At 55.6% G+C, this 57671-nt stretch carries 52 protein-coding genes, 1 pseudogene and 1 riboswitch (2 of these 54 cut by a window edge); of the genes and pseudogenes, 21 read left to right on the top strand and 32 right to left on the bottom strand.

The features are described 5' to 3' along the window. Both aceE and pdhR read right to left on the bottom strand, forming a co-directional pair. Nucleotides 1-260 carry the 5' portion of a pyruvate dehydrogenase (acetyl-transferring), homodimeric type gene (gene aceE, locus SK53_RS16505; RefSeq protein ID WP_003856315.1) on the bottom strand. 2404 nt of this gene lie to the left of the window's left edge, so only the first 260 of its 2664 coding nucleotides appear in the window; the start codon lies at nucleotides 258-260; its stop codon lies beyond the left edge, outside the window. 123 nt (nucleotides 261-383) lie between these two features. Further along, nucleotides 384-1148: a pyruvate dehydrogenase complex transcriptional repressor PdhR gene (gene pdhR, locus SK53_RS16500; protein WP_006173806.1), complete on the bottom strand. Its 765-nt coding sequence runs from the start codon at nucleotides 1146-1148 to the stop codon at nucleotides 384-386. Nucleotides 1149-1685: 537 nt separating this feature from the next. On the opposite strand from pdhR, the gene aroP reads away from it, so the two are divergent. From aroP to SK53_RS16480, 3 genes are all read left to right on the top strand, one after another. Next, nucleotides 1686-3056, top strand: coding sequence for an aromatic amino acid transporter AroP (gene aroP / locus SK53_RS16490; RefSeq protein WP_003856317.1), 1371 nt, complete (start codon nucleotides 1686-1688; stop codon nucleotides 3054-3056). Nucleotides 3057-3220: 164 nt separating this feature from the next. Further along, entirely contained in the window at nucleotides 3221-4618 is a 1398-nt protein-coding gene (locus SK53_RS16485) for a glycoside-pentoside-hexuronide (GPH):cation symporter (protein WP_023315402.1), read from the top strand. A gap of 10 nt (nucleotides 4619-4628) precedes the next feature. Further along, complete coding sequence (locus tag SK53_RS16480; RefSeq protein ID WP_048209794.1) at nucleotides 4629-5579, top strand: glycoside hydrolase family 43 protein; 951 nt, start codon at nucleotides 4629-4631, stop codon at nucleotides 5577-5579. An 18-nt stretch (nucleotides 5580-5597) separates the two neighbouring features. Here the strand turns inward: SK53_RS16480 and ampE are convergent, their stop codons facing one another. Next, on the bottom strand, nucleotides 5598-6452 hold the full coding sequence (ampE, locus tag SK53_RS16475; protein ID WP_003856320.1) for a beta-lactamase regulator AmpE: 855 nt from the start codon (nucleotides 6450-6452) through the stop codon (nucleotides 5598-5600). Continuing rightward, nucleotides 6449-7012: a 1,6-anhydro-N-acetylmuramyl-L-alanine amidase AmpD gene (gene ampD / locus SK53_RS16470; protein ID WP_048209793.1), complete on the bottom strand. Its 564-nt coding sequence runs from the start codon at nucleotides 7010-7012 to the stop codon at nucleotides 6449-6451. Before ampD ends, ampE begins: the two co-directional genes overlap by 4 nt. A gap of 87 nt (nucleotides 7013-7099) precedes the next feature. Between ampD and nadC the strand changes: the two genes are divergently transcribed. The 4 genes from nadC to hofC all read left to right on the top strand — a co-directional run bounded on the left by nadC (nucleotide 7100) and on the right by hofC (nucleotide 11170). Further along, the gene (gene nadC / locus SK53_RS16465) at nucleotides 7100-7993 is read left to right on the top strand and encodes a carboxylating nicotinate-nucleotide diphosphorylase (protein WP_032608506.1); all 894 of its coding nucleotides are present in this window, start codon (nucleotides 7100-7102) and stop codon (nucleotides 7991-7993) included. 173 nt (nucleotides 7994-8166) lie between these two features. Then, complete coding sequence (gene ppdD / locus SK53_RS16460; RefSeq protein ID WP_015572680.1) at nucleotides 8167-8604, top strand: prepilin peptidase-dependent pilin; 438 nt, start codon at nucleotides 8167-8169, stop codon at nucleotides 8602-8604. A 12-nt stretch (nucleotides 8605-8616) separates the two neighbouring features. After that, a complete protein-coding gene (gene gspE, locus SK53_RS16455; RefSeq protein WP_048209792.1) occupies nucleotides 8617-9996 on the top strand; it encodes a type II secretion system protein GspE in 1380 nt (459 codons plus the stop codon). Continuing rightward, nucleotides 9986-11170 (top strand): protein transport protein HofC, encoded by a 1185-nt coding sequence (gene hofC / locus SK53_RS16450; protein ID WP_048209791.1) that lies wholly within the window; start codon nucleotides 9986-9988, stop codon nucleotides 11168-11170. Before gspE ends, hofC begins: the two co-directional genes overlap by 11 nt. Before the next feature lie 33 nt (nucleotides 11171-11203). Here hofC and SK53_RS16445 read toward each other — a convergent pair whose 3' ends face one another. Then, entirely contained in the window at nucleotides 11204-12247 is a 1044-nt protein-coding gene (locus SK53_RS16445; RefSeq protein WP_003856327.1) for a GMP reductase, read from the bottom strand. A 228-nt stretch (nucleotides 12248-12475) separates the two neighbouring features. Between SK53_RS16445 and coaE the strand changes: the two genes are divergently transcribed. From coaE to yacG, 3 genes are read left to right on the top strand one after another with little or no spacing between them, the layout of a single operon-like run. Then, entirely contained in the window at nucleotides 12476-13096 is a 621-nt protein-coding gene (gene coaE / locus SK53_RS16440; protein WP_003856328.1) for a dephospho-CoA kinase, read from the top strand. Further along, nucleotides 13096-13839 carry a cell division protein ZapD gene (gene zapD / locus SK53_RS16435; protein ID WP_003856329.1) on the top strand — a complete coding sequence of 248 codons (744 nt, stop codon included), beginning with the start codon at nucleotides 13096-13098 and terminating at the stop codon, nucleotides 13837-13839. Before coaE ends, zapD begins: the two co-directional genes overlap by 1 nt. A 9-nt stretch (nucleotides 13840-13848) precedes the next feature. Next, nucleotides 13849-14043 (top strand): DNA gyrase inhibitor YacG, encoded by a 195-nt coding sequence (gene yacG / locus SK53_RS16430; RefSeq protein WP_003856332.1) that lies wholly within the window; start codon nucleotides 13849-13851, stop codon nucleotides 14041-14043. 34 nt (nucleotides 14044-14077) lie between these two features. Here yacG and mutT read toward each other — a convergent pair whose 3' ends face one another. From mutT to leuO, 23 genes are all read right to left on the bottom strand, one after another. Continuing rightward, complete coding sequence (mutT, locus tag SK53_RS16425) at nucleotides 14078-14470, bottom strand: 8-oxo-dGTP diphosphatase MutT (protein WP_032610174.1); 393 nt, start codon at nucleotides 14468-14470, stop codon at nucleotides 14078-14080. A gap of 57 nt (nucleotides 14471-14527) precedes the next feature. Continuing rightward, nucleotides 14528-17233 (bottom strand): preprotein translocase subunit SecA, encoded by a 2706-nt coding sequence (secA, locus tag SK53_RS16420; RefSeq protein ID WP_003856335.1) that lies wholly within the window; start codon nucleotides 17231-17233, stop codon nucleotides 14528-14530. Between the two features lie 58 nt (nucleotides 17234-17291). Then, entirely contained in the window at nucleotides 17292-17795 is a 504-nt protein-coding gene (gene secM, locus SK53_RS16415) for a secA translation cis-regulator SecM (protein ID WP_032628081.1), read from the bottom strand. A gap of 280 nt (nucleotides 17796-18075) precedes the next feature. After that, a complete protein-coding gene (gene lpxC / locus SK53_RS16410) occupies nucleotides 18076-18993 on the bottom strand; it encodes a UDP-3-O-acyl-N-acetylglucosamine deacetylase (protein WP_003856337.1) in 918 nt (305 codons plus the stop codon). Between the two features lie 101 nt (nucleotides 18994-19094). After that, complete coding sequence (gene ftsZ, locus SK53_RS16405) at nucleotides 19095-20246, bottom strand: cell division protein FtsZ (protein ID WP_003856338.1); 1152 nt, start codon at nucleotides 20244-20246, stop codon at nucleotides 19095-19097. A 63-nt stretch (nucleotides 20247-20309) separates the two neighbouring features. Further along, nucleotides 20310-21566 (bottom strand): cell division protein FtsA, encoded by a 1257-nt coding sequence (gene ftsA / locus SK53_RS16400; protein ID WP_003856340.1) that lies wholly within the window; start codon nucleotides 21564-21566, stop codon nucleotides 20310-20312. Next, nucleotides 21563-22405 (bottom strand): cell division protein FtsQ, encoded by an 843-nt coding sequence (gene ftsQ / locus SK53_RS16395; protein ID WP_003856342.1) that lies wholly within the window; start codon nucleotides 22403-22405, stop codon nucleotides 21563-21565. Before ftsQ ends, ftsA begins: the two co-directional genes overlap by 4 nt. 1 nt (nucleotide 22406) lies before the next feature. Beyond that, the gene (locus SK53_RS16390; RefSeq protein WP_003856344.1) at nucleotides 22407-23327 is read right to left on the bottom strand and encodes a D-alanine--D-alanine ligase; all 921 of its coding nucleotides are present in this window, start codon (nucleotides 23325-23327) and stop codon (nucleotides 22407-22409) included. Next, on the bottom strand, nucleotides 23320-24795 hold the full coding sequence (gene murC, locus SK53_RS16385; RefSeq protein WP_003856345.1) for a UDP-N-acetylmuramate--L-alanine ligase: 1476 nt from the start codon (nucleotides 24793-24795) through the stop codon (nucleotides 23320-23322). Before murC ends, SK53_RS16390 begins: the two co-directional genes overlap by 8 nt. 59 nt (nucleotides 24796-24854) lie before the next feature. Next, nucleotides 24855-25919, bottom strand: coding sequence for an undecaprenyldiphospho-muramoylpentapeptide beta-N-acetylglucosaminyltransferase (murG, locus tag SK53_RS16380; RefSeq protein WP_048209790.1), 1065 nt, complete (start codon nucleotides 25917-25919; stop codon nucleotides 24855-24857). Next, nucleotides 25916-27160: a cell division protein FtsW gene (ftsW, locus tag SK53_RS16375; protein ID WP_003856348.1), complete on the bottom strand. Its 1245-nt coding sequence runs from the start codon at nucleotides 27158-27160 to the stop codon at nucleotides 25916-25918. Before ftsW ends, murG begins: the two co-directional genes overlap by 4 nt. Continuing rightward, nucleotides 27160-28476, bottom strand: a complete 1317-nt coding sequence (murD, locus tag SK53_RS16370; RefSeq protein ID WP_048209789.1) for a UDP-N-acetylmuramoyl-L-alanine--D-glutamate ligase — start codon at nucleotides 28474-28476, stop codon at nucleotides 27160-27162. Before murD ends, ftsW begins: the two co-directional genes overlap by 1 nt. A gap of 2 nt (nucleotides 28477-28478) precedes the next feature. Further along, complete coding sequence (gene mraY / locus SK53_RS16365; RefSeq protein ID WP_003856353.1) at nucleotides 28479-29561, bottom strand: phospho-N-acetylmuramoyl-pentapeptide-transferase; 1083 nt, start codon at nucleotides 29559-29561, stop codon at nucleotides 28479-28481. Next, on the bottom strand, nucleotides 29555-30913 hold the full coding sequence (gene murF, locus SK53_RS16360; RefSeq protein ID WP_023315389.1) for a UDP-N-acetylmuramoyl-tripeptide--D-alanyl-D-alanine ligase: 1359 nt from the start codon (nucleotides 30911-30913) through the stop codon (nucleotides 29555-29557). The genes mraY and murF overlap by 7 nt, the downstream gene beginning before the upstream one ends. Further along, complete coding sequence (murE, locus tag SK53_RS16355) at nucleotides 30910-32397, bottom strand: UDP-N-acetylmuramoyl-L-alanyl-D-glutamate--2,6-diaminopimelate ligase (protein WP_048209788.1); 1488 nt, start codon at nucleotides 32395-32397, stop codon at nucleotides 30910-30912. Before murE ends, murF begins: the two co-directional genes overlap by 4 nt. After that, nucleotides 32384-34150 carry a peptidoglycan glycosyltransferase FtsI gene (gene ftsI / locus SK53_RS16350; protein WP_003856361.1) on the bottom strand — a complete coding sequence of 589 codons (1767 nt, stop codon included), beginning with the start codon at nucleotides 34148-34150 and terminating at the stop codon, nucleotides 32384-32386. Before ftsI ends, murE begins: the two co-directional genes overlap by 14 nt. Before the next feature lie 15 nt (nucleotides 34151-34165). Next, nucleotides 34166-34531 carry a cell division protein FtsL gene (gene ftsL / locus SK53_RS16345; RefSeq protein WP_003856363.1) on the bottom strand — a complete coding sequence of 122 codons (366 nt, stop codon included), beginning with the start codon at nucleotides 34529-34531 and terminating at the stop codon, nucleotides 34166-34168. After that, nucleotides 34528-35469, bottom strand: coding sequence for a 16S rRNA (cytosine(1402)-N(4))-methyltransferase RsmH (gene rsmH, locus SK53_RS16340; RefSeq protein WP_003856366.1), 942 nt, complete (start codon nucleotides 35467-35469; stop codon nucleotides 34528-34530). Before rsmH ends, ftsL begins: the two co-directional genes overlap by 4 nt. Before the next feature lie 2 nt (nucleotides 35470-35471). Beyond that, nucleotides 35472-35930, bottom strand: coding sequence for a division/cell wall cluster transcriptional repressor MraZ (gene mraZ, locus SK53_RS16335; RefSeq protein ID WP_003856368.1), 459 nt, complete (start codon nucleotides 35928-35930; stop codon nucleotides 35472-35474). A 591-nt stretch (nucleotides 35931-36521) separates the two neighbouring features. Further along, nucleotides 36522-37526 (bottom strand): catabolite repressor/activator, encoded by a 1005-nt coding sequence (cra, locus tag SK53_RS16330; protein ID WP_003856369.1) that lies wholly within the window; start codon nucleotides 37524-37526, stop codon nucleotides 36522-36524. A 179-nt stretch (nucleotides 37527-37705) separates the two neighbouring features. Further along, a complete protein-coding gene (gene ilvN / locus SK53_RS16325; RefSeq protein WP_003856371.1) occupies nucleotides 37706-38197 on the bottom strand; it encodes an acetolactate synthase small subunit in 492 nt (163 codons plus the stop codon). 1 nt (nucleotide 38198) lies between these two features. Beyond that, nucleotides 38199-39923: an acetolactate synthase 3 large subunit gene (gene ilvI / locus SK53_RS16320; protein WP_048209787.1), complete on the bottom strand. Its 1725-nt coding sequence runs from the start codon at nucleotides 39921-39923 to the stop codon at nucleotides 38199-38201. A 376-nt stretch (nucleotides 39924-40299) separates the two neighbouring features. Continuing rightward, the gene (gene leuO, locus SK53_RS16315) at nucleotides 40300-41244 is read right to left on the bottom strand and encodes a transcriptional regulator LeuO (RefSeq protein ID WP_023324151.1); all 945 of its coding nucleotides are present in this window, start codon (nucleotides 41242-41244) and stop codon (nucleotides 40300-40302) included. Between the two features lie 628 nt (nucleotides 41245-41872). Between leuO and leuL the strand changes: the two genes are divergently transcribed. The 5 genes from leuL (at nucleotide 41873) to leuD (ending at nucleotide 46732) form a co-directional block, all read left to right on the top strand. Next, on the top strand, nucleotides 41873-41959 hold the full coding sequence (leuL, locus tag SK53_RS24075; RefSeq protein ID WP_057979999.1) for a leu operon leader peptide: 87 nt from the start codon (nucleotides 41873-41875) through the stop codon (nucleotides 41957-41959). A 91-nt stretch (nucleotides 41960-42050) separates the two neighbouring features. Further along, a complete protein-coding gene (gene leuA, locus SK53_RS16310; protein ID WP_003856378.1) occupies nucleotides 42051-43622 on the top strand; it encodes a 2-isopropylmalate synthase in 1572 nt (523 codons plus the stop codon). Beyond that, a complete protein-coding gene (gene leuB, locus SK53_RS16305) occupies nucleotides 43622-44713 on the top strand; it encodes a 3-isopropylmalate dehydrogenase (protein ID WP_003856380.1) in 1092 nt (363 codons plus the stop codon). The genes leuA and leuB overlap by 1 nt, the downstream gene beginning before the upstream one ends. Nucleotides 44714-44715: 2 nt before the next feature. Beyond that, complete coding sequence (gene leuC / locus SK53_RS16300; protein ID WP_003856382.1) at nucleotides 44716-46116, top strand: 3-isopropylmalate dehydratase large subunit; 1401 nt, start codon at nucleotides 44716-44718, stop codon at nucleotides 46114-46116. Nucleotides 46117-46126: 10 nt separating this feature from the next. Beyond that, nucleotides 46127-46732, top strand: coding sequence for a 3-isopropylmalate dehydratase small subunit (gene leuD, locus SK53_RS16295; RefSeq protein ID WP_045346590.1), 606 nt, complete (start codon nucleotides 46127-46129; stop codon nucleotides 46730-46732). A gap of 58 nt (nucleotides 46733-46790) precedes the next feature. Here leuD and SK53_RS16290 read toward each other — a convergent pair whose 3' ends face one another. Continuing rightward, nucleotides 46791-47969, bottom strand: a complete 1179-nt coding sequence (locus tag SK53_RS16290) for a sugar efflux transporter (protein ID WP_045346588.1) — start codon at nucleotides 47967-47969, stop codon at nucleotides 46791-46793. Between the two features lie 121 nt (nucleotides 47970-48090). Then, on the bottom strand, nucleotides 48091-48243 hold the full coding sequence (gene sgrT, locus SK53_RS16285; RefSeq protein WP_003856388.1) for a glucose uptake inhibitor SgrT: 153 nt from the start codon (nucleotides 48241-48243) through the stop codon (nucleotides 48091-48093). A gap of 88 nt (nucleotides 48244-48331) precedes the next feature. On the opposite strand from sgrT, the gene sgrR reads away from it, so the two are divergent. The 4 genes from sgrR (at nucleotide 48332) to thiQ (ending at nucleotide 53410) form a co-directional block, all read left to right on the top strand. Beyond that, nucleotides 48332-49987: an HTH-type transcriptional regulator SgrR gene (sgrR, locus tag SK53_RS16280; protein ID WP_045895229.1), complete on the top strand. Its 1656-nt coding sequence runs from the start codon at nucleotides 48332-48334 to the stop codon at nucleotides 49985-49987. A 36-nt stretch (nucleotides 49988-50023) separates the two neighbouring features. Then, a riboswitch (TPP riboswitch) is annotated at nucleotides 50024-50124 on the top strand. Nucleotides 50125-50155: 31 nt separating this feature from the next. Beyond that, on the top strand, nucleotides 50156-51139 hold the full coding sequence (thiB, locus tag SK53_RS16275) for a thiamine ABC transporter substrate binding subunit (RefSeq protein ID WP_003856391.1): 984 nt from the start codon (nucleotides 50156-50158) through the stop codon (nucleotides 51137-51139). Continuing rightward, nucleotides 51115-52725 carry a thiamine/thiamine pyrophosphate ABC transporter permease ThiP gene (gene thiP, locus SK53_RS16270; RefSeq protein WP_032661560.1) on the top strand — a complete coding sequence of 537 codons (1611 nt, stop codon included), beginning with the start codon at nucleotides 51115-51117 and terminating at the stop codon, nucleotides 52723-52725. Before thiB ends, thiP begins: the two co-directional genes overlap by 25 nt. After that, the gene (gene thiQ, locus SK53_RS16265; protein WP_032608486.1) at nucleotides 52709-53410 is read left to right on the top strand and encodes a thiamine ABC transporter ATP-binding protein ThiQ; all 702 of its coding nucleotides are present in this window, start codon (nucleotides 52709-52711) and stop codon (nucleotides 53408-53410) included. Before thiP ends, thiQ begins: the two co-directional genes overlap by 17 nt. Before the next feature lie 43 nt (nucleotides 53411-53453). Here thiQ and SK53_RS16260 read toward each other — a convergent pair. Together SK53_RS16260 and araC are read right to left on the bottom strand one after the other, a co-directional pair. Continuing rightward, nucleotides 53454-54109: pseudogene (locus SK53_RS16260) on the bottom strand (DedA family protein). A 118-nt stretch (nucleotides 54110-54227) separates the two neighbouring features. Then, entirely contained in the window at nucleotides 54228-55073 is an 846-nt protein-coding gene (araC, locus tag SK53_RS16255; protein ID WP_003856402.1) for an arabinose operon transcriptional regulator AraC, read from the bottom strand. A 337-nt stretch (nucleotides 55074-55410) separates the two neighbouring features. Here araC and araB point away from each other — a divergent pair, with 337 nt between their 5' ends. Together araB and araA are read left to right on the top strand one after the other, a co-directional pair. After that, complete coding sequence (gene araB / locus SK53_RS16250; RefSeq protein WP_048209786.1) at nucleotides 55411-57120, top strand: ribulokinase; 1710 nt, start codon at nucleotides 55411-55413, stop codon at nucleotides 57118-57120. Nucleotides 57121-57130: 10 nt separating this feature from the next. After that, nucleotides 57131-57671, top strand: partial view of an L-arabinose isomerase gene (gene araA / locus SK53_RS16245; RefSeq protein ID WP_003856405.1) — the 5' end (the start) only. Its footprint extends 962 nt past the window's final position; only the first 541 of its 1503 coding nucleotides appear in the window; it begins with the start codon at nucleotides 57131-57133; the stop codon falls past the right edge of the window.

The following is a 57671-nucleotide window of genomic DNA, read 5'->3' as shown; positions in this document are numbered from 1 at the left end:
CGGATAGCAGAACGGATACGGCGTTCCAGATCCAGATTGCCCGGGTATTCCGGTTCGTCTTCGACGGCAATCGTGTTTACGTAGTTGCTAGCCCCTGCACCTGAAGCCACTTTCACGCCGCCTTTGCGTGCTTCAGAAAGCAGCTGATCAATCAGATACTGAGCGCGCTCAACACCTTCTTCACGGATGACCGATTCGATCGCCTGTAGCCAGTCGCGAGTTTCGATCGGATCCACGTCATTTTGGAGACGTTCTGACATGGGGGTATTCCTTATCTATCTAATACGTTGATTTGTCTGGAACCTGTCCCATTGTATTTTCGCCAGAAAACACAATAAGACAGGTTCTGCGTTTAGTTGCCGCGCTCTAAAAGTTCCTGGCGCTTAATCCTTTCGTTGCTGTATGCGGCGTAATGAACGTTCGCGACGCGATTGTTCACGGCTGCGGTCCAGCAAGATTTCCTCAATGAAAGCCAGATGGCGGTGCGACGCTTCGCGCGCCTGCTCCGGTTCCCCGGCCATTATCGCCTCGAATACTCGGGTGCGATGGTTGCTTACCAGCGGGAGCATCTCCCGACGGGCATACAACAATTCAAAATTCTGACGAACGTTCTGGGCCAGCATCGGCTCCATGCAGCGTAGCAGATGGAGGAGCACCACGTTGTGCGCCGCTTCGGTGACGGCAATTTGATACTGGACGACGGCGCTGGACTCGGCGTCTAAATCGCCGGACTGCTGTGCCCGTTCAATGGCCTGATGCAGCTCGCGAATACGTACGCGGTCTTCATCAGTGCTGCGAAGGGCGGCGTAATAGGCCGCGATACCTTCCAGCGCGTGACGGGTCTCAAGCAGATCAAACTGGGATTCTGGGTGGTCAGAGAGAAGTTCTACCAGCGGGTCGCTGAAGCTCTGCCACAGGCTGTTTTGCACAAAGGTTCCGCCACCCTGGCGACGGAGCAACAGGCCCTTTGCTTCGAGACGTTGAATCGCCTCACGCAGAGAGGGACGTGAAACGTCGAACTGTTTTGCCAGCTCGCGTTCTGGCGGGAGCTTCTCGCCCGGGCGCAGTGTCCCTTCGAGAATTAAAAACTCCAGCTGCTGCTCAATCACATCGGAAAGTTTTGGTTGGCGAATTTTGCTGTAGGCCATATTCCCTGTCTTACGCCTTTTTGCCCGGAGTCAATTGGTCTTACCAATTTCATGTTCGTATCGCTAAAGTAACAAAGTATTCACCTTCTGTCCATATTGGTTTTGATTGAAATCAGTAAACCCGGCACATTTTAACAACCTTACAGAACTAACGTTTCAGGAATGTAACTTTGCACAAATGAAATGGTTACTACCAAAGAGGCAGTTTTAACCATAATGAAACGAGGGTTTTTGCAATCTGAAGCGATTCAACAAGGCAAAAAATGAAAATTCGCCCTCTTATGATGAATTTCTATTCTATAGGTTGGGGTATGAGGGGTTAACGTACCGATTTACAATTGGTTTCTTTTTATTCAAGTCGTCATCGCCCCTTCATAAAGCAGGTGCATTCGCTGGCGCTTACCACTATTCTGGCGCTAACGGAAGCCATCTCCGCTTTTTTCGGTATCGTTAACCGTAAAGAAATAAATACAGAATATGGACTTTCATAATTACACACGCACAGCGTGAACATAACAACCACACACGAGGTTTCAAATGGAAGCTCAACAGCATGGCGATCAGCTAAAGCGCGGCCTTAAAAACCGCCATATACAGCTCATCGCCCTGGGCGGTGCTATTGGTACTGGCCTGTTTCTGGGCAGTGCATCGGTTATCCAGTCGGCCGGTCCGGGCATTATTTTGGGGTACGCGATAGCGGGTTTCATTGCATTTCTGATTATGCGTCAGTTAGGGGAAATGGTTGTTGAGGAGCCGGTCGCAGGCTCATTCAGCCACTTCGCCTATAAATACTGGGGCAGCTTCGCAGGTTTCGCCTCGGGCTGGAACTACTGGGTTCTGTACGTTCTGGTTGCCATGGCCGAGCTGACCGCCGTCGGGAAATACATTCAGTTCTGGTACCCGGAGATCCCCACCTGGGCGTCTGCGGCGGCCTTCTTCGTCCTGATTAACGCCATTAACCTCACCAACGTAAAAGTGTTCGGTGAGATGGAGTTCTGGTTTGCCATCATCAAAGTGATTGCCGTTGTAGCGATGATCATCTTCGGCGGCTGGCTGCTGTTCAGCGGCAACGGCGGCCCGCAGGCCACCGTGCGCAACCTTTGGGAGCAAGGCGGGTTCTTGCCTCACGGCATGACCGGCCTGGTGATGATGATGGCGATAATTATGTTCTCCTTCGGCGGTCTGGAGCTGGTGGGCATCACCGCCGCGGAAGCCGACAACCCGGAACAGAGCATCCCGAAAGCCACAAATCAGGTTATCTACCGCATCCTGATCTTCTATGTGGGCTCCCTGGCGGTGCTGCTCTCGCTGCTGCCATGGACGCGCGTCACGGCGGATACCAGCCCGTTTGTGCTCATCTTCCACGAGCTGGGCGATACCTTCGTGGCGAACGCGCTCAACGTCGTGGTGCTGACCGCTGCGCTCTCCGTTTATAACAGCTGCGTTTACTGCAACAGCCGTATGCTGTTCGGCCTGGCGCAACAGGGCAACGCACCGAAAGCGCTGCTCACCGTTGATAAGCGTGGCGTACCGGTTAATACCATCATCGTGTCGGCGGTCGTGACGGCGCTGTGCGTGCTGATTAACTACCTGGCCCCGGAATCAGCCTTCGGTCTGCTGATGGCGCTGGTGGTTTCCGCCCTGGTGATTAACTGGGCAATGATTAGCCTCGCGCACATCAAGTTCCGCCGCGCCAAGCAGCAGCAGGGCGTAACCACGCGCTTCCCTGCCCTGCTCTATCCGCTGGGGAACTGGGTTTGCCTGCTGTTCATGGCAGCTGTACTGGTCATCATGCTCATCACCCCAGGCATGGCGATTTCCGTCTACCTGATCCCGGTCTGGATTGCGATCCTCGGCGTGGGTTATATGGTGAAACAGAAAAATGCCAAAACGGTGAAAGCGCACTAAATGTTTTCTCGCTGTACTCGCGGTTGCGGGTACAGCGTCTTGTTACCTTCCTCACAAATTCGCGCCAACAGCAAAATCCTCCATATCACCGCCTTTATATTGCAACGCATATATTCGTTTGCCAGCAAATAATTCTCTCCATACCGAAACCCGGAGAGCTGTCGATGAATAACAACAAACTGTCAGTAAAAGAAAAGATCGGCTATGGCATGGGTGACGCCGGATGCAACATTATCTTTGGCGCCATCATGTTATTTGTTAACTATTTTTATACGGATATTTTTGGTCTGGCTCCTGCACTGGTTGGCGTTTTACTCCTGTCCGTGCGCGTCATTGATGCCGTAACGGACCCGATCATGGGCGCGATTGCTGACCGTACCCGCAGCAAATATGGCCGGTTTCGTCCATGGCTGCTGTGGATTGCCTTCCCCTATGCGCTGTTCAGCATTCTGATGTTCACCACGCCAGAGTGGAGCTATAACAGCAAAGTTATCTATGCCTTTGTCACCTACTTCCTGCTGTCGCTGACCTATACCGCCATCAACATTCCGTACTGCTCGCTCGGCGGCGTGATCACCAACGACCCGAAAGAGCGCGTTGCCTGCCAGTCCTACCGTTTTGTTATGGTTGGTATCGCCACGCTGCTGCTGTCGCTAACGCTCCTGCCAATGGCCGACTGGTTCGGTGGGGATAACAAAGCCAAAGGCTACCAGATGGCGATGACCGTGCTGGCGCTGATTGGTACCTGCATGTTCCTGTTCTGCTTCGCCACGGTGCGCGAGCGCGTGCGTCCGGCGGTGCAAACCCATGACGAACTTAAAAACGACCTGAAAGACGTGTGGAAGAACGACCAGTGGGTGCGGATCCTGCTGTTAACCCTGTGCAACGTCTGCCCTGGCTTTATCCGCATGGCGGCCACCATGTATTACGTTACCTGGGTCATGGGGCAAAGCACCCATTTCGCCACGCTGTTTATCAGCCTGGGCGTGATCGGCATGATGTTCGGCAGTATGCTGGCGAAAGTGCTGACCGACCGCTGGTGCAAGCTGAAGGTCTTCTTCTGGACCAACATCGCGCTGGCGATTTTCTCCTGCGCCTTCTACTTCTTCGACCCGAAAGCGACGACAACCATTGTTGTGCTTTACGTCCTGCTGAACATCCTGCACCAGATCCCATCCCCGCTGCACTGGTCCCTGATGGCCGACGTGGACGACTACGGTGAATGGAAAACCGGGAAACGTATCACCGGGATCAGCTTCTCCGGCAACATCTTCTTCCTGAAACTGGGTCTGGCGATTGCCGGGGCAATGGTCGGTTTCCTGCTCTCCTGGTACGGCTACGATGCGGGCGCAAAAGCGCAGAGCGCGGATGCCATCAACGGGATCGTGCTGCTCTTTACCGTCATTCCTGGCATTGGATACTTAATTACCGCGGGCGTAGTACGTCTGCTGAAAGTGGACCGTGAGACCATGAAGCAGATCCAGTCCGATCTGGAAAAGCGTCGCACCAACTATCGCGAGCTGAACGATTATCAGGAACTCAAAGCCGCTGAGACTAAATAAGGAAAGCCGAATGCAAACCTGGCCAAACCCGTTTATTGAACAACGCGCCGACCCGTATATCCTGCGTCACGATGGGCAATATTACTTTATCGCCTCCGTACCGGAGTACGATCGGCTGGCGATCCGCCGCGCGGACTCGCTGGAAGGTTTACGCGATGCCGAAGAGGTGGTTGTCTGGCGCAAGCCCGACACCGGCCCGATGAGCCAGCTGATCTGGGCACCGGAACTGCATCATATCGACGGCAGTTGGTACATCTATTTTGCCGCCACGCATACCCAGGCGCTCGATCAGCTCGGGATGTTCCAGCATCGCATGTTTGCCATTGAATGCGCAGATCGCGATCCGCTCACCGGTACGTGGGTAGAAAAAGGGCAAATCAAAACCCCGTTTGACACCTTCGCGCTGGATGCCACCACCTTTGTTCATCAGGGTAAACGCTGGTATCTGTGGGCGCAAAAAGCCCCGGATATTTCCGGTAACTCGAATCTTTACCTGTGTGAAATGGAAAATCCGTGGACGCTGAAAGGCGAGCCGGTGATGCTCAGTAAACCGGAATATGACTGGGAGTGCCGCGGGTTCTGGGTCAATGAAGGCCCGGCGGTGCTGTTCCATGGCGATAAGCTGTTTATCAGCTATTCCGCCAGCGCCACCGACGAGAACTACTGCATGGGATTACTGTGGGCAGACCTGAATGCCGATCTGCAAAACCCGGCTAACTGGCATAAATCCCCGCGCCCGGTGTTCGTCACCAGCTACGAAAACCGTCAGTATGGGCCAGGCCATAACAGCTTTACACAGACGCCGGAGGGCGAAGATGTGCTGGTCTACCACGCGCGAAACTACACTGAAATTGAAGGCGATCCGCTTTACGATCCCAATCGCCATACTCGCCTGAAACTCATCCGCTGGAACGAAAACGGGATGCCTGAATTCGGCATCCCGCCCGCAGATACACCGTAACGGCTTCGGCGCGCTGGCTTAAACCAGCGTGCCGTAAATCGTCAGCAGCGCCACAATCACCACCACCACAAACGACGTTTTCTTCGCCATCGAGACGGCAGCCTTTGGCGTTGCGACTTTGTCCGTGTGCGGCTCACGCGCCAGCGAGAACTGTGCCAGTCGGGTTAAAACCTGATACTGCGAGGTATGGCGGTCTGCAAGGGAGACAAACCACGCGGGCAGCGCCTTTTCACCGTGACCGATGAGGGCATAGACCACGCCTACCAGACGCACCGGAAGCCAGTCGAGCACGTGCAGGATGGCATCAATGCCGGACTGTAGACGTTCATGCGGCGTAAGATAGCGGGCAAGCCAGGTCTGCCAGGCGCGCAGGAACGCGTAACCCATCAGCAGTACCGGCCCCCAGGGTCCGCCCACCACGAACCAGAACAGCGGCGCCAGGTAGTAACGGAAGTTAATCCACAGCAGCGCGTTTTGCAGCTCCCGCAGAAACTCGCGTTCATCGCAGTCCGGCGGTACGCCGTGGATCATCGTCAACTCGCTCGCCATCGCGCCGCGCGCGTGGGCATCATCCCGGGAAGCGGCTTTCAGATACGCGTGATAGTGCAAACGCACCTTGCCCGCGCCAATACACAGCACGCCGAGCAGGATCCACACCACCAGCAGCGGCACGTTGAAAAAGAGGCCGTAAAGCGAGCGCAGCAACAGGAACGTAATGGCCATCACGCCTGCCGCCATCAGCAGCGTGCGCAGCATGGAAAAATGCCTGATGCGGCGGAATAACACCTCCAGCCGATGATCCAGATGCCAGTGCTCGCCGAGCTTAAACAGGCGTTCAGCGATCATAACCAGCAGCATGGTAAACAACGTCATGTTATCTCCTTATCTGACGACGTGGTAAGCATGGCGTGAAACCGGGACCAGTCAAACGCCGGGCCGGGGTCGGTTTTTCTTTCGGGGGCGATGTCGCTGTGCCCTGTAATATTGTCTGCAATGGCGGGATAGCGCCCGATTAACGTTTGCGTTACAGCAACCAGTTTCTCATATTGCGCATCGGTGTCAGGCGTGGTGTCCGTTCCTTCCAGTTCAATTCCAATGGAGAAATCATTGCACCGCTCGCGCCCCTGATACTTCGACACGCCGGCATGCCAGGCACGCTTATCAAAAGGAACATACTGAACCACTTCGCCATCACGACGGATCAGACAGTGCGCCGATACGCGCAGATGCGCAATCTCAGCAAAGAAGGGGTGGGCATCGGGATCTATCGTTCCAGTGAATAACGCATCGATCCACGGACCGCCAAACTCACCCGGCGGGAGACTAATATTGTGAACCACCAGCAGTGTGGGCTTTTCATCCTCCGGGCGGCAGTCGTGGTGCGGCGACGGTACATGCCGCGCGTCCACCAGCCATCCGTTTTCTAACAACATGCTGGAACTCCTTATCTATGGTGCTGTTACTCGGTTCAGAGTAGCATGTTTCAATATTATGATTCGTTACCAATTTGGAGTTTTATCATGCCGCCTCGCCGCTATAACCCCGACCACCGACGTGACGCGCTTCTGGAACGTATTAATAGTGATATCCCGGCAAGCGTTGCCCATGCCCTGAGAGAAGACCTCGGCGGTGACGTCAGCGCCGATAACGATATTACCGCCCAATTGTTGCCAAAAGAGACACGCTCGCATGCGGTGGTTATCACCCGTGAAGCAGGGGTTTTCTGCGGCAAACGCTGGGTTGAGGAGGTCTTTACCCAGCTGGCGGGCGACGAGGTGCAGGTAACATGGCACGTTGAGGACGGCGATGCGGTCACGGCGAATCAGCCACTGTTCGAACTGGACGGCCCGTCCCGCGTCTTGCTGACTGGTGAACGCACCGCGCTCAATTTTGTGCAAACGCTCTCTGGCGTTGCCAGTGAAGTACGCCGCTACGTTGACCTGCTGGCAGGCACCCGCACGCAGCTGCTGGATACCCGTAAAACCCTGCCGGGTCTGCGCACCGCGCTGAAATACGCGGTACTCTGCGGTGGCGGCGCCAACCATCGTCTGGGGCTATCCGATGCCTTCCTGATCAAAGAGAACCACATTATTGCCTCTGGCTCGGTGCGTCAGGCCGTGGAAAAAGCCTTCTGGCTGCATCCGGATGTGCCCGTCGAAGTGGAAGTGGAAACGCTGGAGGAGCTGGACGAGGCCATTAAAGCGGGGGCTGACATCATCATGCTCGATAACTTCGACACGGAGCAGATGCGTGAAGCGGTCAAACGCACAAACGGCCAGGCGCAGCTTGAGGTGTCCGGCAACGTGACGTTCGACACCATCCGCGAATTTGCTGAAACCGGCGTCGATTACATCTCCGTAGGCGCCCTGACCAAGCACGTCCGCGCCCTCGACCTCTCGATGCGCTTCAAATAAATTATCCCCCCTCTCCGCCCGGAGAGGGGAAATACGAAACCGCTCGCAATTACGCTGTCCTTCTCTGCAACACTGAATCATTTCCCTGAAAGCCCCTTCACGTTCACGCTTTTGTCCCTCGTTTCTGCATGCTGGCACTGCCACAGTAGCGCCACTTAACGTAAGGAGCAGACATGAACAGACAACAAGGATTTACCCTGATTGAGCTAATGGTGGTCATTGGCATTATTGCCATCCTGAGCGCGATTGGCGTTCCGGCCTATCAGAACTACCTGCGAAAAGCGGCGCTCACCGATATGCTGCAAACGTTCATCCCCTACCGCACCGCCATTGAGCTTTGCGCCCTGGATCGTGGTGGTGTGGATAGCTGCGACGCAGGCACCAATGGCATCCCCTCCCCGACAACCACACGTTACGTTTCAGCGATGAGCGTGGCAAAGGGGGCCGTATCGTTAACAGGGCAGGAAAGCCTTAACGGACTTGAAGTGCTCATGACACCGATCTGGAGCGACGGTAACGGTATGACGGGCTGGACGCGTGACTGCAAAATTGCGTCCGACACGGCGCTCAGACAAGCCTGTGAAGATGTTTTCCGCTTCGACAACAACTGACAGGAGTGGACAATGAATACCGAACAGCTAATGACGCTCTGTCAGCGCCATCACGCACTGCTACTCGCAAGCGACACCGATATGATCAGCATTGCGGTGGTGGGTAATCCTGCCTCTGAGCTGATGGAAGCGTTACGCTTCGCCACGCAGAAGCGTATTGATATTGAGTGCTGGACGGCAGAACGGATGGAAAAACGGCTTCAGTCCGTCTCATCATCACACCTGCCGGGCATAGCGCCAAACTCAGCCGCTGACGTGCTCAGTACAACCTTGCAGCAGGCAGTAAACCAGCGGGCTTCTGACATCCATATTGAACCGACGGAGCACGGCTACCAGATCCGTTTGCGAATCGACGGTTTTCTCTACCCGCAACTGCCGATCTCTGCCGCCCTCGGGACGACGCTTGCCGCACGCCTGAAGGTGCTGGGTCAACTGGATATTGCGGAGCGCCGCCTGCCGCAGGACGGCCAGTTTACGGTGGAGCTGGCAAGCGTCCCCGTCTCTTTTCGTATCGCAACCCTTCCCTGTAGCGGTGGAGAAAAAATCGTGCTTCGTCTGCTTCACCAGGTACAGCAGGCTCTGGAGCTTGAACAGCTGGGGATGAGCGCAGACCAGCAGGTCCGTTTTGCCGGGGCGCTTAACAGCCCTCAGGGGTTGATTCTGGTCACCGGCCCGACAGGTAGCGGGAAAACGGTGACGCTGTACAGTGCGTTACAGGCGCGAAATACACCTGACGTTAATATTTGCAGCGTGGAAGATCCCGTTGAAATCCCGCTTGCAGGCTTAAACCAGACGCAGATTAATCCGCGTGCGGGGCTGACCTTCCAGAGCGTGCTGCGCGCCCTGCTCAGGCAGGATCCTGACATCATTATGGTAGGTGAAATTCGTGACGGCGAAACGGCAGAAATTGCCATTAAGGCGGCACAAACCGGGCATCTGGTGCTGTCCACCCTCCATACTAATTCGACGACTGAAACGCTGGTACGGCTGCAACAGATGGGTGTCGCGCGCTGGATGATCTCTTCGGCGCTCTCGATGGTGATTGCCCAGCGGCTGGTGCGCCGTTTATGCCCGTACTGCCGACAGGAAGCCAGCCGCCACACCGAATTACCCCGCACGCTGTGGCCCCGGCCGCTTCCTCGCTGGCAACCCACCGGCTGCGATCGCTGCTACCACGGTTTTTATGGTCGCGTAGCCATTTTTGAAGTACTCGTCATCGACGACACGCTGCGGCAGGCCATCGCCAGCGGAGCAAGCACGGAGGTGATTGGGTCCAGCGCTCGTCAGGCGGGAATGACCTCTTTGTTTGAGCATGGCTGCATGGCCGTAGAGCAAGGGCTGACTACGCTCGAAGAGTTGTTGCGCGTCCTGGGAATGCCCGATGGCTGCTAATTCGCTCTGGCGCTGGCGTGCCCTGACCACCGAGGGGGAGGTGCAAACCGGCACCCTCTGGGCCATCGACCGTAACGCAGCTTACACGGCTCTGGTGCTTAAACAGCTGCACCCGCTGGCGCTAAAACGCTGCCAGCAGCACCACCGATGGCAAGTGCAGCACTGCTACGATATTTTTCGCCAGCTCGCCACGCTGCTACAGGCCGGACTCACGCTGTCCCAAAGCCTGCACATGCTGGCGGAACAGCATCCTTTGCAGCACTGGCAGGCGCTGCTGCACAGTCTTGCTGATGACCTGAGCGAAGGTTTCGCTCTGTCAGAGGCCATGAAGAAATGGCCAGAGGTGTTTAGCCCCCTTTATGTCTCGATGGTGAAGACGGGTGAACTGACGGGTAAGCTCGAAGCCTGCTGCCGTCAGCTTGCGCAGCAACAAAAATCCCAGCAGCAGCTCAGTGCAAAGGTGAAGAAAGCGCTGCGCTATCCGCTGATCATCCTGACGCTGGCCGTTTTCGTGGTGCTGGCGATGGTCACGCTGGTTTTGCCTGAGTTTGCTGCAATCTACAAAACGTTCAACACCCCGCTCCCTTTGCTCACGCAGGCAGTCATGGGGCTGGCGGCCTTGGTTCAGGCGCATATCCTCACCCTTTTGGCCCTGCTCGTGGCAATGGTTGTCATCGCTTGTAAGCTGCGGCGGCATCCGCGCTGGCAGTACGTCCTGTTACATGTACCAGTGATGGGCACGCTGATGCGTGGGCAAAAACTGGGGCAAATTTTTACCGTGCTGTCATTAACCCAGCAGGCCGGAATTGCCTTTTTACGAGGACTGGAGAGTGTGGAGGAGACCGTTGAGTGTGGCTACTGGCAGGAGAAACTCCGTGAGATACGCAGCGATATCGAACAGGGGATGCCCGTGTGGTGCTCCTTCCAGAAGGCCTCTGTTTTTACGCCACTGTGTATTCAGCTCATTCGCACCGGAGAAGTGTCGGGTTCACTGGATGTCATGCTGATGAATCTGGCCCGCCATCATACGGAACAGACATTTCAGCAGGCAGACAATCTGGCGGCGCTTCTTGAGCCTTTGCTACTGGTCGTGACAGGTCTGATTATTGGCACGCTGGTGGTGGCAATGTATCTGCCGATTTTCCATCTGGGGGATGCAATGAGCGCGGGGTAACGCTGGCGCACGGACGCGCGCCAGCCGTAGCCGTCAGAGGCTATTGAAAACGCGGTTTTCCTGCTCCTGAACGCGGATAAACGTCGTGCGTTTAGTCAGCTCTTTCAGGCGGGAAGCCCCAACGTAGGTGCAGGCAGAACGCAGTCCGCCGAGGATATCGCGCGCCGTGTTTTCGACCGGACCACGCAGTGGTAGCTTAACGGTTTTGCCTTCCGCCGCACGGTATTTCGCGACACCACCCACGTGACGGGTCATAGCGGATTCAGAGCTCATTCCGTAGAACAGCATGAATTTCTCGCCGTTCTCTTCCACCACGGTACCGCCGCTCTCTTCGTGGCCTGCCAGCATGCCGCCGAGCATCACGAAATCCGCGCCGCCGCCGAAGGCTTTCGCGACATCGCCTGGCATGGTGCAGCCACCGTCGCTGATGATCTGGCCGCCCAGACCGTGCGCAGCGTCAGCGCATTCAATTACCGCAGACAGCTGCGGATAACCCACACCGGTTTTCACGCGCGTGGTGCAAACGGAGCCCGGGCCAATGCCTACTTTCACAATGTCGGCTCCGGAGAGGATCAGCTCTTCACACATTTCACCGGTCACCACGTTGCCCGCGATGATGGTTTTGGTTGGCCAGGCTTCACGCGCCTTGCTGACGAACTGGACGAAATGTTCGGAATAACCATTTGCCACGTCAATGCAGACAAAATTCAGCGCCGGATTGGCGTTCAGGATCTGTTTGGTTTTCTCGAAATCTGCATCAGACGTACCGGTCGAGACCATCACATGCTTCACCACTTCAGCCGAGGCGGAGGCGACAAACGCATCCCACTCTTCAGCGCTGTAGTGTTTGTGTACCGCAGTAAGGATGTCGAATTGCGCCAGTGCGGTCGCCATCTCGAAGGTCCCGACGGTGTCCATGTTGGCCGCGATAATCGGCACGCCAGACCACGTCTGACCGGAATGCTTAAAGGTGAATTGACGTTCGAGTTCAACGTCTGAGCGACTTTTCAGTGTAGAGCGTTTAGGGCGGATAAGAACGTCTTTGAAACCTAACTTCAGATCTTCTTCGATACGCATGTGCGGATTCCTGGGGTTAGAGGCAAATATATTAAAAGCACAACTCCAGTGACGCTATCATACGCACTAATACCTGCTCCGCAAGACTGCGAAATTCTCTTTTTTTACGCTACAATCCTATAAATTTACCTGGTAAAAAGCGGGTAAAGAGAGCTAAACATTGGCTGTTGTAAGTTTGAATTTTAAGCAACTGATTTTAAAACTGAATAATTCCCAGGATCTGATTTAATGGGGTATATCGTCGCATTAACCGGCGGCATCGGTAGTGGTAAAAGCACCGTTGCGCACGCGTTTGCTCGTCTCGGCATCACGATTATCGACGCCGATATCATTGCCCGTCATGTGGTAGAACCCAATACACCCGCCTTAAACGCCATCGAAGCGCATTTTGGTCGCCGTGTGATACAGGCTGACGGCACCCTGAATCGTCGGCAGCTGCGTGAGTGCATATTTTCCGATCCAGCGGAAAAAGCCTGGCTTAATGCCCTGCTCCACCCCATTATCCACCAGGAAACTCAGCGTCAAATTGCCGCAGCCCGTTCGCCCTATGTGTTGTGGGTCGTCCCGTTACTGGTGGAAAATCAGCTTCAGAATAAAGCAGACAGAACGCTGGTGATTGACGTTTCCCGCGAAACGCAAATCCAGAGAACCATGGCGCGTGACCATGTTTCACGCGAACATGCTGAACAAATTCTTGCCGCACAGGCCACGCGCGAAGCGCGCCTCGCCGTTGCGGATGATGTTATTGATAATAACGGCGCACCAGATGCCATTGCATCGGATGTTGCTCGTCTGCACGCGCAGTATCTGACCTTCGCCGCGCAGGCCGTTGCACAGGAAAAACCATAATGTCGACTCATATCCTTTTTGAGCACCCGCTTAACGAAAAAATGCGTACCTGGCTACGCATAGAATTTCTTATTCAACAGCTTTCACAACATCTGCCTGTCAACGATCACGCCACCGCGCTGCATTTTTTCCGCAACGTGGGCGATCTGCTGGATGTGATTGAACGCGGTGACGTCCGCACTGAGCTGTTGAAAGAGCTGGAGCGCCAGCAGCGTAAATTACAGGCCTGGGCCGAAGTACCGGGCGTGGATCAAAGTCGAATTGACGCTTTACGCCAGCAGCTGAAAAACAGCAGCACGACGCTGATGGCCGCGCCGCGCGTTGGCCAGTTTTTACGAGAGGATCGTCTGATTGCGCTGGTGCGCCAGCGCCTGAGCATACCGGGCGGTTGCTGTAGCTTTGACCTGCCAACGCTGCATATGTGGTTGCACATGCCGCAGGAACAGCGCGATCGCCAGGTGAACAGCTGGCTGGGCAGCCTGGAGCCGATGAATCAGACGTTATCCTTGATCCTCGATCTTGTGCGTAACTCTGCCCCGTTCCGCAAACAAACCAGTCTCAACGGTTTCTATCAGGATAACGGCGACGACGCCGATCTTCTGCGCCTGAATCTGTCTCTTAGCGAGCAGCTTTACCCGCAAATTTCCGGACATAAAAGCCGTTTCGCGATCCGCTTTATGCCGCTGGACAGTGAACATGGCACCGTGCCGGAACGCCTCGATTTTGAACTGGCCTGTTGTTAAGGAGTGCCGATGTCTGACGTAACCACCGTAAACTGCCCAACCTGTGGGAAAACTGTCGTCTGGGGAGAAGTGAGTCCATTTCGCCCATTCTGCTGCAAGCGCTGTCAGCTTATAGACCTGGGCGAATGGGCGGCGGAAGAGAAACGCATTCCGAGCGAAGGCGATCTCTCGGATAGCGATGACTGGAGCGAAAACCAGCAGTAACGTTCAAAGCCTGCTGGCGCTTCGCTTAGCAGGCCTACGGTTGTGCAACCAGCCGGAGGATCACAGGCTCATTGGCGGGCGGGAATTTTTCCGCATCGCTGGCCTGAAGCTCAATCCAGTTACCCGGCTGCCCCTCTTTACCCCACGGTTCACCTTCCCAGCTTTCCACCAGCCAGAACCACAGCGTGATGTGACGATCCGGAAACTGGTACTCCAGCTTATCGAACAGCGTTGCGCCATGCGGGGTGATCCCCACCTCTTCCTGAAGCTCACGCACCAGCGCCTGCTCCGGCGTTTCACCTGATTCGATTTTCCCGCCGGGGAATTCCCATTTGTTGGCCATGTGCGCATCGGCGGCACGTTGGGTAATGAAGATCTGGTTTTGCGGGTTGCGAATGATCCCGACAGCAATTTGCAGTGTTTTCATCATGTCACTTCCATAAAAAAGGCGCAGATATCTGCGCCTTTTCAGTTTGTTATGTTCTTAGCTCAGACGGCCGTGGCACGCCTTGTATTTTTTGCCGGAACCGCATGGGCACGGATCGTTACGACCAACTTTACGATCGCCCGTCTGCGCTGCGATTGCTGCTGCGGCTTCGCTCTCATCGGTCTGATGGCTCAACTGCTGCATCTGTGCCAGACGCTCAGCTTCTTCACGACGCTGCTGCTCCATCGCTTCCACTTCTTCCGGCATACGCACCTGAACTTTGCTCAGAGTGCTGATGACTTCATACTTCAGCGACTCCAGCATGGCGGCAAACATGGAGAAGGATTCACGCTTGTACTCCTGCTTCGGATCTTTCTGCGCATAACCTCGCAGGTGGATACCCTGACGCAGGTAGTCCATTGCCGCCAGGTGCTCTTTCCACAGGGAGTCCAGGGTCTGCAACATTACGCCTTTCTCGAAGTGACGCATCATCTCTGCGCCAACCACTTCTTCCTTACGCTTGTAGACGTCCAGCGCGGTTTCGTAGATACGCTCGCGCAGGGTCTCTTCGTGCAGCTCAGGCTCTTTGTCCAGCCACTCTTTGATTGGCAGTTCGAGATCGAAGTCGTTTTTCAGACGTTCCTGCAAGCCTTCGATATCCCACATTTCTTCCAGAGACTGCGGTGGAATATGAGCGTCGATAGTGGCTTTGAACACATCTTCGCGAATGCTGTTGATGGTTTCGCTCACGTCGGACACGTCCAGCAGTTCGTTACGCTGGGTGTAGATCGCACGACGCTGGTCGTTGGCAACGTCATCATATTCCAGCAGCTGCTTACGAATATCGAAGTTGCGGCTTTCCACTTTACGCTGGGCGTTGGCAATCGCTTTGGTAACCCACGGGTGCTCGATCGCTTCGCCAGGTTTCATGCCCAGTTTACGCATCATGCCGGACACACGGTCAGAGGCGAAAATACGCATCAGCGCATCTTCCATAGACAGATAGAAGCGGGAAGAACCGGCATCACCCTGACGACCCGCACGACCGCGCAGCTGGTTATCGATACGACGAGATTCGTGACGCTCGGTACCAATGATGTGCAGACCACCGGATGCCAGCACCGCGTCGTGACGCACTTGCCAGTCGGCTTTGATCTGCGCGATTTGCTCTGGGGTTGGGTTTTCCAGCTCCGCCACTTCGGCCTGCCAGCTACCGCCGAGCATAATATCGGTACCACGACCCGCCATGTTGGTGGCGATGGTTACGGCTGCCGGGTAACCCGCCTGCGCAACGATATCTGCTTCTTTAGCGTGGAACTTGGCGTTCAGAACGTTGTGTTTGATGCCTGCTTTAGTCAGCTCGTTAGACACCACTTCGGACTTCTCGATGGAGATGGTCCCCACCAGTACCGGCTGGCCCTTCGCGGTACGTTCGCGAATATCTTCGATGATCGCCTGAATTTTTTCCGCTTCAGTCATGTATACCAGGTCCGGCATATCCTTACGGATCATCGGACGGTTGGTAGGTACTACCACGGTATCCAGCTTATAGATGGAGCTAAACTCAAACGCTTCGGTATCTGCGGTACCGGTCATCCCCGCCAGCTTCTCGTACAGACGGAAGTAGTTCTGGAAGGTGATGGATGCCAGCGTCTGGTTTTCGTTCTGAATATCCACGCCTTCTTTGGCTTCCACGGCCTGGTGCAGGCCATCGGACCAGCGACGTCCCTGCATGGTACGGCCGGTGTGTTCATCGACGATGATGACTTCCCCGTCTTTAACGATGTAGTCAACGTCGCGGGTGAACAGCGCGTGCGCGCGCAGTGCAGCCGTTACGTGGTGCATCAGCATGATGTTGCTCGGGGAGTACAGAGACTCGCCCTCTTCCATAATGCCTTCAGCAACCAGCAGCTCTTCGATTTTCACCAGGCCGCGTTCGGTCAGGTTGACCTGACGCGCTTTTTCATCCACGGAGAAGTGACCTTCACCCTGGAAGGTATCGGAGTCTTCTTTCTCCTGACGCAGCAGGTGAGGAATGATTTTGTCGACTTTACGGTACATCTCGGAGCTGTCTTCGGCAGGGCCGGAGATGATCAGCGGGGTACGCGCTTCATCGATCAGAATGGAGTCAACCTCATCCACCAGCGCATAGTGCAGTTTACGCTGGACGCGCTCTTCCGGGCTGAACGCCATGTTGTCACGCAGGTAGTCGAAGCCGTATTCGTTGTTGGTGCCGTAAGTGATGTCCGCGTTGTAGGCTTCACGCTTGGCAGGTGCCGGCAGGCCGGACATGTTAATGCCCACGGTCATGCCGAGGAATTCGAACAGTGGACGGTTGTTTTCGGCGTCGCGCTGCGCCAGATAGTCGTTGACGGTAACAACGTGAACACCCTTACCCGTCAGCGCATTCAGGTAAGCCGGCAGCGTTGCGGTCAGGGTTTTACCTTCACCGGTACGCATTTCCGCGATGCAGCGCTCGTTGAGCACCATCCCGCCCAGCAGCTGCACGTCGAAGTGACGCATGCCGAACACGCGTTTACTGGCCTCACGTACTACGGCAAAGGCTTCCGGGATCAGGCTTTCTAAGGTTTCGCCTTTCTCCAGACGCGCACGGAACTCCGCGGTTTTCGCTTTCAGCTCATCATCAGAGAGCTTCTCCATCGCCGGTTCCATACCGTTGATGACGTTCACAGCTTTGCGCATGCGGCGCAGGGTACGATCGTTACGACTACCAAAAACTTTGGTTAACAATTTGATTAGCATAATAAATTCTCAAACGCCCCAGTCGGGCAGATAAATTAAGGTATTGAAAAAGGTTAATTTAGCTGAGGCGTTGAGGCCCGGCACGGATGCCGTGAACCTGGCTAATCCATGTCGAAACAGAGAAGGATGCAGGGGAAACAAAATCCGTTTTCGCCGTCTGATTCACGGTCACTGGCGGCTGGTTGTCCTGCGTCAGAAGCGCATTAAGCGTATCGAGCAGGGCAAGATGCTGAGCCTGGACCGGCAGCGTTTCTTCCGCAACAGGCATCGTCTGCGGCGCCATCGCGAACGACAGATGGCGGATAACCGTGCGAATCGCGTGCTGCTGCCAGTAATCAACGGAGAAATTGGGACGACGGCTGGCTTCAAGCCATGCGAGATTAGTGAAGTTAACCCGTGTGGTGAGATCGTGTTTGGTCGTCGTGGAACGTGCTGGCGTTGCCGCGTCTGCGCTGTTGCTGAGCACAGGCAAGCCGAGACTCGCCGCGACCATCCCCAATAAGAGATGCGGCCAGAAGTAACGTCTGCCAAATTGTCGCCAGCGCGTCAGTATTCCGCTCACTTGCTCCACCACGTTCGCCCGCCAGTGCAGGCTGAGTTTAGTTATTCTTTTTTAGCGCCCAGATATTACCACTAAAGCCAATACACGGCAGCAGGAATGACACCTTGCAGCAGGTAAAAACGGTCAATAATGCAGCGAACACACCGTTATTCGGCACCCGACACAGGCCAGGGGTGAAAGGGACAAATTAAAGAAGGGCAGAAATAAAAACGACTGGCTTCCCTGGTCGGAGAGAGTACCAGGTGAACCAGTCGCTTTTCTTACGAAACGGGTTTAACCGTTACGCCAGGACCATAGTCGGTGCTTTGAACGCCAGCGGCAGTTCAGCTTCGTCTTCGAAGGTCACATATTCCCAGGCTTCCTGTTTTGCCAGGACTGCCTGCAACAGTTTGTTGTTCAGTGCATGACCGGATTTAAACGCGGTAAATGCACCAATGATGTTGTGACCACACATGAAGAGGTCGCCGATCGCGTCCAGCATTTTGTGACGAACAAATTCATCTTCAAAACGCAGGCCGTCTTCGTTCAGTACGCGATAATCGTCAACAACGATGGCACAATCGAAGCTGCCGCCCAGGCACAGGCCGCGGGATTGCAGATATTCGATATCACGCATAAAGCCGAAGGTACGTGCTCGGCTGATCTGGCGCATGAACGCATCCGCAGAGAAGTTCATCGCATAGCGCTGGGTGCTGGAGTCAATCGCCGGATGGTTAAAATCGATGGTGAAGTCCAACGAAAAACCATTGTACGGTTTGAATTCAGCCCATTTGTCGCCATCTTCGACGCGAACGGTCTCTTTAATGCGAACAAATTTCTTCGCGCAGTTCAGTTCTTCGATGCCGGCATCCAGCAACAAATAAACGAACGGAGCAGCACTCCCGTCCATGATCGGGATTTCTGGCGCATCGACTTCAACCATAATGTTGTCGATACCCAGACCCGCCAGGGCGGCGTTCAGGTGCTCTACGGTAGAAATCCGCACGTCATGCTCGTTCACCAGACAAGTACAGAGCATAGTATCACGCACAGATTTGGCATCGGCCGGAAAATCTACCGGTGGATTCAAGTCGGTGCGACGATAGATGACCCCGGTATTGGCCGGCGCAGGGCGTAACGTCAGTGTGACTTTCTTGCCGGTATGTAAACCGACACCCGTCGCCTGAACGATACGTTTAAGTGTCCTTTGTTTGATCATCGTATAATCTCGCCAAATTAACTATCCAACCGAGAGTGTATATCACTAACGGTGGGCCAGTTTAGCACAAAGAGCGCAAATCCCCAAATTCCAGCCAATTCTTAGTCAGCTTGCTTACGCAGGAACGCCGGGATATCCAGATAATCTGGCTCTTTTGCCGTTTGTGGAGTCGGGTCGTTCACCACTTTCGCAGCGGGTTTTTGCTCCTGAGTCAGAGGCGCCATACCGTGCTGCTGGTAACGATCCATAACCGGCTGCTGAGTCTGTTTGTTAGTCACCAGGGTGATCTCAGGACGCTTGTCCATACCGATACCGGTGGCCACAACGGTCACACGCAGTTCGTCGTTCATTTCCGGATCAAGGGAGGTACCGATAACGACGGTCGCGTTGTCAGAGGCGAATGCACGGATGGTGTTACCCACAGTTTCGAACTCATCCAGACGCAGGTCAAAGCCAGCGGTAATGTTGACCAGCACGCCGCGCGCGCCAGACAGATCGATATCTTCCAGCAGTGGAGAGGAGATCGCCATTTCAGCAGCTTCTTCCGCACGGTCTTCGCCGCTCGCCACGCCAGAGCCCATCATCGCGTAGCCCATCTCGGACATCACGGTACGAACGTCTGCAAAGTCGACGTTCATCAGGCCAGGACGGGTAATCAGTTCAGCAATACCCTGAACCGCGCCTTTCAGCACGTCGTTTGCCGCGCCAAAGGCGTCCAGCAGAGAGATACCGCGACCCAGCACTTTCAGCAGCTTGTCGTTCGGAATGGTAATCAGAGAGTCCACGTGCTTGGACAGCTCGGTGATACCCTGCTCCGCGAAAGCCATACGCTTCTTACCTTCAAAGTTGAAAGGCTTGGTCACGACAGCAACGGTCAGAATACCTAAATCTTTAGCGACTTCCGCCACAACGGGTGCTGCACCGGTACCTGTACCGCCGCCCATACCCGCTGCGATGAAGACCATGTCTGCACCGTCCAGTGCAGCGCGCAGCGCTTCACGATCTTCTTCAGCCGCGTTGCGGCCCACTTCCGGGTTAGCCCCTGCTCCCAGACCTTTGGTGATGCCACCACCGATCTGAATCGTCTGGCCAACAGCCGTTTTACGCAGCGCCTGCGCATCGGTGTTCACCGCGAAGAATTCAACACCTTCGATGCGCTCGCGCACCATGTGCTCTACGGCGTTACCGCCGCCGCCACCGACGCCGATGACTTTAATCACCGCGTCGTTGGTTAATTCCATAGGTTCAAACATAATCTCTCTCTCCGTTGTGCCTGTCGCCCGAGACCGCTAATTCTCTCCGGTCTCTTAAAAAAATTAAAATTCTTTTCGCAGCCAGGTGTTAAGTCGTTTGACCCACGACCCCACCGAGACGCGTTTTTCCACCTCTGCCTCACCACTTAAATGGGACTCTTTCCCGTAGTGCAGCAGGCCCACCGCCGTTGAATAGTACGGCTCCTGGGCATAATCCGTTAAACCGGTGATATTCAGCGGCGCACCGATACGCACCTGCGTATGGAACACGCGCTGAGCGCAGGCCGCAAGACCTTCAATTTGCGCTGCCCCGCCGGTTAATACAATCCCCGCCGCGAGATGATGTTTCACACCCTGCTGGCGAAGCTGTTCCTGTAACTGCAAAATCTCTTCGTTGACCAGGTTGAGCAGCTCGGTATAACGCGGCTCAATTACCTCTGCCAGCGTCTGGCGTTGCAGGCTGCGCGGCGGTCGACCTCCTACGCTCGGCACTTCAACGCTCTCGTCTTTGCCGACGATAGAGCCCAGCGCGCAACCATGGCGCACTTTAATCGCCTCTGCATCGCTCGGTGGCGTACCAAAGGCGTAAGCGATATCGCTGGTAACCACATTCCCGGCGTACGGGATCACTTTGGTGTGGCGTAACGCACCGCCGGTATAGACAGCCATGTCCATTGTACCACCACCAATATCGACCACACAGACGCCCAGTTCACGTTCGTCTTCGGTCAGCACGGAATAGCTCGCGGCAAGTCCGGCGAAAATGAGTTGGTCAACTTTCAGGCCACAACGTTCAACGGCTTTTACAATGTTCTTCGCCATATCGTTGTGACATGTGATCAGGTGCACTTTTGCCTGCATACGCACGCCCGACAGACCGACCGGATTCTTGATGCCTTCCTGGTAGTCGATCGCGTATTCCTGCGGGATCACATGCAGCACACGGTGCTCGTCGCGAACACGCACGGATTTCGCCGTGTGGACAACGTTCTCAACGTCTTCCTGCGTCACTTCTTCTTCGGAAATCGGCACCATACCGATTTCATTCTGGCAGCTGATATGCTTACCAGAAAGGGCCAGATAGACAGAGGAAATTTGGCAATCTGCCATCAATTCAGCCTGGTCGATGGCGCGCTGAACGCATTTCACCACCGACTCAAGGTCGTTTACCCCACCTTTATCCATACCACGGGAGGGGCAGCTGCCCACGCCAATGATATTGACCATACCGTCGGGCAGAACTTCCCCTACCAAAGCGGCAACCTTCGCGGTGCCAATCTCCAGTCCTACTACCAATTTTCTGTCCGTCGACTTGATCATTGTTGTTCTGCCTGTACCTGTGCCTGATTTTGTTGCTGATTAGGTTCCTCGACCGGAGCCGGCTCCCAACCGACTGCTGCGCCTGAGTCATAGCGCAAATCAACGTAGCTTATCCGTTTGCCATCCGTCTGCGCCTGCTGCTGTAAAACCGGGTAAAGTTCGACAAAACGCGCCAGACGTTTCATTGTATCGCCGCGGCCAAGGTTGAGCTTGATGCCATTCGTTAAGGTCAACTGCCAGGAACGGCGCGCCGTCATCGCAGCATCTTTTAACGTAAAGCGATCCTTAGCCAGCACCTGCCCCATCTCACGAAAACCCTGCAATACTTCGTTTTCGCTGCCTTCCGGCCCATACAACATCGGTAAATTCTGCTTGTTGACACGATCGCTCGGGACGCTGAACGAATTTCCGTCTACATCAACCATATGCTGATCATTCCAACGCGCAATCGGCACATATTCAACCAGATGAATCTTCAATTCATCAGGCCATTGCTTTCTGACACTTGCCTGTTTTATCCACGGCAGACGTTCAATCTGACTCTGAATAATGTTGACGTCCTGCGTCATAAAGGTGCCAGGCGACCCAAGCGCCAGAATCGACTGGCGAATATCATCGTTACGCGTGTAGTGTCGCTCCCCGGTCACCACCAGCTTTGAAAGCGGCAACCGCTGCGCATCTTCCATCCAGCCCAGCACCATCCAGCCGCTGATAAACACGGTGCACAGCACCCCGAGCAGGAAGATGATCCCTGCAAGACGCGTTCCATTACTCCGGCGCGAAGAGGAATATTCTTCTTCGTCATCGCGGTTGCGCGTGTTCAATGCAGCCTGAGACATATCAGCCCGCCTGGTCCAAAATACGTACAACTAATTGCGAGAAGCTCATTCCCGCCTGACGCGCCGCCATCGGCACAAGGCTATGGCTGGTCATACCCGGAGACGTGTTTGCTTCCAGCAGATAAAATTGCCCGTCACCGTCAAGCATGACGTCAATGCGTCCCCAGCCACGACATCCCAGAACATTCCACGCTTTAAGCACCAGAGACTGTAATTCGGCTTCACGCTCTGCTTCAAGACCCGCTGGGCAGAAATATTGCGTCTCATCAGAGAGATACTTCGCCTCATAATCATAGAAGACTCCGGCGGGTTGGATGCGAATTGACGGTAAAATTTCTTCGCCAAGCATCGCGACGGTAAATTCCGGCCCGCTAAGCCATTTTTCAATCAGAACTTCTTCATCATGTTGAAATGCCAGTGCTAAAGCGTCAGCCAAATCTACAGCTTTATCAACTTTGGACATTCCCACGCTCGACCCTTCACGGCTCGGCTTAACAATAACCGGTAAGCCCAGTGCCGCAATGCGTGTATTAACGCTGTCCGACAGACCCAATTCATATTCACGACGCGTCAGTGCAACCCATGGCGCAACGGGCAGGCCCGCGCCCTGCCACAGCAGTTTGCTGCGCAGTTTATCCATGGAGATGGCGGATGCCATCACGCCGCTGCCGGTGTACGGTATACCGATCAGCTCCAGCAGCCCCTGCAACGTGCCGTCTTCACCACCGCGGCCGTGCAACGCGATGAAGGCTTTATCGAAGCCCATCGCTTTCAGCTGCGTGACGTCCACCTCTTTCGGATCAACCGGATGCGCGTCCACGCCACCTTCACGCAGGCCCGCCAGCACGGCAGCGCCCGAATTCAGAGAAACCTCGCGTTCGGCGGAAGTGCCGCCAAACAGGACAGCAATCTTATCAGCCATGACGCTCGTCCTCCTGAGTTTGCGGCTTCAGTTTGATTTCAGCTAAGGTACGGGCGATTTTGCCGATATTTCCCGCGCCCTGAATCAGGATCAGATCGTTACCCGTCAGGACCGGGGCAAGCATTTCAGCCACCTGCGCCGGGTCGGGAACCAGAATAGGATCCACTTTACCGCGTCCACGGATGGTACGACATAAAGAACGACTGTCCGCACCCGGAATCGGCGTTTCACCCGCAGCATAAACATCCAGCATCAGCAGGGTATCAACCTGAGAAAGGACGTTGGCAAAATCGTCATACAGATCGCGGGTACGCGTGTAACGGTGCGGCTGGAAGATCATGACCAGATTCTTTTCCGGCCAACCCGCACGTGCCGCTTTGATGGTTGCGTCCACTTCCGTCGGATGGTGACCGTAGTCATCCACCAGCATCGCAGACCCTGGCTTACCGTTTACCGGCTCCAGTGGGAATTCACCGAGGAAGTCGAAACGACGGCCCGTCCCCTGGAAGCTCTCCAGTGCACGCAGGATCGCTTCATCGTCAATGCCTTCTTCTGTCGCAACAGCCACCGCCGCCGCCGCATTCAGGGCGTTGTGACGTCCCGGCGCGTTCAGGGTGACATGCAGCAGGTCTTTATCCTGACGCGCGAGGGTGAAATGCCCCTGCGCACCGATCTGTTTGTAATCTTCTACGCGTACATCCGCGTCTTCGCTGAAGCCGTAGGTCGTAATTTGACGCCCGACGCGCGGCAGCAGTTCGCGAATAACCGGATCGTCCACGCACATCACCGCACGGCCATAGAACGGCAGGTTGTGCAGGAAGTTAATAAAGGTCTGCTTTAAGTTCTCGAAGTCACCCTGGTAAGTGTCCATATGGTCAGCTTCGATGTTGGTGACGATCGCCACCATCGGCTGTAGATGCAGGAACGACGCGTCGCTCTCATCCGCTTCCGCAATCAGATAACGGCTATGGCCCAGACGCGCATGCACGCCAGCGGCTTTCACCAGACCACCGTTAACGAACGTCGGGTCGAGACCCGCTTCCGCATAAATGCTGGAGACCATCGCTGTTGTGGTGGTTTTACCGTGCGTGCCGGCCACCGCAATGCCGTGACGGAAACGCATCAGTTCCGCCAGCATTTCCGCGCGACGGATCACCGGAATGCGCGCCTCATGCGCCGCAACGATTTCCGGGTTATCCGCGGAGATAGCGCTGGACACCACAACCACGCTCGCATCGCTCACGTTTTCCGGGCGATGATTGAAATAGATAGTCGCCCCCAGCGACGCCAGCTGCTGCGTAACAGGGTTTGGCGCCAGGTCAGACCCGCTGATCTGATAGCCTTCGTTAGCTAACACTTCGGCAATACCGCCCATGCCAGCACCACCGATGCCGACAAAGTGAATGTGCCGGACGCGACGCATCTCGGGCACGATAGAACGCAGTTTTGCCAGTTGTTGTGTATTCATTCTCTAAACGCCATCGACTACTTCAAAAAAATCGTGCAGCGCAACACGCGCTGCGAGAATTATGCCTGGGCTGCCAGGCTCACTTCTTTTGCCACCCGTTCCGTTGCATCCGGGATAGCGGTCGCGCGTGCGCGTTGCGCCATCTCCAGTAATACATCCCGGTTCCAGCCCGCCAGGGTAGTGGCGACCGCATCAGCGGTAAATTGTGGCTGCTCAAAAATCTTCGCGGCACCCGCTTTTTCAAGCGGCAGTGCATTCCAGTACTGCTGTCGATCTTTGTGCTGGAACGGCACAAACAGCGCCGGTAAACCGGCGGCGGCGATTTCGCTCACCGTCAGCGCGCCCGAGCGACAGACCACGACATCGGCCCATGCATAGGCTGCGGCCATATCATCAATAAATTCAGTTACTTTATGCTGCGGCTGACCTTCCTGCGCGTAGGCCTGCTCAACGGTCTGCTGAGCGCCCTTCCCGCTCTGGTGCCAGATGGTCACTGCATCACCCAGTTTTGCCGCAACCTGCGGCATCGTCTGGTTTAAAATACGCGCGCCCTGGGAACCGCCGACGACCAGCACCCGCACCGGCCCTTCACGACCCACCAGACGCGTATCTGGCAGCGGCAGCGCCAGCACGTCCACACGTACCGGATTCCCTACGACATCCGCTTTCGGGAATGCCCCGGGGAAGGCCTGCATAACTTTGGTGGCGATTTTTGCCAGCCATTTGTTGGTCAAACCGGCAATACCGTTCTGCTCATGCAGAACAACGGGGATCCCTAATGACCACGCCGCCAGTCCGCCAGGGCCGGAAACGTAACCGCCCATGCCCAGAACGACGTCAGGCTTAAAGCGCTTCATGATGGCGCGCGCCTGACGCCAGGCATTGAAAATGCGCACCGGCGCCAGCAGCAGCGCCTTGATCCCTTTGCCACGAAGGCCAGAAATACGAATAAAGTCGATCTCGATACCGTGCTTAGGTACCAGGTCGGCTTCCATGCGGTCTGCGGTTCCCAGCCAGCGTACCTGCCAGCCCTGTTCCATTAAATGGTGCGCAACCGCCAGCCCCGGGAACACGTGTCCACCGGTACCGCCTGCCATCACCATTAACCGCTTCGGTTGATTCATCGTGAACCTCGTGTAAACGCCTGAGCTTTCTCCAGACGCGTTTCATAATCTATGCGTAACAAAAACATGATGGCCGTCGACATGATCAACAGACTCGAACCACCATAACTGATCAACGGTAACGTCAGACCTTTAGTCGGCAACATACCCGCTGCCGCCCCAACGTTTACCAGTGCCTGGAAGCTAAACCAGATACCAATAGAGCAGGCCAGGAAACCGGAGAAGCGGTGATCGATCTCCAGCGCTTTCCGGCCAATCGACATGGCGCGGAAAGCGACGAAGAATACCATTAATAGCGCCAATACCACACCGATATAACCCAGTTCTTCCCCAATAATGGAGAAGATGAAGTCGGTGTGCGCCTCCGGTAAATACTCCAGTTTTTGCACCGAGTTGCCCAGGCCTTGGCCCCAGACTTCGCCGCGGCCAAACGCCATCAGCGACTGCGTCAGCTGGTAACCGCTGCCGAACGGATCTTCCCATGGGTTCCAGAACGAGGTCACACGGCGGATACGGTAGGGTTCGGCGAGGATCAGCAGCACCACCGCCGAAATCCCCATCCCGATGATGGCAATGAACTGCCACAGTTTTGCGCCCGCCAGGAACAGCATCGCCAGCGTAGTGACAAACAGTACGACTACCGTACCGAGGTCGGGCTGCGCCAGCAGCAGGATCGCGAGGACCAGAATCACGCCCATCGGTTTTAAGAAGCCGCGAAGGTTGTTACGGACTTCGTCAACTTTACGCACCAGGTAGTTAGCCAGGTAGCAGAACAACGACAGTTTGGTGAACTCCGCCGGCTGAATACGCAGTGGGCCAAAGGCAATCCAGCGTGATGCCCCGTTAACGGAGCTCCCGACAACCAGCACGATCAACAGCATGATAATTGAGGCGATGAGCATGGCCGTACTGTGCCGCTGCCAGAACGACATTGGCAGGCGTAAGGTGATCAGCGCCAGGCAGAACGCGAGAATGATGTAAAGCCCGTCACGCTTGGCAAACAGGAACGGGTCGTTTGCCAGACGCTGTCCGACAGGCATTGACGCCGAGGTGACCATAATAAAGCCGATCGCTGCCAGCCCCAGCGTGAGCCAGAACAGCGTGCGGTCGTACATGATCAGGCTGTCGGAATCTTTATCCCGTGAAGCCATCACCCAGCCTTTCAGCGCCGTAAACAGCCATACCAGGATACCAAATCCTGGCAGGCGCGGCATTTTCAGGCGAGGGAGAGATAAACGCATCAGCCTAACTCCTTCGCCAGGCGGGTAAAGACATCACCCCGCTGTTCGAAATTCTTGAATTGATCGAGGCTGGCACAGGCTGGTGAGAGCAGCACCATATCGCCGGGCTTCACGCGTGGGGCAATAAGACGCATCGCCTGCTCCATGGTCTCGGTTTGCTCGGCGACCTCAGGACGCAACGCCGCCAGCTCGCTACCATCGCGGCCAAAGCAATACAGGCGCACGTTATCACCGTTGAGGTACTGCTTCAGCGAGGAGAAGTCAGCCGATTTACCGTCGCCGCCCAGCAGCAGGTGCAGCGTGCCATCAACGTGCAGACCGTTCAGTGCCGCCTCGGTGCTACCCACGTTGGTCGCTTTGGAATCGTTAATCCAGCGTACGCCGTTGTGCTCCAGCGCAAGCTGGAACCGGTGCGCCAGGCCGGTAAAGGTGGTCAGCGCCTTCAGGCTTGAAGATCGCGGCAGGCCAACGGCATCCGCCAGCGCCAGCGCCGCCAGGGCATTGGTGTAGTTATGCTGGCCGGAGAGCATCATCTCTTTCACGTTCAGCACTTTCTCACCTTTCACCCGCAGCCAGGTTTCGCCCTGCTGACGGTTAAGGTGATAGTCACCCATATTAATACCAAAGCTAATGCAGCGATCGTCTGCGCCGCGCACCGGCATGGTGAGTGCATCATCGGCATTCACCACGCAAACTTTGGCATTTTCATAAACGCGCAGTTTGGCCGCACGGTATTGCTGCAAGCCGAACGGGTATCTGTCCATATGATCTTCGGTGACGTTTAAGATCGTCGCCGCCGCCGCATGCAGGCTTGAAGTAGTTTCCAGCTGGAAGCTGGAAAGCTCAAGGACGAACAGCTCGCACCCTTTATCAAGCAGCATCAGAGCGGGCAGACCAATGTTACCGCCCACGCCGACATTTTTGCCCGCCGCCTTCGCCATTTCCCCCACCAGCGTGGTGACGGTGCTTTTACCGTTTGAACCGGTAATGGCGACGATCGGCGTCTGCGCCTCCCGGCAGAACAGTTCGATATCGCCGACAATCTCAACGCCTGCATCCGCGGCGGCGCTCAGGGAAGGATGCGCCAGCGCCATACCGGGGCTGGCAACAATCAGATCGGCGGCCAGCAGCCACTCATCATTCAGACCACCCAGGTGGCGTTCAACCTGCTCCGGCAGCTTGTCCAGACCCGGCGGAGAGACGCGCGTATCCATCACGCGCGGCGTCACGCCACGCGCAAGGAAAAAGTCCACGCAGGAGAGGCCGGTGAGGCCCAACCCGATGATAACGACTTTTTTGCCCTGGTAATCTGCCATGATTAACGTACCTTCAGCGTTGCCAGGCCAATCAGCACCAGCATCAGCGAAATAATCCAGAAGCGCACAATGACGCGCGGCTCCGGCCAGCCTTTCAGTTCATAGTGGTGGTGAATCGGTGCCATACGGAAGATGCGCTGACCGCGCAGCTTGAAGGAACCGACCTGCAAAATCACCGACAGCGTCTCAACCACAAACACACCGCCCATGATTACCAGCAGGAACTCCTGACGCAGCAGCACGGCGATAATACCCAGTGCGCCGCCCAGCGCCAGTGAACCGACGTCGCCCATAAAGACCTGCGCCGGATAGGTGTTGAACCACAGGAAGCCCAGCCCCGCCCCGACAATCGCCGTACAGACGATAACCAGTTCCCCCGCGTGTCGCAGGTACGGAATGTGCAGGTAATTTGCAAAGTTCATGTTACCGGTCGCCCAGGCTACCAGCGCGAAACCGCCCGCGACAAACACGGTTGGCATGATGGCCAGGCCATCCAGACCATCGGTCAGGTTGACGGCGTTGCCGGTACCGACGATCACAAAGTAAGCCAGCAAAATGTAGAACAGCCCCAGCTGCGGCATCACGTCTTTGAAGAACGGCACCACCAGCTCGGTAGCCGGGGTGTCTTTTCCTGCCAGGTAAAGGGCAAAGGCCACGCCCAGCGCAATCACCGACATCCAGAAATACTTCCAGCGGGCGATCAAACCTTTGGTGTCTTTGCGTACGACTTTGCGGTAGTCATCAACAAAACCGATGATCCCGTAGCCAACCAGAACGGTCAGCACGCACCAGACGTAGGGGTTAGACGGATACGCCCACAGCAGCACGGACACCACAATCGCGGTCAGGATCATGATCCCGCCCATGGTCGGCGTACCCCGCTTGCTGAAGTGCGATTCCGGACCGTCGTTGCGCACAACCTGGCCGAAAGAGAGTTTTTGCAGACGGGCAATCATGCGCGGGCCCATCCACAGCGAGATGAACAGCGCAGTCAGCAGGCTGACGATGGCACGAAACGTCAGATAGGAAAAGACGTTAAAGCCTGAGTAATATTTGACCAAATGTTCGGCCAGCCAAACTAACATGTCCCGTTCTCCTGTAATGCGTGCACAACCTCTTCCATGGCGGCACTACGTGAACCTTTAACTAAAACAGTCACAATCTGTTTTTCTGTAATCAATGCCTTCAGGCGTTCGATCAGTGCAGATTTATCGGCAAAATGTTCGCCAACTTCACTGGCATCGGAAATGGCCTTGCTCAGCGGGCCTGCGCTCAATACGCGGTCAAGCCCGGCGGCTTTCGCCGCTTCACCCACCTGAACATGGCAGGCTTCGCTTTCATCACCCAGCTCGGCCATATCGCCCACAACCATCACGCGATAGCCCGGCATTTCAGACAAGACCTGCACGGCCGCCGTCATTGAGCCAACGTTAGCGTTGTAGGAGTCATCCAGCAGGAGCTTGTTTTCAGCCAGCTGGATCGGGAACAGACGCCCCGGCACGGCTTTTAAATTTGCCAGACCTGCTTTGATCGCCGCGTGTGAGGCACCTACCGCCATTGAGAGCGCTGCCGCAGCAAGCGCATTGGCGATGTTATGACGACCCGGCAGGGGCAGCAGCACGTCGATGTCGCCCGTTGGGGTTGTGAGGGTGAACTCGGTACCGTGTGACGTCACATGAATGTTGGTCGCCGAAAAATCACTGTTTGCCGCATTCGGTGAGAAGCGCCAGGTTTTACGTGAACCAATGATGCTCTGCCAGTTCAGCCAGTCGTTGTTATCGGCGTTCATAATGGCGATGCCGTCATCCGGCAGGCCGGTATAAATTTCACCTTTCGCTTTCGCCACACCGGCCAGAGAACCAAAACCTTCAAGATGTGCCGCCGCCAGGTTATTCACCAGCGCCGCTTCCGGACGGGTCAGGCTCACGGTCCAGGCGATTTCGCCCTGATGGTTAGCCCCTAACTCAATCACCGCATATTCATGCTCGTGGGTCAGGCGCAGCAGCGTCATCGGCACACCGATGTCATTATTAAGGTTGCCCGCCGTATAAAGCGTGTTACCGCACTGGCTAAGGATCGCCGCGGTCATCTCTTTAACGGAGGTTTTGCCCGACGAGCCCGTCAGTGCCACGACGCGTGTTGGCACCTGCTGGCGAACCCATGCCGCCAGCTCGCCAAACGCCAGGCGCGTATCTTTCACCACAATCTGCGGCAAATCGATATCGAGCTTACGACTGACCAGCAGCGCGCCCGCGCCGTTATCTTTAGCCTGTTGCGCAAAATCGTGGGCGTCAAAACGTTCACCCTTCAGCGCCACAAACAGGCAGCCCGCCGTCACCTTACGGGTGTCGGTGGTTACAGCCTCGATGGTCAGATCCTGACCATGCAGCACCCCCTGCAATACCGCAGCGGCCTGGCTTAACGTAATGCTAATCATGCCACCACTCCCAGCAGACGCGCTGCCGTCACGCGGTCGGAGTAATCCAGACGACGATTGCCGACAATCTGATAATCTTCATGACCTTTACCGGCCAGCAGAACCACATCGTTCTCCTGCGCCTGCATAATGGCGTTAGTCACGGCCTCCGCACGGCCTTCGACCACGCGCGCACGTCCCGCATCCAGCATGCCCGCCAGAATGTCGTTGATAATGACCCGCGGCTCTTCGGTACGCGGGTTGTCATCGGTTACCACGGGAATATCCGCGAACTGCTCAGCGATGGCGCCCATCAGCGGACGTTTGCCCTTGTCGCGATCGCCACCGCAGCCAAACACGCACCAGAGCTTGCCAGCGCAGTGCAGACGCGCCGCTTCCAGCGCTTTTTCCAGCGCATCCGGCGTGTGGGCGTAATCCACAACCACCGTCGGCTTGCCAGGCGCGCTAAACACTTCCATGCGGCCACAGACCGGTTGCAAACGCTCAGCCGTTTTCAGCAGATCCGCCATCGGGTAACCCAGCGCCAGCAGCGTCGCCAGCGCCAGCAGCAGGTTACTGACGTTAAAGGCCCCCATCAGGCGGCTTTCAATTTCACCTTCGCCCCAGATGGAAGCGAAGCGGATCGTCGCCCCACTATCGTGGTAGTTCACCTCGACCGCCTTCAGCCAGCGGCCGCGGCAGTTCGGATTAATGCGATCTTCCATCGACACCGCCACCGCATCTGGCAGTTTTTCCAGCCAGCGGCGACCGACTTCGTCGTCGGCGTTAATGATCGCCTGCCCGTGGTGGTGAGTGGAATAAAGCAGCCATTTCGCCGCTTCGTAGTGCTCCATATCACCATGATAATCAAGGTGATCGCGGCTCAGGTTAGTAAAGACAGAGGCAGCAAATTTCAGGGCCGCCACGCGATGTTGTACCAGACCATGGGAAGAGACTTCCATCGCAGCGAAGGTCGCCCCCTGCTCAGCGAGGCCCGCCAGCACACGCTGCACGTCAACCGCCGAGCCTGTAGTGTTTTCCGTCGGGCTTACTTTGCCCAGAAGACCGTTCCCCACCGTGCCCATGACGGCACCGGTTTCGCCCAGCAGCTGCGCCCACTGCGCCATCAGCTGAGTGGTGGTGGTTTTTCCGTTGGTTCCTGTCACGCCAACCAGCTTTAACTGGTCGGAAGGTTCGTTGTAAAAACGTCCTGCCAGCGCGGAGAGACGCTCATTCAGCTGGCTGAGATAGATGACCGGCACGCCGTGCATTTCACGGATCTCACCGTCTGTTGCCTCATCTTTGGCCTCAGCAATAATGGCAGCAACACCTTGCGCAATCGCCTGCGGGATATAACGACGCCCGTCCGCCTGATGACCCACCACTGCCACAAAAAGATCGCCAGAAGCCGCTACGCGGCTGTCCAGTACCATCTCTCGCAGTGCTCGCGCAGGTAGCATAGGCACCCACGGAGCAAGAAGGTCGCGCAAATTACGATCTGCCACCTGTTCCCTCGCCTTGATTAATTACAAATTCACTTTTTTCGCCCGTCGCCAGCGCATCCGGTTCAATGTTCATGGTGCGCAACACGCCGCCCATAATAGCCCCGAACACAGGCGCGGAGACGGCGCCGCCGTAGTATTTACCCGCCTGCGGATCGTTGATGACGACCACCAGTGCAAAACGCGGATTGCTTGCAGGCGCTACGCCTGCGGTATAGGCAATGTATTTGTTGATATAGCGGCCGTCCGGCCCCACTTTTTTCGCTGTACCGGTTTTAATGGCGATACGATAGCCCTTAATTGCGGCCTTCACGCCGCCACCGCCAGGTAACGCAACGCTTTCCATCATATGCACGACGGTACGAACGATAGATTCCGGGAAAACACGTTCCCCCGGAACCGGTGGATCAACTTTGGTGATCGACAGCGGACGATAAATGCCATAGCTGCCAATCGTTGCGTAGACTCGCGCTAACTGTAAGGGAGTTACCATTAGCCCGTAGCCGAAAGAGAAGGTGGCCCTCTCTATGTCAGACCACCGTTGTTTTTGAGGATATAAGCCACTGCGTTCTCCGACCAACCCCAAATTGGTCGCCTTTCCCAGCCCAAAACGTGAGTAAGTATCTACTAACGCTGAGGACGGCATCGCTAACGCCAGTTTTGACACACCGACGTTACTCGACTTCTGTAAGACCCCGGTCAGGGTCAGTTCGCTGTAACGTGCCACGTCTTTGATTTCGTGACCGTTAATTCGATAAGGGATCGTATTCAGAACGGTATTTTCGTTGACGATGCCTCGCTGTAGAGCCGTCATCACCACCATGGGTTTTACGGTCGAACCGGGTTCAAACACATCGGTGATGGAGCGGTTACGCATTGCATCTTTTGCTGTACCGGCAAAATTATTCGGGTTGTATGAGGGGCTACTGGCCATCGCCAGCACTTCGCCTGTTGCCACATCCACCAGCACGGCGCTGCCCGATTCCGCCTTGTTAAACGCGACGGCGTTGTTCAGCTCACGATAGACCAGCGCCTGCAAGCGTTCATCAATACTCAGGGCCAGGTTGTGCGCGGCCTGGCTGTCTGTCGAGGAAATGTCTTCAATGACGCGACCATAGCGGTCTTTACGCACGATTCGCTCGCCAGGCTGGCCGGTAAGCCACTTGTCGAAGCTTTTTTCAACGCCCTCAATCCCCTGGCTATCCACGTTGGTAAAGCCAATCAGGTGCGCGGTGACTTCGCCGGAAGGATAGTAACGGCGGGATTCTTCCCGCAGATGAATGCCCGGCAGCTTCAGTTTCTTAATGTAGTCAGCCATGTCAGGGTTCACCTGACGAGCAAGATAGATGAAGCGCCCTTTCGGGTTGGCGTTAACGCGTGACGCCAGCTGATCCAGCGGCATTTTCAACGCGTCTGAGAGCGCCTTCCAGCGGTTATCAAGGGTGATCCCGCCTGCGTCGTGCAGCTCTTTCGGATCGGCCCAGATCGCCTTCACCGGCACGCTCACCGCCAGCGGGCGGCCGGAGCGGTCGGTGATCATCCCACGAGAGGTAGAAACTTCCTGCACGCGCAGAGAACGCATATCCCCCTGACGCACCAGCATGTCAGGCGCGATGATTTGTAGCCACGCCACGCGTCCCAGCAGGAAACCCAGCGCCAGTAAAATGCAGCCGCAAAGCAACGCAAAACGCCAACTGACAAAGTTGGCCTGTTCTTCCTGGCGTTTTGGTTTTAGCGTTTTTGCCGCTGCTTTCATGCGTCGCGTTTTCCCTTATTTTTGTACAACGATATTTTCCTGCGAAGGATCAACATGCTGTAATTGCAGTTTTTCCGTTGCGATCCGTTCAACCCGGCTGTGATCGCCGAGCGCGTTTTCTTCAAGGATCAGATTTCGCCATTCAATATCCAGCGCATCGCGTTCCAGTACCATCTGTTCGCGCTGCGCAGTTAATAAACGGGTATGGTGAGCGGTGGTGACCACCATGACTGCCGTCACAATGATGCAAATGAACAAGCAGAGTGGCAGCTTCCCAAACCGCAAAAGATCGTCGCCGATCACGCCAGGCAAGGCATGGCGCTCGTTGCTTCCTAACGATCCCTTAACTTTGCTTAGGGTCTCTGTCACTCTGCTGATCATGCGTTCGTCCTCTCTGCAATACGCAGCACTGAACTACGGGCACGTGGATTCTCTGCCACCTCTTCTTCGCCCGGCATCAACTTGCCTAATGCTCGCAACTGACGGCCGCCCAGCTTTCTGAGTTGTTCTTCCGTCATCGGCAGCCCCGCCGGAACCTGAGGACCGCGGCTCTGTTCACGCATAAAGCGTTTTACGATGCGATCTTCCAGCGAATGGAAACTGATGATGGATAACCGCCCACCCGGGGCCAGCACGTCGAGCGAGCTTTTTAGCGCCAGCTCTATTTCCTCCAGTTCACTGTTTACCCAGATACGAACCGCCTGGAAAGTACGGGTCGCAGGATGTTTGTGCTTGTCCTTCACCGGCGTTGCCGCCGCGATGACTTCTGCCAGCTCTTTGGTACGGGTCATTGGCTCAACGCGGTTGCGCTCCACGATGGCGCGGGCAATACGTTTGCCAAAGCGTTCTTCGCCGAAGGTTTTGATTACCCAGGCAATATCCGCTTCGTCAGCAGTTTGTAACCATTCAGCGGCAGACTGGCCGCGAGTAGGGTCCATACGCATATCCAGCGGTCCATCACGCATAAAGGAAAAACCGCGTTCTGCATCATCAAGCTGTGGTGAAGAGACGCCAAGATCGAGGAGAATCCCGTCGATCTTGCCGGTCAGGCCGCGCTCAGCGACATAATCCGCAAGCGCAGAGAAAGGTCCATGCACGATGGAAAAGCGAGGATCATCGATGGTTTGCGCAACGGCAATCGCCTGCGGATCGCGGTCAATTGCCAGCAGGCGTCCTTCCGCTCCAAGCTGAGAGAGGATCAAACGCGAGTGACCACCGCGACCAAAAGTGCCATCAATATAGATGCCGTCTGGACGAATATTCAGGCCGTTAACGGCCTCATCCAGCAGCACCGTTGTATGTTTATAATTTTCCATCATATTTATAGAGACAAGTCCCGCAGCCGTTCCGATAATGTTTCGGAATCAGACTGCTCAGCGTCGATATCTTCCTTGACCTGTTGATACCAGGTCGTTTCGTCCCACAGTTCAAACTTGTTGAACTGTCCGACCAGCATCACTTCTTTAGTCAGACCGGCATGTTGCCGCAACACAGGCGCAATCAATAATCGCCCGGCGCTATCCATCTGACATTCACTGGCATGTCCCAATAACAGCCGCTGTACGCGGCGTTCCTGCGGGTTCATGCTCGACAGTCGCGACAGCTTTTGCTCAATGATTTCCCATTCAGGCAAAGGGTAAAGCAGCAGGCAGGGGGAGTTGATGTCAATGGTGCAAACCAGTTGACCCGAAGCGTTCTCAATCAGCTGGTCGCGGTATCGGGTTGGTACCGATAAACGCCCTTTGCTGTCGAGATTGACTAACGTTGCTCCACGGAACATGCCAGTCTCACCCCTCCCCACCACTTTAACCCACAAATTCCCACCTGAAGGAGTTTACGGAGCGAGGGAAAAGCTTGTCAAGCCAGGACTCTCTCTATACCGGCGCGAAAGCACCGTATTTACAGAGCAAGCGTGACCTGGCTAATTACTACACAACTGGCGAGGCAAAATTAACGTTATGAATATTTGTAAGAAAAAAACAGAATATGCACACGAGCGTTAAGACTCACTCAATATCATCGCAGGGAAATATAAAGTGTCAGTTTGCGACGCGGGCAGCATTTTAAGGCATATCGCCGGGGGATAACAGCGCCAGATTAACCTCAAAGCCAGATGGATTCGTTCGTGTGCGTTGAGGTCTGAAGGGGGGAGTAAAAAATGGCTGAATATTCATCGGCTGGCACCTGTTTGTAACAAAACAATACAAAGAAATGCCCGTTAGAAATTATAATTGCACTTTTTAACGTCAAAATGGATTCAAAATAATAGCAGGCTATGAATCTTAGAGATAAATCCTAATTTTTATCCGGGAATTATTTCCCGCAATAAATGCGCTTCAAAAGGGGCAGTTTTACCGCCCCTGTGGAAATATTAATGGCGGCTCAAAATTCCGCGCCGATAGAGATTACGTTTGATGCGCGTAAGCCCGGGTTTCGGTTTGCGGGGTTCATCCAGGCTTGCCAGAACAATCTCAAGCACGCGCTCGGCGACGTCGCGGTGACGCTGGGCCACGGCCAGCACCGGACATTGCAGGAAGTCGAGCAGTTCGTTATCGCCGAAGGTCGCAATCGCCAGATCGGATGGCAGTTTGCCATCGCGACGTAACGTCACATCCATCACCCCCTGCAACAGGGCAAACGAGGTGGTAAACAACGCCTGCGGCATCGGGTGCGTTTCCAGCCATTTCTCGAACAGCTGGGCAGCCGCTTCACGCTCATAGCTGTTGGCATACAGATAATGAACGTCACGCGGATCGTCTTTCCATGCCGTACGGAACCCTTGTTCACGCAGGAAGCTTACGGAAAGTTCAGGCAAAGCGCCAAGATACAGCACCGTTTCAGCCGGGAAGGTACGCAGCTCGGCAGCCAGCATTTCTGCATCGTCCTGATCGGCACCTACGACACTGGTGAAATGTTCACGATCCAGCGCACGATCCAGCGCCACAATCGGGAACGGATCGTTTGCCCAGCGCTGATAGAAAGGATGCTCTGGTGGTAAAGAGGTCGACACGATGATGGCGTCAACCTGACGTTGCAGCAGATGCTCAATGCAGCGCATCTCGTTGTCAGGCTGATCCTCGGAGCAGGCAATCAACAGCTGATAGCCCCGCTGACGAGCCTGACGTTCCAGATAGTTGGCGATGCGGGTATAGCTGGTATTTTCCAGGTCCGGGATCACCAGGCCAATCGAGCGGGTGCGCCCGGCACGTAAACCTGCGGCGACAGCATTCGGATGGTAATTATGCTCACGAACGACTGCCATCACTTTCTCAACGGTCTTATCGCTGACACGATACTGCTTTGCTTTACCGTTAATCACATAGCTGGCCGTGGTTCTCGACACGCCGGCGAGCCGGGCGATTTCATCCAGTTTCACAATTGCCCCTCAAAAAAAGAAAAAAGTCCATGGCCCTGTCAAGGTTATGGTTAAATATTTTAACATCTAAACGCAGAATAGCTTTCACGGCAACCGCTTTTGTCCGCGTTGTCGGTGGATTACGCAAAAAAAAGCCCGGCTTTGGCTACCGGGCTGAAAGAGGCGAACCTTTTGCGCAACTAACGCATGATTTTATCGCCGCGCGAGAGGCCAACAACGCCAGAGCGCGCAACTTCAACAATTTTTGCTACATCCCTGACGGAGGCCAGGAACGCATCCAGCTTATCGCTCGTTCCGGCAAGCTGCACAGTATATATAGAAGGCGTGACGTCGATGATCTGCCCACGGAAGATATCCGTGTTGCGCTTGACCTCTTCACGACCGTAACCGCTGGCCTGAATTTTCACCAGCATCACTTCACGTTCGACGTAAGCCCCCTGCCCCAGCTCGCTGACGCGCAACACGTCCACCAGTTTGTGCAACTGTTTTTCGATCTGCTCAAGCACTTTCGCATCGCCGACAGTCTGGATCGTCATGCGGGAGAGCGTCGGGTCATCGGTCGGCGCAACGGTCAGGCTTTCAATGTTATAGCCGCGCTGCGCAAAAAGCCCAATGACGCGTGACAGTGCGCCCGACTCATTTTCCAGTAATACAGATAATATCCGGCGCATATCAGGTTCTCTCCGTTTTGCTTAACCACATTTCATCCATACCGCCGCCACGGATATGCATCGGATAAACATGCTCTGTGCCGTCGACGATGACGTCCATGAAGACGAGGCGATTGTTTTTAACGTGCCCAAGCGCTTCGCCGAGCTTCGCTTCCAGCTCTGACGGATCGGTTACCCGCATGCCAATATGACCATAGGCTTCAGCCAGGCGGACAAAGTCCGGAAGTGACTTCATATAAGACTGAGAGTGACGGCCAGAATAAATCATATCCTGCCACTGCTTTACCATACCGAGGTAACCGTTATTCAGGTTCAGCACCAGCACTGGCAACTCATATTGCAGCGCAGTAGAAAGCTCCTGAATATTCATCTGTATGCTGCCATCACCCGTCACGCAGATCACCGTTTCGTTTGGCAACGCCAGCTTCACCCCCAGCGCGGCGGGCAGACCAAAGCCCATCGTGCCGAGCCCGCCAGAGTTGATCCAGCGACGCGGTTTATCAAACGGGTAATACAGCGCAGCGAACATCTGATGTTGGCCCACGTCAGATGTGACATACGCATCGCCATTGGTCAGACGCCAGATCGTCTCGATCACCGCCTGCGGCTTGATGTTCTCACTTTGTGTGTCGTACTTAAGGCACTGACGGCCACGCCACTGTTCGATTTGCTGCCACCAGTCGCGGATCTCGTCCAGCGGTTGAGACGCGGTCTCCTGCGCCAGCAGATCCAACATTTGATCCAGCACCTGTCGTGCGTCCCCCACGATCGGCACATCCGCCGGCACCGTTTTAGAGATTGAAGTCGGATCGATATCAATGTGCAGCACCGTCGCATGCGGACAGTATTTCGCCAGATTATTGGTGGTGCGATCGTCAAAACGCACGCCGACGGCAAAAATCACATCAGAATGGTGCATCGTCATATTGGCTTCATAGGTGCCGTGCATACCCAGCATGCCCAGCGCCTGACGGTGGGTAGCCGGGAATGCCCCCAGCCCCATCAGCGATGACGCGACAGGAAGATTCAGCTTCTCAATCAGTTCGCGTAGTTGCGTTTCACAGGCTGCATTGACGGCGCCGCCCCCCACATAGACTACGGGCTTTTTCGCAGCCAGCAGCGTTTGCAGCGCACGCTTAATCTGGCCTTTGTGCCCCTGCGTCGTCGGATTATATGAACGCATGCTCACCGACTCAGGCCACAGGTAAGGCAGTTTATTCGCGGGATTGAGAATATCTTTTGGCAGATCGACAACCACTGGCCCAGGACGACCGCTGGCGGCCAGCCAGAAGGCTTTTTTCAGTACGCCCGGGATGTCTTCCGTTTGCTTAACCAGAAAGCTGTGCTTCACCACGGGGCGTGAGATCCCCACCATGTCGCATTCCTGAAACGCATCATAGCCAATCAGTGACGTCGCCACCTGTCCGGAGAGAATGACCAGGGGAATGGAGTCCATATACGCAGTCGCAATGCCGGTAATGGCATTGGTCGCCCCCGGTCCGGAAGTGACGAGCACAACACCCACCTCGCCCGTGGCGCGGGCCAGGCCGTCTGCCATATGCACAGCAGCCTGTTCATGACGAACCAGAACATGATCAATACCGCCTACCGTGTGCAGCGCGTCATAAATATCAAGAACCGCACCTCCAGGATAGCCGAACACTTGCTTCACGCCCTGATCGATAAGCGATCGGACGACCATTTCCGCGCCAGACAACATCTCCATGCTTTGCCTCCAGGCTTTTGTTATAGACGGTCAACAGAATTCATTTCCGCGCCGTCTTCTGACAGGGTAAACCCATCTTATAATGTGCAGAGTGATGGATACCTTAACCGCTCGTTATGAGCCAGGCAATTAGCAAACGGAATGCGGGAATGGGCAATAAAAGCAGAAAAAACAGCTGTCAGACACGAATATGGTGAATTCATCTGCTATGAGGGGAGACGCTAATAATTCATCTCTTAAAAAGAGGATGGATCAGGAAATCATCTATTTTTAAGCCTCCCTGAGTGTCTGAAAAAATGCGCACAGAACAAAATATTGCTTGCATAAAAAACCACAGAATAAACCGCATGGCACCATGCGGTTTATTCATCCTGTCTTATCGACGACAAATATTGACCAGCAGCTCTTCCATCCATTGATGCCCTTTATCCCGCCCCGCCGCTTCATGCCAGGAAAGATAACAGGTACGGCTATTCAGCTTGAGCGGCAGAGGTAAAATTTGCAGGCTCAGCGAATCGGAGAACTCTTCAGCAAGCCAGCGCGGTGCAATAGCGACTAGCTGCGTCTGAGAAACGACATTCAATACGCTGACCATCGCCATTCCCTGATAGGCCACGCTGGCTTGTTTATCGGCAGTGTCATACCACGGCAGACTAAATGAGGCATATCTGTCCAGAGCAACCACGGCATGCTGCTCGCTGTAAACATCGCTTTCACGCAGCGGAGAATTCATACGGGGATGTTTTTTGCTGGCGACTAACACCATTTCATCTTTAAACAATGGAACACAGGCAAACTCTGGACGGCGAAACTCTTCATAGCCCAGAACGAACTCCGTTTCCTGATAACGAAGCTGGTGCTCAGTATTTTGATTTAATGATGATTTAAAAACGAGATGAATATTAGGAGCAATCTGTTCAACTTTATTATATATAACAGACGTCAAATAATTGTCTAACGGACTGCAAACACAGAGATGGAAAACCCGTTCACTGCTTAAGGGTTCAAAACCCGAGCCGGGAAGCTCATTTTGTACCAGCTGTAGCGCCTGACGAATCGAACCGAATAGCTGGAATGCACGCGCCGTGGGCTGGATACCTCTTCCATAGCGGACGAATAACTCGTCGTTAAACATCACCTTAAGTCTGGCTACGGCATTACTCACGGCAGGTTGAGACATTCCCAGAGATTGCGCTGCTCGCGTAATATTCTGCTCCTGCATAACTGCATCAAATACAGTTAACAGATTGAGATCCACTGTGCGCAACTGAGGCTTAACCCCATCATAAGTCTGTGGTTGGTTAATATTATTTTCTGGCATTTCTGACTCCACCGTCACGCTAAATTCCCTTTGCCAAGGTACAGTAATAACTTCGAAAAATATGATTTACCATGCATATACAACAAGCGAAAGGAAATTATTTAAAATTCGGAATATATAAAGAAACCCCATTCAACGAGCGACTTTACGCATCCCATAAATGAAGAGCTAAAAATCGTTCAAAAGATATCTCAAACTTTAATGTGGGCATGAAACCATAAATCAGACAAATGCACAATCAACGCACTCATTAATAATGACTTAAGTGTTATTAAACTATTAATGGCATACATCGCATTTTCATTAACAAAATGATATCAATTTTGATAACTTACTCACCCGCAAATCATTCATGTAATTTATAAATCAATGATATGAAACAGATTCCATTTCACAGCACATTGGTAAAAATAGTATGTTCAATTGCTACCAATTATATTCAAATTATTCCAGAGATGAATCGCCAGTCCAATAATAGACAATAAAATCGGTTAGACATGCAAAAACCAGCACAATTAGCTAATGTGTTTATCCTGTACTGAGTGGCCGTTTTGCCTGAGAGGGGTTGACATGAGTTGGCGTATCCAGTACCACTAAAAGCATATCGCATTCACCTGGAGCACGATTTATGATTCGCACCCTTCGTTTCACCGGTCTACTACTACTAAACGCATCCACTGTGCGCGGTAGACTGGCGGGCGAAATTCAGCGTTGAATCGTCTTCAGTAAAACTAAAAACCCGCGCCACTGCGCGGGTTTTTTTATGCTCGTAGCAAGGCGCCCTAAGACTGACAAGGACCTAACCCATGAGCCAGCAAGTCGTTATTTTCGATACTACTTTACGTGACGGTGAACAGGCATTACAGGCGAGCCTGAGTGTTAAAGAAAAACTGCAAATTGCTCTGGCCCTCGAACGCATGGGTGTAGACGTAATGGAAGTCGGCTTTCCCGTCTCCTCGCCAGGTGATTTCGAGTCAGTGCAGACCATCGCCCGCACCATCAAAAACAGCCGCGTGTGCGGTCTGGCTCGCTGCGTAGAGAAAGATATTGATGTGGCCGCGGAATCCCTGAAAGTTGCAGAAGCCTTCCGTATCCATACATTCATTGCCACCTCCCCCATGCACATTGCGACCAAGCTGCGCAGTACGCTGGATGAAGTGATTGAACGTGCGGTGTATATGGTCAAACGCGCGCGTAACTACACTGATGACGTCGAATTCTCCTGTGAAGATGCAGGCCGCACGCCGATTGACGATTTGGCCCGTGTGGTGGAAGCCGCCATCAATGCCGGCGCCAAAACCATCAACATCCCTGATACCGTCGGCTACACCATGCCGTTTGAGTTCGCCAATATCATCACCGGCCTGTATGACCGCGTACCGAATATTGATAAAGCGATTATCTCCGTCCACACCCACGATGATTTGGGTCTGGCCGTGGGCAATGCCATCGCAGCCGTCCACGCCGGCGCGCGTCAGGTAGAAGGGGCAATGAACGGCATTGGTGAACGTGCCGGCAACTGCTCGCTGGAAGAAGTGATCATGGCGATCAAGGTGCGCAAAGACATTATGAACGTGCACACTCGCATCAATCACAACGAAATCTGGCGCACCAGCCAGACCGTGAGCCAGATTTGCAACATGCCGATCCCGGCGAACAAGGCGATTGTTGGGGCTGGCGCGTTCGCCCACTCCTCCGGTATTCACCAGGATGGCGTGCTGAAGAACCGTGAAAACTACGAAATCATGACTCCGGAATCCATCGGTCTGAACCAGGTTCAGTTGAACCTGACCTCGCGCTCTGGCCGCGCGGCGGTAAAACACCGTATGGAAGAGATGGGTTATAAGGACAGCGATTACAACATGGATCAGCTGTACGACGCATTCCTGAAGCTGGCTGACAAGAAAGGCCAGGTCTTCGATTACGACCTGGAAGCACTGGCATTCATCAATAAACAGCAGGAAGAGCCAGAACACTTCCGTCTGGACTACTTCACCGTTCAGTCAGGCTCAAGCGATATCGCTACCGCCTCCGTCAAGCTGGCCTGCGGCGATGAAATTAAAGCGGAAGCCGCCAACGGTAACGGCCCTGTGGATGCCATTTACCAGGCGATTAACCGCGTCACTGAGTACGACGTAGAGCTGGTGAAATACGACCTGACGGCAAAAGGGCACGGTAAAGACGCCCTGGGCCAAGTTGATATCGTCGTCAACTACAACGGTCGCCGCTTCCACGGTGTGGGTCTGGCGACAGATATCGTCGAATCCTCCGCGAAAGCGATGGTGCATGTCCTGAACAACATCTGGCGCGCCGCCGAAGTCGAAAAAGAGTTGCAACGCAAAGCTCAGAATAAAGAGAACAACAAGGAAACCGTGTGATGTCGAAGAATTACCATATTGCTGTGTTGCCGGGTGACGGTATTGGCCCGGAAGTGATGGCACAGGCGCTGAAAGTATTGGAAGCCGTACGTTCGCGTTTTGCGATGAAAATTACCACCAGCCACTACGACGTGGGCGGTATTGCGATTGATAATCACGGTACTCCCCTGCCGAAAGGGACTGTAGAAGGCTGCGAAAATGCCGATGCCGTTCTTTTTGGCTCCGTGGGCGGCCCAAAATGGGAACACCTGCCGCCAGCAGAGCAGCCAGAGCGCGGTGCGCTGCTGCCGTTGCGTAAGCACTTCAAACTGTTCAGCAACCTGCGTCCGGCGAAACTGTACCCGGGGCTGGAAGAGTTTTGCCCGCTGCGCGCGGATATCGCGGCCAACGGTTTCGACATCCTGTGCGTGCGTGAGTTGACCGGCGGCATCTACTTCGGTCAGCCAAAAGGTCGCGAAGGCAGCGGTCAGCATGAGAAAGCGTTTGATACCGAGGTCTATCACCGTTTTGAAATCGAACGTATCGCCCATATCGCGTTTGAGTCAGCGCGCAAACGCCGCCGTAAAGTGACCTCTATTGATAAAGCAAACGTGCTCCAGTCGTCTATTTTGTGGCGCGAAATCGTCAGTGAAGTCGCTAAGCAGTACCCGGACGTTGCGCTGTCGCATATGTATATCGACAACGCAACGATGCAACTGATCAAAGATCCGTCTCAGTTTGACGTGCTGCTGTGCTCCAACCTGTTCGGCGATATTCTCTCGGATGAATGCGCCATGATCACCGGCTCCATGGGTATGCTGCCCTCGGCCAGCCTGAACGAAGAAGGCTTTGGCCTGTACGAACCGGCGGGCGGCTCCGCGCCGGATATCGCAGGCAAAAATATCGCCAACCCGATTGCGCAGATCCTCTCCCTGGCTCTGCTGCTGCGCTATAGCCTGGATGCAGGCGATGCAGCAACCGCAATTGAAAACGCCATTAACCGGGCGTTAGAAGAAGGTGTCCGTACCGGTGATTTAGCACGCGGCACGGCGGCAGTCAGTACCGATGAAATGGGCGACATCATTGCCCGCTATGTCGCTGAAGGGGTGTAATCATGGCTAAGACGTTATATGAGAAGTTGTTTGATGCGCACGTGGTCTACGAGGCACCAAACGAAACCCCACTGTTGTACATCGACCGTCATCTGGTACATGAAGTGACCTCTCCTCAGGCATTTGACGGCCTGCGCGCGCACAAGCGCCCGGTGCGTCAGCCGGGTAAAACCTTTGCCACGATGGATCACAACGTTTCCACCCAGACCAAAGACATCAATGCATCTGGCGAGATGGCGCGTATCCAGATGCAGGAGCTGATTAAGAACTGTAACGAGTTTGGCGTGGAGCTGTACGATCTGAACCACCCCTATCAGGGTATCGTCCACGTAATGGGGCCTGAGCAGGGGATTACCCTGCCAGGCATGACCATCGTCTGCGGCGACTCCCATACCGCAACCCACGGCGCATTTGGCGCGCTGGCGTTCGGGATTGGGACCTCTGAAGTTGAACACGTTCTGGCGACGCAGACCCTGAAGCAGGGCCGCGCCAAAACCATGAAGATTGAAGTGAAGGGCAAAGCGGCACCTGGCATTACCGCGAAAGATATCGTGCTGGCGATTATCGGCAAAACCGGCAGTGCAGGCGGCACCGGTCACGTCGTTGAGTTCTGCGGAGATGCTATCCAGGCGCTGAGCATGGAAGGTCGTATGACCCTGTGCAACATGGCCATTGAGATGGGCGCCAAAGCAGGACTGGTGGCCCCAGACGAAACCACCTTCAACTATGTGAAGGGGCGTCTGCATGCGCCGAAAGGTCAGAATTTTGACGACGCGGTAGCGTACTGGAAAACCCTGAAAACGGACGAGGGGGCAATTTTTGATACCGTTGTGACGTTACAGGCGGAAGAGATCGCCCCGCAGGTCACCTGGGGCACCAACCCGGGCCAGGTGATTTCTGTCAACGACAGCATTCCTGACCCGGCTTCCTTCGCCGATCCGGTCGAGCGCGCCAGTGCGGAAAAGGCGCTGGCCTATATGGGGCTGAAACCCGGCGTACCGCTGACCGACGTGAGCATTGATAAAGTGTTCATCGGCTCCTGTACCAACTCCCGTATTGAAGATTTACGCGCTGCGGCAGAAATTGCTAAAGGCCGCAAAGTGGCGCCGGGCGTGCAGGCGCTGGTTGTGCCGGGCTCCGGTCCGGTGAAAGCCCAGGCGGAAGCGGAGGGTCTGGATAAGATCTTTATCGAAGCAGGCTTCGAATGGCGCCTGCCCGGCTGCTCCATGTGTCTGGCGATGAACAACGACCGCCTGAATCCGGGCGAGCGATGTGCCTCCACCAGCAACCGTAACTTTGAAGGCCGTCAGGGCCGCGGTGGGCGCACCCACCTGGTCAGCCCGGCAATGGCCGCCGCTGCGGCAGTCACCGGTCATTTCGCCGATATTCGCAGCCTGAAATAAGGAGACAATCATGGCAGAGAAATTTACCCAACATACGGGCCGTGTTGTCCCGCTGGATGCCGCTAACGTCGATACTGACGCTATCATTCCTAAGCAGTTTTTGCAGAAAGTGACGCGCACGGGTTTTGGTGCGCATCTGTTCAACGACTGGCGCTTCCTCGACGATAAAGGCGAAGTGCCAAACCCGGAATTCGTCCTGAACTTTCCGGAATACAAAGGCGCCTCCATTTTGCTGGCGCGGGAAAACTTTGGCTGCGGATCGTCGCGTGAACATGCGCCGTGGGCATTGACCGACTACGGCTTTAAGGTGGTTATCGCCCCAAGCTTCGCGGATATCTTCTACGGCAACAGCTTTAACAACCAGCTGCTGCCGGTGACGCTGAGTGACGAACAGGTCGATGAACTGTTTGCGCTGGTGCAGGCAAATCCGGGGATTTCGTTTGAAGTGGATCTGGAAGGGGAAGTGGTGAAAGTCGGGGATAAAACCTACAGCTTCAGCATTGATGCCTTCCGTCGCCACTGCATGCTGAACGGTCTGGACAGCATTGGTTTAACTCTCCAGCACGAAGACGCCATCTCCGCGTACGAGAAAAAACAGCCTGCGTTTATGGGCTAAAGACAATGGCCCGCAAAAAGCGGGCCATTGATTTGTTTCGTAAAGCCGCCTTCCAGAATCAGACATCCTTAACCCGGCAAGTCAGCCCAAGCGTAACCACCGAAATCGCGGCAATCACCCAGTAAACTGAGCCATGCCCGTAACTTTGCGCCAGCGCCCCCTGAATCACCCCCGCCAGGATCACGCCGGTCGAAATGCTGTTGGTAAACAGCGTGGTCGCGGAGCCTGCGCGCCCCGGCATTAAATCCTGGAACCAGAGCATGCCGATCCCGGCAACGATGCCGATAAATACCGCGTTAAACAGCTGTAACGTCAGCAAAGCTTCACGCGAATGGAACAGGATCAGCCCCGCGTAGAACACCACCCCAGCCGCCACGGCGACGACCATCATCCGACGCTTTCCGAAACGTTTCACGTAGTAACCCGCCAGAATCATCGCCGGGATCTCCAGCCCGGCAGCGGTGCCCATCAGAATACCCGCGAGCTTGTCGGGCAGTCCCAGATCGCTGCTGATCCACAGCGGCATATCGATAATGTACATGGTGTTGCAGGTCCACATCAGCGTGGAGGCGATAAACAACATGCGGACGTTTTTATCCTGCCAGCCGCTTACGTGGGTGATGGGCTTGTCCGTCACCTGCTCTACGCGCGCCACCGATGGCAGCACAAAGGCTATCAGCGCCAGGCTGATGGCAAAAATTCCCGCCGCGATGGTGAACATGACGGTGAAACCGTAGTTCAGCGCCAGCATGAACGCCAGCGGGGGACCGATGACCCACGCCAGCGAGAGCTGCGCACGCATCACCGAGCTGAACATCACCACTTCCCTCGCCGAGTTGTCGGCGTACTCCCGTGCCAGGGCGAAGAGCTGCGGCATGGCGGTGTTCGCCAGAGAGGCCAGCAGCACGCCGCAGGTAATGAGCGTCAGGTAATGGCGGTTGAAGGCAAACAGCAGCGCGTTGCCCACGGCCATTGCGCAACAAAAGAGGATCAGCTTGCGGCGATCGCCCTGGCTGTCGGATCGTTTCGCCAGCCACAGGCTGACGAGGATCCCGGCAATGGCGTTGACGGTGTAGAACAGGCCCACCCAAAACGGCTGCGCCCCCACCTCGCGGCTGAGAAACAGGCTCAGCGTCGGCGCCTGTAGCGCGCCGGCTACGCCCATCATGAAGGCCACCAGCATAAAAGCGGCGTACACGCCATTCAGGCGTCGCCCCATCGTCATCAACCAGAGCATGCGCAAGTCCTTATGAAAGCGAATCGAAATTGGGTGAAATAGTAAACGAAAAAAGCCAGCAAAAAACATTTTGCTGGCGGGTGATTAGCACCAATACTCAGTCACACATGATCGAGGCGAGTTAGCGAGAAGAGGTCGGTTTCGTAACGTCCCACTGCATCAGATCTTCCAGTATTCTCAGCCGCTGCTCTGCGCACTGGCGGGCCAGCCAGGACACTCCCTTTGTCGCTGAAAAATAGTGCTGATAAAACTGACGTGCGGTAGACCTCTTCATAATTTACCTCCTCGCTTCATCGATAAGGATTATTGGCTTAATATAGGGATTAATAAATTGCTGATTTTTTGTCAGGAGTTCCCCTTTTATGCCTTCTGGTCGTCTGCAACAACAATTTATCCGCCTCTGGCAGTGCTGCGAGGGGCAATCGCAGGAGACCACGCTGAACGAGCTGGCTGAACTCCTCAACTGCTCCCGGCGTCATATGCGTACCCTCCTCAACACCATGCAGCAGCAGGGCTGGCTAAACTGGGAGGCTGAAGCCGGACGCGGCAAGCGCTCGCGCCTGACTTTCCTTTATACCGGCCTGGCGCTACAGCAACAGCGGGCGGAGGATCTGCTGGAGCAGGACCGCATCGATCAGCTGGTCCAGCTGGTGGGCGACAAAGCCGCCGTGCGCCAGATGCTGGTCTCGCATCTGGGACGCAGCTTTCGTCAGGGACGCCACATTCTGCGGGTGCTCTACTACCGTCCGATGAAAAATCTGTTGCCCGGCACGGCGTTACGGCGTTCTGAAACCCACATGGCCCGGCAGATATTCAGCGGCCTGACGCGGATAAATGAGGAAAACGGGGAACTGGAGGCGGATATCGCGCACCACTGGCAACAGCTTTCCCCGCGCCACTGGCGCTTTTTCTTACGCCCCGGCATTCATTTCCACCATGGACGCGAGCTGGAGATGCGCGACGTTATCGATTCCTTAGAGCGAGCCCGCACGCTGCCGCTCTATTCGCATATCGCGCGGATCCACTCCCCAACGGCCTGGACGCTGGATATTGAGCTATCGCAGCCGGACAAATGGCTTCCGTGGCTTCTGGGCTACGTCCCCTCAATGATCCTGCCTGCCGAGTGGCGCTCCCTGAACAATTTTTCCAGCCAGCCGATTGGTACGGGCCCCTACTCCGTTACACGAAACAACAGTAATCAGCTGAAGATCCGCGCCTTTGATGATTACTTTGGCTACAGGGCGTTGATCGACGAAGTGAACGTCTGGGTGTTACCGGATCTCAACGAAGAGCTGAGCGCAGGCCTGACCCTGGAAGGGCCAACAGCCGGTGAAAGGGCGTTCGAAAGCCGCCTGGAGGAGGGCTGCTACTACCTGCTCTTTGATAGCCGCAGCCATCGCGGGGCAAACCACGACGTACGCAGGTGGATCAGCCATATTCTTGCCCCTGCTAACCTGATTTATCACGCAGAGGAGCAATACCAGACCTGGTGGTTCCCGGCCTATGGCCTGCTTCCGCGCTGGCACCATGCGCAGCCAGTGCGCAGTGAAAAACCTGCCGGACTGGAGACCATTACCCTCAGCTACTATCGCGATCACATTGAGCACAGGTTTATCGCAAGGATCATGAGCACGCTGCTGGCAGCCGAAGGCGTGACGCTGGCGATACAGGAAGTCGATTATGATGAATGGCATCGCGGAGACGTCATCAGCGATATCTGGCTCAACAGCGCAAACTTTACGCTGCCGCTTGATTTCTCGCTCTTTTCTCACCTGTACGAAGTGCCCCTGATTCAGCACTGTATCAACCGGGACTGGCAGCAGGACGCCGCACGGTGGCGGGCAGGAGAAATGGATCTGGCCGCCTGGTGTCAGGAATTACTGGCCGGGCAGACGATCGTACCGTTGATTCACCACTGGCTGCTGATCCAGGGGCAGCGCAGCATGCGCGGCCTGCGGATGAATACCCTCGGCTGGTTTGATTTTAAATCCGCCTGGTTTGCGCCGCCGGAGCCATAACGCTTTCGTAATATTCACCAAATCATTACAATAGCGCCGTTCTCAACGGGGTGCTGCATCACAGATGTGCGCTGAGATAATACCCGTCGAACCTGATCCGGATAACGCCGGCGAAGGGATTTGAGGCTGTCGCTCAAAATCCTTTGCCACTCAACCCTGAGGTGCAAAGTGTTAAAAAACGTTCTTCCTCTGCTGGCGCTGTTTGCGCTGCCTGTTTTTGCTAAGCCTGTTCTGACGGTCTACACCTACGACTCCTTCTCCGCCGACTGGGGCCCTGGCCCGGTGGTAAAAAAAGCCTTTGAAGCGGACTGCAACTGCGAGCTGAAATTCGTGGCGCTGGAAGATGGCGTCTCGCTGCTTAACCGGCTGCGCATGGAAGGCAAAAACAGCAAAGCCGACGTGGTGCTCGGGCTGGATAACAACCTGCTGGAAGCCGCCACCCAAACCAGACTGTTCGCCAAAAGCGGCGTGGCGGCAGATGCCGTTAACGTACCGGGCGGCTGGAAAAACGACACCTTCGTTCCCTTTGATTACGGTTACTTTGCGTTTGTCTACGATAAAAACAAGCTGAAGAATCCGCCCAAAAGCCTGAAAGAGCTGGTCGAAAGTGACCAGAAATGGCGCGTGATTTACGAAGATCCGCGTACCAGCACGCCGGGTCTGGGGCTGCTGCTGTGGATGCAAAAAGTTTACGGGGATAAAACGCCGGAAGCGTGGCAGAAGCTGGCCGCGAAAACCGTTACCGTCACCAAAGGCTGGAGCGAAGCCTATGGCCTGTTCCTGAAAGGCGAAAGCGACCTGGTGCTGAGCTACACTACCTCTCCGGCCTACCACATTATCGCCGAGAAGAAAGACAACTACGCCGCCGCGAACTTTGCTGAAGGGCATTATTTGCAGGTGGAAGTGGCCGCCCGCACCGCCGCGAGCAAACAGCCGGAGCTTGCGGAAAAATTCCTGAAATTTATGATCTCCCCGGCATTTCAGAACGCTATTCCGACCGGCAACTGGATGTACCCGGTCACTGACGTTGCGCTGCCGGCAGGCTTTGAGCAGCTAAACAAGCCGCAAACCTCACTGGAATTTACGCCGCAGCAGGTTGCCGCCCAGCGCGCCGCATGGATTAGTGAATGGCAACGCGCCGTCAGCCGCTGATCCCCGGCTGGTTAGTTCCCGGGCTGCTCGCCGCCGTACTGATGGTCGTCGTCAGCCTGGGTGCATTCCTTGCGCTGTGGTTTAACGCGCCAGAGAGCGATCTGCTCGCCCTCTGGCACGACAGCTATCTCTGGCACGTCATCCGCTTCTCCTTCTGGCAGGCGTTTCTCTCCGCGCTGCTGTCGGCGATCCCGGCCATTTTCCTTGCACGCGCCCTCTATCGCAGACGTTTCCCCGGCAGGCTTGCCCTGCTGCGGCTGTGCGCGATGACGCTGATCCTGCCCGTGCTGGTGGCGGTGTTCGGCATTCTGAGCGTCTACGGTCGGCAGGGCTGGCTGGCATCCCTCTTCAACCTGCTTGGTCTGGAATGGACCTTCTCCCCTTACGGCCTGAAAGGCATTCTGCTGGCGCATATTTTTTTCAATATGCCGATGGCGACGCGCCTCTTTTTACAGGCGCTGGAAAACATTCCCGGTGAGCAGCGTCAGATTGCCGCCCAGCTTGGCATGCGCGGCTGGTCGTTCTTCCGCTTTGTCGAATGGCCGTGGCTGCGACGCCAGATTGCTCCGGTTGCCGCGCTAATCTTTATGCTCTGCTTCGCCAGCTTCGCGACCGTACTTTCTCTCGGCGGCGGGCCGCAGGCCACCACCATTGAGCTGGCGATCTATCAGGCCTTAAGTTACGACTACGATCCGGGCCGCGCCGCGCTGCTGGCGATCGTGCAGATGGTCTGCTGCCTGGCGCTGGTGTTACTCAGCCAGCGGCTAAGTAAAGCGATCCCCACAGGTAGCAATAACCTGACAGGCTGGCGCGATCCGCAGGACAGCCTGCACAGCCGCGTCGCGGATTTTATGCTAATCGCATTGGCACTCCTGCTTCTGCTGCCCCCGCTGCTGGCCGTTATCGTTGATGGCCTGAATCGCAATGTGTTGTCGGTACTGCAACAGCCTGTCCTGTGGCAAGCAACGTGGACCTCATTGCGCATCGCGCTGGCTGCCGGGCTACTGTGCGTGATCCTGACCATGATGCTGCTCTGGAGCAGCCGCGAACTGTACGCGCGTCATGCCCGTAAAGCCGGACACGCGCTGGAACTGACGGGTATGCTGATCCTGGCGATGCCGGGCATTGTGCTGGCGACCGGATTCTTTTTACTGTTCAACAGCACCATCGGCCTGCCGGAAAGCGCCGACGGCATCGTCATTTTTACCAACGCATTGATGGCCATCCCTTACGCGCTCAAGGTGCTGGAAAACCCGATGCGCGACGTCAATAGCCGCTACAGTTTGCTGTGTCAGTCGCTGGGCATGCAGGGCTGGCAGCGTCTGAAGGTGGTCGAACTGCGCGCGCTAAAGCGTCCGCTGGCCCAGGCGCTGGCGTTTGCCTGCGTGCTGTCGATTGGCGATTTTGGCGTTGTGGCCCTCTTCGGCAACGAGGATTTCCGCACGCTGCCGTTCTGGCTTTATCAGCAAATTGGCTCCTATCGTAGCCAGGACGGCGCCGTCACGGCGCTACTCCTGTTGCTGCTGTGCTTTGCGTTATTTACCGTTATCGAAAAACTTCCGGGGCGTGATGTTAAAACTGACTGATGTAACCTGGCTTTATGAGCACCTGCCAATGCGTTTTACCCTCTCCGTTCGTCAGGGAGAGCGAATCGCAGTGCTTGGCCCCAGCGGGGCCGGAAAAAGTACCCTGCTCAATCTGATTGCCGGTTTTTTACAGCCTGCCAGCGGGTCGATCGTCATTGATAATGGCGAGTATACCTACGCTCCGCCGGCTAAGCGCCCGGTGTCGATGCTGTTCCAGGAAAACAATCTGTTCAATCATCTTACGGTGTGGCAGAACATCGCGCTGGGTATGGATCCGGGGTTGAAGCTCAATGTTGCGCAGCGTCAGACGCTGGAGGCGATCGCCGAACAAATGGGCCTGGCTGCGTTTATCAACAGACTACCGGGTGAGCTTTCCGGCGGCCAGCGCCAGCGCGTGGCGCTGGCGCGCTGCCTGGTGCGCAAGCAGCCGCTGCTGCTGCTCGATGAACCCTTTTCGGCGCTCGACCCCGCTCTGCGTCAGGAAATGCTCTCGCTGGTTGAGGAGGTTTGCGAGCGCGAACAACTGACGATGCTGATGGTTTCGCATAGCATCGAAGATGCCGCACGCATCGCGCCGCGATCGGTGGTGATCGCGGAGGGACGTATTTTGTGGGATGGGGAAACAGAAGAACTTCTGAGTGGTAAGGCGGGGGCATCTTCACTTTTAGGTATTCGTGAGGTCTGATGCCCTCACCCTTGCCCTCTCCCACAGGGAGAGGGAAAACACCTTAACGGCTCACCACCTTCAACAGGATCTCGCCGTACACCGGCATCAGCGGGTGGCGGATCAGCGCGATCAGCGCCACCACGGCTCCCCCCAACGTCAGCGGGGCCAGCCAGAGCAGGCGAGTGCGCGGAAGATAGCGCGTCAGACGATCAACACTGGCTTTCGCGCTGCGCCACAGGCGCCAGCAGAGCCAGACCGCCAGCCACAGCAGCACCGCCGTGCCCAGCAGCAGCCATTTAAACTCACCGCTTTGCATACCGTCAGGAATATCAATCGCCGCGCCCGCCAGGATACCCGGCAGGAAGTAGAACGGCGGCCAGAAGACGCAGCCGATGATATTCGGCACCACAAACTTCGCGACGGGCAGATCCAGCATCCCGGCCACCATCGGCACCAGCGGTGCAGCGGCTTCTTAAAGCGCCAGCCCAGCCAGAAGGAGATCCAGTCCCCCAGCAAACAGCCGATAATACCGGCCATCCACGCCTGCCAGAAATTGACCTCGCCGCTGCCGATAAGCGCCCCAAGCCCCGCCATCATCACGGTGCCGGGCAGGATCAGCCCGACCAGCGCCAGCGACTCCAGAAACGCCACCAGCGCCACGGCGATGAGCGAATACATAACGGACTGGGTAATAAAATGTTCCAGCAATGCCTGCATAACTATTCCGGTCAGAAAACGAATCAGCGATTCTGCTTAGCGCCCTGCACCGCGTCAAGGCATCAATTGTCTGAATAGTTTACAAGATGCGCCTGAAGTTCACCTGAATGTTTACCGATTATTCACATCCCGCACGGAATTCGCTCGGGCTGGCACCGGTGCACTTCTTAAACACGCGAGAGAAATAGAGCTGATCTTCAAAGCCGACGTTACGCCCGACGGTGGCGATAGGCATTCGGGTGGTGCTGAGCAGCAGTTTCGCCTGGCTGATGCGCTGATCCTCGCGCCAGCTGAGTACGCTCACGCCAAGCTGCTGGCGGAACAGATGCGACAGCCGTGACGGCGACAGGCACACATGCTGGGCGACGCTGGCAATATCAAACTGGCTGTCGGCAAGGTGGTCGCTGATGTACTGGCAGGCGTCGCGGACGCGGTTGTCCAGCGGCGGATTAAGCGACTCGTTGATGGCCTCCATGCGGCGCAGCAGCACCTGTTCAAGCAGGTTGATGGCCAGCAGTTCGGCGTAGCGCCCGCCCGCCTGCCCTGCCTCAATAATCTGTGCGAACAGCTCACGGAACTGCGCCAGATGCGCCTCATCCGGGCGATATAAACCGGTATGGGCGAAAATGGCCGGCCACGAGAGCCACTCCTGCCAGTAGGCGCGCGGACGGAAATAGACCCACTGGTGATACCACTCTTTGGCATCCGGGTGGCGCCCGTAGTGATGGATCTCCCCCGGCGGGAACAGCAGCATATCACCGGGGCGGCAGATAAACTGTTGATCCCCATTTTTGACGACGCCTTCTCCGCGTACGGTCAGGTTCAGGATATATCCCTTCATGCCAAGAGGGCGATCGACGTAAAAATCGAGATATCCCTCGGCCTCAATTGGCGTCAGTCCCGCCACCAGATGGGCGTTAAATGAGTAGCCCGGCAGTAAGGGATCGTTTTGCGGTTCGGCCATAGATTCAGTTCTCCCAAGGGTCCTGAAGGAAACCAATTGTCCATATCGATAAAAGCAGTATAAAAATGGCCCGCGAAAAGATCCAAAAAGCATCACGCCTCTTTTACGTCCGCCATGTTTCAGCCTTTCCCCCTGATTTCTCCGCCAGCACGGGCGGATAAGCAGTAACAAAAGTGTCTATAAGTGCGGCAGAAATGTCCACATAGAATATTTGCACGGCGTCACACTTTGCGTGGCTACAGCAATTTAGTCCATAAGATTAGCGGATCCTGCCTGACGATTTTTGTCCCTAGTCTCTAATGTTCTTCCATACCTGTTTTTTGGATGGAGCAACACCATGGCAATTGCAATTGGCCTCGATTTTGGCAGCGACTCAGTTCGCGCGCTGGCAGTGGACTGTACGACTGGCCAGGAGATAGCAACCAGCGTTGAGTGGTATCCGCGCTGGCAAGAGGGGCGCTACTGCGATGCGCCAAACAACCAGTTCCGTCACCACCCGCGGGACTACATCGAGTCGATGGAAGCGGCGATCAAAACCGTTCTGGCGGAGTTGACCGACGCCCAGCGGGCCGATGTCGTGGGGATTGGCGTCGACAGCACCGGCTCAACGCCTGCCCCTGTCGATGCCGAAGGCCGCGTACTGGCGCTGCTACCGGAGTTTGCCGACAACCCGAACGCCATGTTTGTGCTGTGGAAAGACCATACCGCCGTGGAAGAGGCGGAAGCCATCACCCGCTTATGCCATCAGCCGGGCAAAAATGACTACTCCCGCTACATCGGCGGGATTTACTCCAGCGAGTGGTTCTGGGCCAAGATCCTGCACGTTACCCGCGCGGACGCGTCGGTCGCACAGGCAGCGGCGTCATGGATTGAGCTGTGCGACTGGGTTCCCGCCCTGCTCTCCGGCACCACGCGTCCGCAGGATATTCGCCGCGGCCGTTGCAGCGCCGGGCATAAATCGCTGTGGCATGACAGCTGGGGTGGTCTGCCTCCGGCAGCGTTCTTCGATGAACTCGACCCGATCATCAACAAAAACCTGACATACCCGCTGTTCACCGACACCTTCACCGCCGATATTCCGGTCGGCACGCTCTGCGAAGAGTGGGCGAAACGCCTCGGTCTGCCGCAAAACGTGACCATTTCCGGCGGCGCGTTCGACTGCCATATGGGGGCCGTGGGCGCGGGTGCGCAGCCCAACACGCTGGTGAAAGTTATCGGCACCTCCACCTGTGACATTCTGACGGCAGATAAAGCCAGCGTCGGCGACCGCGCGGTGAAAGGCATCTGCGGTCAGGTTGACGGCAGCGTGGTGCCTGATTTTATCGGCCTTGAAGCGGGCCAGTCCGCCTTCGGTGATATCTATGCCTGGTTTGGCCGCGTGCTCGGCTGGCCGCTGGATCAGCTGGCTGCCGCGCATCCTGAACTGAAAACGCAGATTACGGCGAGCAAAAAACAGCTCCTGCCGCAGCTCACCGACGCCTGGGCAAAAAATCCGTCTCTCGACCACCTGCCGGTGGTGCTGGACTGGTTCAACGGCCGTCGTACGCCGTTTGCCAACCAGCGTCTGAAAGGAGTGATTACCGATCTCAACCTCGCGACCGACGCGCCCGCGCTGTTTGGCGGCCTGATCGCCGCCACCGCGTTCGGCGCGCGCGCCATCATGGAGTGCTTCATCGACCAGGGCATTGACGTGAACAACGTGATGGCGCTGGGCGGGATCGCCCGTAAAAATCCGGTGATTATGCAGGCCTGCTGCGACGTGCTGAACCGGCCGCTGCAAATTGTGGCCTCCGATCAGTGCTGTGCGCTGGGTGCCGCGATTTTCGCTGCCGTGGCCGCAGGCGTCCATGCGGATATCCCGACCGCGCAACAGCATATGGCGAGCGCCGTCGAAAATACGCTCCATCCGCAGACTCAGCAGGCACAACGCTTTGAACAGCTTTATCAGCGCTACCAGCAATGGGCAAAAAGCGCCGAACTTCACTATCTCCCTGTCGCCGCCCCGGCCAAAAGCACCGCGGACACTACGGCAACCCTGACACATTAAGGACACGATAATGACCATTTTTAATAATTATGAAGTGTGGTTTGTGATTGGCAGCCAGCATTTGTACGGACCGGAAGCGTTGCAGCAGGTGACGAAACACGCGGAGCACGTTGTGAATGCGCTGAACGCGGAAGCCAAACTGCCGTGCAAACTGGTGCTGAAGCCGCTGGGGACTACCCCGGACGAAATCACCAACATTTGCCGCGATGCCAATTACGATGACAAATGCGCTGGCCTGGTGGTGTGGCTGCACACCTTCTCGCCAGCCAAAATGTGGATCAACGGCCTGGCTATCCTCAACAAACCGCTGTTGCAATTCCACACGCAGTTCAACGCCTCCCTGCCGTGGGACAGCATCGACATGGACTTCATGAACCTGAACCAGACCGCGCACGGCGGCCGCGAGTTCGGCTTCATCGGCGCGCGCATGCGTCAACAGCATGCCGTGGTGACCGGCCACTGGCAGGATGGCCAGGCACAAAAACGCATTGGCTCCTGGATGCGTCAGGCGGTATCTAAGCAGGATACCCGTCACCTGAAAGTGGTGCGTT

Source organism: Enterobacter sp. MGH119, assembly GCF_001037675.1.
In the GTDB taxonomy this organism is placed as follows: Bacteria; Pseudomonadota; Gammaproteobacteria; order Enterobacterales; family Enterobacteriaceae; genus Enterobacter; species Enterobacter hormaechei_C.
The sequence above is the reverse complement of the archived record's forward strand: the minus strand, read 5'-3'. Positions and strand labels throughout refer to the sequence as shown.

Coding starts and splice junctions, on each gene's coding strand:
- murD (WP_048209789.1), bottom strand. CDS start 28,476: ATGGCAGATTACCAGGGCAAAAAAGTCGTTATCATCGGGTTGGGCCTC.
- secA (WP_003856335.1), bottom strand. CDS start 17,233: ATGCTAATCAAATTGTTAACCAAAGTTTTTGGTAGTCGTAACGATCGT.
- araB (WP_048209786.1), top strand. CDS start 55,411: ATGGCAATTGCAATTGGCCTCGATTTTGGCAGCGACTCAGTTCGCGCG.
- SK53_RS16485 (WP_023315402.1), top strand. CDS start 3,221: ATGAATAACAACAAACTGTCAGTAAAAGAAAAGATCGGCTATGGCATG.
- thiP (WP_032661560.1), top strand. CDS start 51,115: ATGGCAACGCGCCGTCAGCCGCTGATCCCCGGCTGGTTAGTTCCCGGG.
- thiQ (WP_032608486.1), top strand. CDS start 52,709: ATGTTAAAACTGACTGATGTAACCTGGCTTTATGAGCACCTGCCAATG.
- ampD (WP_048209793.1), bottom strand. CDS start 7,012: ATGTTGTTAGAAAACGGATGGCTGGTGGACGCGCGGCATGTACCGTCG.
- ilvN (WP_003856371.1), bottom strand. CDS start 38,197: ATGCGCCGGATATTATCTGTATTACTGGAAAATGAGTCGGGCGCACTG.
- leuD (WP_045346590.1), top strand. CDS start 46,127: ATGGCAGAGAAATTTACCCAACATACGGGCCGTGTTGTCCCGCTGGAT.
- ampE (WP_003856320.1), bottom strand. CDS start 6,452: ATGACGTTGTTTACCATGCTGCTGGTTATGATCGCTGAACGCCTGTTT.
- SK53_RS16445 (WP_003856327.1), bottom strand. CDS start 12,247: ATGCGTATCGAAGAAGATCTGAAGTTAGGTTTCAAAGACGTTCTTATC.
- ftsL (WP_003856363.1), bottom strand. CDS start 34,531: ATGATCAGCAGAGTGACAGAGACCCTAAGCAAAGTTAAGGGATCGTTA.
- mraY (WP_003856353.1), bottom strand. CDS start 29,561: ATGTTAGTTTGGCTGGCCGAACATTTGGTCAAATATTACTCAGGCTTT.
- ftsI (WP_003856361.1), bottom strand. CDS start 34,150: ATGAAAGCAGCGGCAAAAACGCTAAAACCAAAACGCCAGGAAGAACAG.
- leuO (WP_023324151.1), bottom strand. CDS start 41,244: ATGCCAGAAAATAATATTAACCAACCACAGACTTATGATGGGGTTAAG.
- mraZ (WP_003856368.1), bottom strand. CDS start 35,930: ATGTTCCGTGGAGCAACGTTAGTCAATCTCGACAGCAAAGGGCGTTTA.
- ftsW (WP_003856348.1), bottom strand. CDS start 27,160: ATGCGTTTATCTCTCCCTCGCCTGAAAATGCCGCGCCTGCCAGGATTT.
- ftsQ (WP_003856342.1), bottom strand. CDS start 22,405: ATGTCTCAGGCTGCATTGAACACGCGCAACCGCGATGACGAAGAAGAA.
- gspE (WP_048209792.1), top strand. CDS start 8,617: ATGAATACCGAACAGCTAATGACGCTCTGTCAGCGCCATCACGCACTG.
- SK53_RS16290 (WP_045346588.1), bottom strand. CDS start 47,969: ATGCTCTGGTTGATGACGATGGGGCGACGCCTGAATGGCGTGTACGCC.
- aroP (WP_003856317.1), top strand. CDS start 1,686: ATGGAAGCTCAACAGCATGGCGATCAGCTAAAGCGCGGCCTTAAAAAC.
- zapD (WP_003856329.1), top strand. CDS start 13,096: ATGTCGACTCATATCCTTTTTGAGCACCCGCTTAACGAAAAAATGCGT.
- mutT (WP_032610174.1), bottom strand. CDS start 14,470: ATGAAAACACTGCAAATTGCTGTCGGGATCATTCGCAACCCGCAAAAC.
- leuC (WP_003856382.1), top strand. CDS start 44,716: ATGGCTAAGACGTTATATGAGAAGTTGTTTGATGCGCACGTGGTCTAC.
- coaE (WP_003856328.1), top strand. CDS start 12,476: ATGGGGTATATCGTCGCATTAACCGGCGGCATCGGTAGTGGTAAAAGC.
- hofC (WP_048209791.1), top strand. CDS start 9,986: ATGGCTGCTAATTCGCTCTGGCGCTGGCGTGCCCTGACCACCGAGGGG.
- SK53_RS16390 (WP_003856344.1), bottom strand. CDS start 23,327: ATGGCTGATAAGATTGCTGTCCTGTTTGGCGGCACTTCCGCCGAACGC.
- ftsZ (WP_003856338.1), bottom strand. CDS start 20,246: ATGTTTGAACCTATGGAATTAACCAACGACGCGGTGATTAAAGTCATC.
- leuB (WP_003856380.1), top strand. CDS start 43,622: ATGTCGAAGAATTACCATATTGCTGTGTTGCCGGGTGACGGTATTGGC.
- araC (WP_003856402.1), bottom strand. CDS start 55,073: ATGGCCGAACCGCAAAACGATCCCTTACTGCCGGGCTACTCATTTAAC.
- murF (WP_023315389.1), bottom strand. CDS start 30,913: ATGATTAGCATTACGTTAAGCCAGGCCGCTGCGGTATTGCAGGGGGTG.
- sgrT (WP_003856388.1), bottom strand. CDS start 48,243: ATGAAGAGGTCTACCGCACGTCAGTTTTATCAGCACTATTTTTCAGCG.
- ftsA (WP_003856340.1), bottom strand. CDS start 21,566: ATGATCAAGTCGACGGACAGAAAATTGGTAGTAGGACTGGAGATTGGC.
- murC (WP_003856345.1), bottom strand. CDS start 24,795: ATGAATACACAACAACTGGCAAAACTGCGTTCTATCGTGCCCGAGATG.
- nadC (WP_032608506.1), top strand. CDS start 7,100: ATGCCGCCTCGCCGCTATAACCCCGACCACCGACGTGACGCGCTTCTG.
- pdhR (WP_006173806.1), bottom strand. CDS start 1,148: ATGGCCTACAGCAAAATTCGCCAACCAAAACTTTCCGATGTGATTGAG.
- lpxC (WP_003856337.1), bottom strand. CDS start 18,993: ATGATCAAACAAAGGACACTTAAACGTATCGTTCAGGCGACGGGTGTC.
- yacG (WP_003856332.1), top strand. CDS start 13,849: ATGTCTGACGTAACCACCGTAAACTGCCCAACCTGTGGGAAAACTGTC.
- sgrR (WP_045895229.1), top strand. CDS start 48,332: ATGCCTTCTGGTCGTCTGCAACAACAATTTATCCGCCTCTGGCAGTGC.
- ilvI (WP_048209787.1), bottom strand. CDS start 39,923: ATGGAGATGTTGTCTGGCGCGGAAATGGTCGTCCGATCGCTTATCGAT.
- leuL (WP_057979999.1), top strand. CDS start 41,873: ATGATTCGCACCCTTCGTTTCACCGGTCTACTACTACTAAACGCATCC.
- leuA (WP_003856378.1), top strand. CDS start 42,051: ATGAGCCAGCAAGTCGTTATTTTCGATACTACTTTACGTGACGGTGAA.
- murG (WP_048209790.1), bottom strand. CDS start 25,919: ATGAATCAACCGAAGCGGTTAATGGTGATGGCAGGCGGTACCGGTGGA.
- rsmH (WP_003856366.1), bottom strand. CDS start 35,469: ATGATGGAAAATTATAAACATACAACGGTGCTGCTGGATGAGGCCGTT.
- ppdD (WP_015572680.1), top strand. CDS start 8,167: ATGAACAGACAACAAGGATTTACCCTGATTGAGCTAATGGTGGTCATT.
- SK53_RS16480 (WP_048209794.1), top strand. CDS start 4,629: ATGCAAACCTGGCCAAACCCGTTTATTGAACAACGCGCCGACCCGTAT.